58 protein-coding genes (1 of these 58 cut by a window edge) are annotated in these 56475 nt (G+C 57.6%); 24 read left to right on the forward strand and 34 right to left on the reverse strand.

Features of this window, described 5'->3' with window-relative positions; translation table 11 throughout:
• Positions 1-160: 160 nt before the first annotated feature.
• On the forward strand, positions 161-508 hold the full coding sequence (locus tag GVK32_RS14635; RefSeq protein ID WP_041145851.1) for a Grx4 family monothiol glutaredoxin: 348 nt from the start codon (positions 161-163) through the stop codon (positions 506-508).
• A gap of 52 nt (positions 509-560) precedes the next feature.
• On the opposite strand, the gene rnt is transcribed toward GVK32_RS14635, so the two are convergent.
• The 7 genes from rnt to GVK32_RS14670 all read right to left on the reverse strand — a co-directional run bounded on the left by rnt (position 561) and on the right by GVK32_RS14670 (position 8331).
• Entirely contained in the window at positions 561-1208 is a 648-nt protein-coding gene (gene rnt / locus GVK32_RS14640) for a ribonuclease T (protein ID WP_123708173.1), read from the reverse strand.
• 106 nt (positions 1209-1314) lie between these two features.
• Positions 1315-1722: a lactoylglutathione lyase gene (gloA, locus tag GVK32_RS14645; RefSeq protein ID WP_041147656.1), complete on the reverse strand. Its 408-nt coding sequence runs from the start codon at positions 1720-1722 to the stop codon at positions 1315-1317.
• A gap of 199 nt (positions 1723-1921) precedes the next feature.
• Positions 1922-3097 (reverse strand): YncE family protein, encoded by a 1176-nt coding sequence (locus GVK32_RS14650; RefSeq protein WP_159870899.1) that lies wholly within the window; start codon positions 3095-3097, stop codon positions 1922-1924.
• Positions 3098-3168: 71 nt separating this feature from the next.
• The gene (locus GVK32_RS14655; RefSeq protein WP_159870902.1) at positions 3169-5385 is read right to left on the reverse strand and encodes a TonB-dependent receptor domain-containing protein; all 2217 of its coding nucleotides are present in this window, start codon (positions 5383-5385) and stop codon (positions 3169-3171) included.
• Positions 5386-5609: 224 nt separating this feature from the next.
• On the reverse strand, positions 5610-6389 hold the full coding sequence (locus GVK32_RS14660; protein ID WP_227697870.1) for an energy transducer TonB: 780 nt from the start codon (positions 6387-6389) through the stop codon (positions 5610-5612).
• 8 nt (positions 6390-6397) lie between these two features.
• Positions 6398-7264: a ChaN family lipoprotein gene (locus GVK32_RS14665; protein ID WP_159870905.1), complete on the reverse strand. Its 867-nt coding sequence runs from the start codon at positions 7262-7264 to the stop codon at positions 6398-6400.
• 233 nt (positions 7265-7497) lie between these two features.
• Positions 7498-8331 carry an oxidoreductase gene (locus GVK32_RS14670; RefSeq protein ID WP_159870908.1) on the reverse strand — a complete coding sequence of 278 codons (834 nt, stop codon included), beginning with the start codon at positions 8329-8331 and terminating at the stop codon, positions 7498-7500.
• A gap of 164 nt (positions 8332-8495) precedes the next feature.
• Between GVK32_RS14670 and GVK32_RS14675 the strand changes: the two genes are divergently transcribed.
• Positions 8496-9428, forward strand: coding sequence for an AraC family transcriptional regulator (locus GVK32_RS14675; protein ID WP_159870911.1), 933 nt, complete (start codon positions 8496-8498; stop codon positions 9426-9428).
• Here GVK32_RS14675 and GVK32_RS14680 read toward each other — a convergent pair.
• A complete protein-coding gene (locus GVK32_RS14680) occupies positions 9417-10091 on the reverse strand; it encodes a GntR family transcriptional regulator (protein WP_159870914.1) in 675 nt (224 codons plus the stop codon). The two genes, GVK32_RS14675 and GVK32_RS14680, sit on opposite strands and share 12 nt — an antisense overlap.
• 228 nt (positions 10092-10319) lie before the next feature.
• On the opposite strand from GVK32_RS14680, the gene GVK32_RS14685 reads away from it, so the two are divergent.
• From GVK32_RS14685 to GVK32_RS14710, 6 genes are read left to right on the forward strand one after another with little or no spacing between them, the layout of a single operon-like run.
• Positions 10320-11180, forward strand: a complete 861-nt coding sequence (locus tag GVK32_RS14685) for an alpha/beta fold hydrolase (protein ID WP_159870917.1) — start codon at positions 10320-10322, stop codon at positions 11178-11180.
• Between the two features lie 12 nt (positions 11181-11192).
• A complete protein-coding gene (locus GVK32_RS14690; RefSeq protein ID WP_200842883.1) occupies positions 11193-12299 on the forward strand; it encodes a C45 family peptidase in 1107 nt (368 codons plus the stop codon).
• A gap of 13 nt (positions 12300-12312) precedes the next feature.
• Positions 12313-13857, forward strand: a complete 1545-nt coding sequence (locus tag GVK32_RS14695) for an ABC transporter substrate-binding protein (RefSeq protein ID WP_159870920.1) — start codon at positions 12313-12315, stop codon at positions 13855-13857.
• 18 nt (positions 13858-13875) lie between these two features.
• Entirely contained in the window at positions 13876-14817 is a 942-nt protein-coding gene (locus GVK32_RS14700) for an ABC transporter permease (protein ID WP_123708164.1), read from the forward strand.
• On the forward strand, positions 14814-15635 hold the full coding sequence (locus tag GVK32_RS14705) for an ABC transporter permease (protein WP_123708163.1): 822 nt from the start codon (positions 14814-14816) through the stop codon (positions 15633-15635). Before GVK32_RS14700 ends, GVK32_RS14705 begins: the two co-directional genes overlap by 4 nt.
• Positions 15632-17272, forward strand: a complete 1641-nt coding sequence (locus tag GVK32_RS14710) for an ABC transporter ATP-binding protein (protein WP_159870923.1) — start codon at positions 15632-15634, stop codon at positions 17270-17272. Before GVK32_RS14705 ends, GVK32_RS14710 begins: the two co-directional genes overlap by 4 nt.
• An 88-nt stretch (positions 17273-17360) precedes the next feature.
• Here GVK32_RS14710 and GVK32_RS14715 read toward each other — a convergent pair whose 3' ends face one another.
• Entirely contained in the window at positions 17361-18458 is a 1098-nt protein-coding gene (locus GVK32_RS14715; RefSeq protein WP_159870926.1) for an alkene reductase, read from the reverse strand.
• 53 nt (positions 18459-18511) lie between these two features.
• Entirely contained in the window at positions 18512-19111 is a 600-nt protein-coding gene (locus tag GVK32_RS14720; protein WP_159870929.1) for a TetR/AcrR family transcriptional regulator, read from the reverse strand.
• Between the two features lie 143 nt (positions 19112-19254).
• Between GVK32_RS14720 and GVK32_RS14725 the strand changes: the two genes are divergently transcribed.
• Together GVK32_RS14725 and GVK32_RS14730 are read left to right on the forward strand one after the other, a co-directional pair.
• Positions 19255-19494 (forward strand): DUF1289 domain-containing protein, encoded by a 240-nt coding sequence (locus GVK32_RS14725; protein ID WP_041145841.1) that lies wholly within the window; start codon positions 19255-19257, stop codon positions 19492-19494.
• Between the two features lie 48 nt (positions 19495-19542).
• Positions 19543-20439, forward strand: a complete 897-nt coding sequence (locus tag GVK32_RS14730) for an aldo/keto reductase family oxidoreductase (RefSeq protein WP_159870932.1) — start codon at positions 19543-19545, stop codon at positions 20437-20439.
• A gap of 99 nt (positions 20440-20538) precedes the next feature.
• Here the strand turns inward: GVK32_RS14730 and GVK32_RS14735 are convergent, their stop codons facing one another.
• The 3 genes from GVK32_RS14735 to GVK32_RS14745 are packed head-to-tail and all read right to left on the reverse strand — an operon-like array spanning position 20539 to position 23706.
• Positions 20539-22563, reverse strand: coding sequence for an FUSC family protein (locus tag GVK32_RS14735; protein WP_159870935.1), 2025 nt, complete (start codon positions 22561-22563; stop codon positions 20539-20541).
• Complete coding sequence (locus tag GVK32_RS14740; RefSeq protein ID WP_159870938.1) at positions 22563-23459, reverse strand: HlyD family secretion protein; 897 nt, start codon at positions 23457-23459, stop codon at positions 22563-22565. Before GVK32_RS14740 ends, GVK32_RS14735 begins: the two co-directional genes overlap by 1 nt.
• A gap of 10 nt (positions 23460-23469) precedes the next feature.
• Positions 23470-23706 carry a DUF1656 domain-containing protein gene (locus tag GVK32_RS14745; RefSeq protein WP_045858559.1) on the reverse strand — a complete coding sequence of 79 codons (237 nt, stop codon included), beginning with the start codon at positions 23704-23706 and terminating at the stop codon, positions 23470-23472.
• A 170-nt stretch (positions 23707-23876) separates the two neighbouring features.
• On the opposite strand from GVK32_RS14745, the gene slyA reads away from it, so the two are divergent.
• Complete coding sequence (gene slyA, locus GVK32_RS14750) at positions 23877-24317, forward strand: transcriptional regulator SlyA (RefSeq protein ID WP_159870940.1); 441 nt, start codon at positions 23877-23879, stop codon at positions 24315-24317.
• A gap of 360 nt (positions 24318-24677) precedes the next feature.
• On the opposite strand, the gene slyB is transcribed toward slyA, so the two are convergent.
• Positions 24678-25145, reverse strand: coding sequence for an outer membrane lipoprotein SlyB (gene slyB / locus GVK32_RS14755; protein WP_159870943.1), 468 nt, complete (start codon positions 25143-25145; stop codon positions 24678-24680).
• A 365-nt stretch (positions 25146-25510) separates the two neighbouring features.
• On the opposite strand from slyB, the gene anmK reads away from it, so the two are divergent.
• From anmK to pdxY, 5 genes are all read left to right on the forward strand, one after another.
• Complete coding sequence (anmK, locus tag GVK32_RS14760) at positions 25511-26635, forward strand: anhydro-N-acetylmuramic acid kinase (protein ID WP_159870946.1); 1125 nt, start codon at positions 25511-25513, stop codon at positions 26633-26635.
• 91 nt (positions 26636-26726) lie between these two features.
• Positions 26727-27050 (forward strand): C-type lysozyme inhibitor, encoded by a 324-nt coding sequence (gene mliC, locus GVK32_RS14765; RefSeq protein ID WP_041145832.1) that lies wholly within the window; start codon positions 26727-26729, stop codon positions 27048-27050.
• Positions 27051-27107: 57 nt separating this feature from the next.
• Complete coding sequence (pdxH, locus tag GVK32_RS14770) at positions 27108-27764, forward strand: pyridoxamine 5'-phosphate oxidase (protein ID WP_045859593.1); 657 nt, start codon at positions 27108-27110, stop codon at positions 27762-27764.
• A gap of 248 nt (positions 27765-28012) precedes the next feature.
• Positions 28013-29287 (forward strand): tyrosine--tRNA ligase, encoded by a 1275-nt coding sequence (gene tyrS, locus GVK32_RS14775; protein ID WP_159870949.1) that lies wholly within the window; start codon positions 28013-28015, stop codon positions 29285-29287.
• A 61-nt stretch (positions 29288-29348) separates the two neighbouring features.
• Positions 29349-30209, forward strand: coding sequence for a pyridoxal kinase PdxY (gene pdxY / locus GVK32_RS14780; protein WP_159870952.1), 861 nt, complete (start codon positions 29349-29351; stop codon positions 30207-30209).
• A gap of 46 nt (positions 30210-30255) precedes the next feature.
• Here pdxY and gstA read toward each other — a convergent pair whose 3' ends face one another.
• The 13 genes from gstA to blr all read right to left on the reverse strand — a co-directional run bounded on the left by gstA (position 30256) and on the right by blr (position 42638).
• Positions 30256-30861, reverse strand: coding sequence for a glutathione transferase GstA (gstA, locus tag GVK32_RS14785; RefSeq protein WP_128878034.1), 606 nt, complete (start codon positions 30859-30861; stop codon positions 30256-30258).
• A 108-nt stretch (positions 30862-30969) separates the two neighbouring features.
• Entirely contained in the window at positions 30970-32475 is a 1506-nt protein-coding gene (gene dtpA, locus GVK32_RS14790) for a dipeptide/tripeptide permease DtpA (protein WP_159870955.1), read from the reverse strand.
• 599 nt (positions 32476-33074) lie between these two features.
• Positions 33075-33713 carry an endonuclease III gene (nth, locus tag GVK32_RS14795; protein WP_159870958.1) on the reverse strand — a complete coding sequence of 213 codons (639 nt, stop codon included), beginning with the start codon at positions 33711-33713 and terminating at the stop codon, positions 33075-33077.
• The gene (locus GVK32_RS14800) at positions 33713-34417 is read right to left on the reverse strand and encodes an electron transport complex subunit E (RefSeq protein ID WP_159870961.1); all 705 of its coding nucleotides are present in this window, start codon (positions 34415-34417) and stop codon (positions 33713-33715) included. Before GVK32_RS14800 ends, nth begins: the two co-directional genes overlap by 1 nt.
• A 3-nt stretch (positions 34418-34420) precedes the next feature.
• Complete coding sequence (gene rsxG, locus GVK32_RS14805; RefSeq protein WP_159870964.1) at positions 34421-35041, reverse strand: electron transport complex subunit RsxG; 621 nt, start codon at positions 35039-35041, stop codon at positions 34421-34423.
• 9 nt (positions 35042-35050) lie between these two features.
• Positions 35051-36103, reverse strand: a complete 1053-nt coding sequence (gene rsxD, locus GVK32_RS14810; RefSeq protein WP_159870967.1) for an electron transport complex subunit RsxD — start codon at positions 36101-36103, stop codon at positions 35051-35053.
• Positions 36104-38584, reverse strand: a complete 2481-nt coding sequence (gene rsxC, locus GVK32_RS14815) for an electron transport complex subunit RsxC (RefSeq protein ID WP_159870970.1) — start codon at positions 38582-38584, stop codon at positions 36104-36106.
• Positions 38577-39155, reverse strand: a complete 579-nt coding sequence (rsxB, locus tag GVK32_RS14820; RefSeq protein ID WP_159870973.1) for an electron transport complex subunit RsxB — start codon at positions 39153-39155, stop codon at positions 38577-38579. Before rsxB ends, rsxC begins: the two co-directional genes overlap by 8 nt.
• Position 39156: 1 nt before the next feature.
• Complete coding sequence (rsxA, locus tag GVK32_RS14825) at positions 39157-39738, reverse strand: electron transport complex subunit RsxA (protein ID WP_123708150.1); 582 nt, start codon at positions 39736-39738, stop codon at positions 39157-39159.
• 78 nt (positions 39739-39816) lie between these two features.
• Positions 39817-40257, reverse strand: coding sequence for a DUF2569 domain-containing protein (locus GVK32_RS14830; RefSeq protein WP_159870976.1), 441 nt, complete (start codon positions 40255-40257; stop codon positions 39817-39819).
• Between the two features lie 179 nt (positions 40258-40436).
• Positions 40437-40652: a transcription modulator YdgT gene (gene ydgT, locus GVK32_RS14835; RefSeq protein WP_041147653.1), complete on the reverse strand. Its 216-nt coding sequence runs from the start codon at positions 40650-40652 to the stop codon at positions 40437-40439.
• 361 nt (positions 40653-41013) lie between these two features.
• Positions 41014-42384 (reverse strand): GH1 family beta-glucosidase, encoded by a 1371-nt coding sequence (locus GVK32_RS14840; protein WP_159870979.1) that lies wholly within the window; start codon positions 42382-42384, stop codon positions 41014-41016.
• 116 nt (positions 42385-42500) lie between these two features.
• On the reverse strand, positions 42501-42638 hold the full coding sequence (gene blr, locus GVK32_RS14845; RefSeq protein WP_071844930.1) for a division septum protein Blr: 138 nt from the start codon (positions 42636-42638) through the stop codon (positions 42501-42503).
• A 190-nt stretch (positions 42639-42828) separates the two neighbouring features.
• Between blr and GVK32_RS14850 the strand changes: the two genes are divergently transcribed.
• Complete coding sequence (locus tag GVK32_RS14850) at positions 42829-43869, forward strand: oxidoreductase (RefSeq protein WP_159870982.1); 1041 nt, start codon at positions 42829-42831, stop codon at positions 43867-43869.
• Positions 43870-43920: 51 nt separating this feature from the next.
• Here GVK32_RS14850 and add read toward each other — a convergent pair whose 3' ends face one another.
• A complete protein-coding gene (gene add, locus GVK32_RS14855) occupies positions 43921-44922 on the reverse strand; it encodes an adenosine deaminase (RefSeq protein ID WP_159870985.1) in 1002 nt (333 codons plus the stop codon).
• A 282-nt stretch (positions 44923-45204) separates the two neighbouring features.
• Between add and GVK32_RS14860 the strand changes: the two genes are divergently transcribed.
• The 4 genes from GVK32_RS14860 (at position 45205) to GVK32_RS14875 (ending at position 48498) form a co-directional block, all read left to right on the forward strand.
• Positions 45205-46155, forward strand: a complete 951-nt coding sequence (locus GVK32_RS14860) for a helix-turn-helix domain-containing GNAT family N-acetyltransferase (protein WP_159870988.1) — start codon at positions 45205-45207, stop codon at positions 46153-46155.
• A gap of 234 nt (positions 46156-46389) precedes the next feature.
• Positions 46390-46605, forward strand: coding sequence for an RNA chaperone/antiterminator CspA (gene cspA / locus GVK32_RS14865; RefSeq protein ID WP_041145816.1), 216 nt, complete (start codon positions 46390-46392; stop codon positions 46603-46605).
• A 536-nt stretch (positions 46606-47141) separates the two neighbouring features.
• Positions 47142-47330 (forward strand): cold-shock protein, encoded by a 189-nt coding sequence (locus tag GVK32_RS14870; RefSeq protein ID WP_159870991.1) that lies wholly within the window; start codon positions 47142-47144, stop codon positions 47328-47330.
• A 352-nt stretch (positions 47331-47682) separates the two neighbouring features.
• Positions 47683-48498 carry a MetQ/NlpA family lipoprotein gene (locus tag GVK32_RS14875; protein ID WP_159870994.1) on the forward strand — a complete coding sequence of 272 codons (816 nt, stop codon included), beginning with the start codon at positions 47683-47685 and terminating at the stop codon, positions 48496-48498.
• Between the two features lie 44 nt (positions 48499-48542).
• On the opposite strand, the gene GVK32_RS14880 is transcribed toward GVK32_RS14875, so the two are convergent.
• The 3 genes from GVK32_RS14880 to yedE form a co-directional block, all read right to left on the reverse strand.
• Positions 48543-48773, reverse strand: coding sequence for a GNAT family N-acetyltransferase (locus GVK32_RS14880; protein ID WP_370461172.1), 231 nt, complete (start codon positions 48771-48773; stop codon positions 48543-48545).
• A 78-nt stretch (positions 48774-48851) separates the two neighbouring features.
• Positions 48852-49085, reverse strand: a complete 234-nt coding sequence (gene yedF, locus GVK32_RS14885; RefSeq protein ID WP_041145813.1) for a sulfurtransferase-like selenium metabolism protein YedF — start codon at positions 49083-49085, stop codon at positions 48852-48854.
• Positions 49082-50293: a selenium metabolism membrane protein YedE/FdhT gene (gene yedE / locus GVK32_RS14890; RefSeq protein WP_159870997.1), complete on the reverse strand. Its 1212-nt coding sequence runs from the start codon at positions 50291-50293 to the stop codon at positions 49082-49084. The genes yedF and yedE overlap by 4 nt, the downstream gene beginning before the upstream one ends.
• A 265-nt stretch (positions 50294-50558) precedes the next feature.
• Between yedE and GVK32_RS14895 the strand changes: the two genes are divergently transcribed.
• Together GVK32_RS14895 and GVK32_RS14900 are read left to right on the forward strand one after the other, a co-directional pair.
• Entirely contained in the window at positions 50559-51587 is a 1029-nt protein-coding gene (locus GVK32_RS14895) for a CorA family divalent cation transporter (protein WP_159871000.1), read from the forward strand.
• Between the two features lie 84 nt (positions 51588-51671).
• Complete coding sequence (locus GVK32_RS14900; protein WP_159871003.1) at positions 51672-52031, forward strand: TonB family protein; 360 nt, start codon at positions 51672-51674, stop codon at positions 52029-52031.
• A gap of 47 nt (positions 52032-52078) precedes the next feature.
• Here GVK32_RS14900 and GVK32_RS14905 read toward each other — a convergent pair whose 3' ends face one another.
• Positions 52079-53251, reverse strand: coding sequence for a MalY/PatB family protein (locus GVK32_RS14905; RefSeq protein ID WP_159871006.1), 1173 nt, complete (start codon positions 53249-53251; stop codon positions 52079-52081).
• A 50-nt stretch (positions 53252-53301) separates the two neighbouring features.
• Positions 53302-54894 (reverse strand): maltose/glucose-specific PTS transporter subunit IIBC, encoded by a 1593-nt coding sequence (gene malX / locus GVK32_RS14910; protein WP_041145809.1) that lies wholly within the window; start codon positions 54892-54894, stop codon positions 53302-53304.
• Between the two features lie 172 nt (positions 54895-55066).
• On the opposite strand from malX, the gene GVK32_RS14915 reads away from it, so the two are divergent.
• Positions 55067-56095: a Mal regulon transcriptional regulator MalI gene (locus GVK32_RS14915; RefSeq protein WP_159871009.1), complete on the forward strand. Its 1029-nt coding sequence runs from the start codon at positions 55067-55069 to the stop codon at positions 56093-56095.
• A gap of 26 nt (positions 56096-56121) precedes the next feature.
• Here GVK32_RS14915 and GVK32_RS14920 read toward each other — a convergent pair whose 3' ends face one another.
• Positions 56122-56475: the 3' end of a YdgA family protein gene (locus GVK32_RS14920; RefSeq protein ID WP_159871012.1), read on the reverse strand. It continues 1191 nt past the right edge of the window; only the last 354 of its 1545 coding nucleotides appear in the window; the start codon falls outside the window, past its right edge — the gene reads right to left on this strand; it ends in the stop codon at positions 56122-56124.

The raw sequence follows: 56475 nt of genomic DNA on the forward strand, positions 1-56475 counted from the left end.
GCAGTGCAACGGCGCGCCGGCTGATAAAGTCATATTTATAAGGCAACTTCTGGGCACAGAAGATAAAATATAGTGAGTGAAAAAAATGTTATTATCTGTCCTGCGTTCAGCACGCTACAATGACAAATTACTGCCGTATAGAAGTTAAGGAAGCATGACAATGAGCACTACCGTAGAAAAAATCGAACGTCAAATCGCTGAAAACCCGATCCTGCTGTACATGAAAGGATCGCCAAAACTGCCAAGCTGCGGCTTTTCCGCTCAGACCGTGCAGGCGCTCTCCGCGTGCGGCGAACGCTTTGCCTACGTCGATATCCTGCAGAACCCGGACATCCGCGCGGAGCTGCCGAAGTATGCAAACTGGCCGACCTTCCCGCAGCTGTGGGTTGATGGTGAGCTGGTTGGCGGTTGCGACATCGTGATTGAAATGTATCAGCGCGGTGAACTACAGCAGCTGATCAAAGAAACGGCGGCGAAGTATAAAACTGACGAGCCGAAAGCAGAATAATTTTGCTACCTGTAAAAAAGCGACTTCCGATGAAGTCGCTTTTTTTTGTCTCTTATTCCGCCTCAGGCAGCGGCAGAGGCCATCCGCCAAGGCGCTTCCAGCGGTTAACTATCTCGCAAAACAGCTGGGCAGTCTGGTCGGTATCGTACAGCGCAGAGTGCGCCTTGGTGCCATCAAACTCCATACCGGCGGCGAGACAGGCTTTGGACAGCACGGTTTGACCGAGCGCCAGCCCGCTCAGTGCGGCGGTATCAAAGGTGACGAAAGGGTGGAACGGATTGCGTTTTAGCCCGGCGCGCTCGGCGGCAGCCATGGTAAAGCTGAGATCGAAAGTGGCGTTGTGCGCCACCATGATGGCGCGATTACAATCGCTCTCCTTCATTCCCTTGCGGACCATTTTGAAAATAGCGTGCAGCGCGTCGTACTCGCTCACCGCGCCGCGTTCAGGGTCGTTAGGGTTGATGCCGTTAAATGCCAGCGCTTCGGGCTGCAGGTTCGCACCCTCGAAAGGTTCAACATGAAAATGCAGCGTTTCGTCCGGCATCAACCAACCCTGCTCATCCATTTTCAAGGTAATGGCAGCGATCTCAAGCAGGGCGTCGGTTTTGGCATTGAACCCGGCGGTTTCGACATCGATAACCACAGGATAAAAACCGCGAAAACGGTCGCACAGACCATTAAGTTGAACGTTCTCGGACATCAGATTCTCTTTACTGGAAAAAAGTAGCGCGCATTATGGCAAATTTTGCCGTGCCTTGCAGCAGTCAGAGGATAAAACAGCGGGCGCCGATCGGCGCCCGAAACCGTCAGTGGCCGAGACCTTTTCCGGCGTCTTTCTCTTCGATCAGCTCGATTTTGTAACCGTCCGGATCTTCAACGAAGGCGATAACCGTGGTGCCGCCTTTAACCGGGCCGGCTTCGCGGGTGACGTTGCCGCCGTTCTGGCGAATACGTTCGCAGGCTTCTGCCGCATTATCCACGCTCAGGGCGATATGGCCGTAGGCGCTGCCGAGATCGTATTTGTCGACGCCCCAGTTGTAGGTCAGCTCGATAACCGCCGTATCGCTCTCCTCGCCGTAGCCAACGAAGGCCAGCGAATATTTATATTCGGTGTTTTCGCTGGTACGCAGCAGCTTCATGCCGAGCACGTTGGTATAAAACTCGATAGAACGCTGCAGATCGCCAACGCGCAGCATGGTGTGAAGTAAGCGCATGTTTGTATACTCCTGTTTTACAACAGCCTGTTGGCCGTCGTATTTGAAAATGGCCAGAGTGGCATCAGAAACGGGCACGGCGTTTCCGGCACCGGAGCACTATAACGTAAAAAGGCGGCCTTTTCAGGCCGCCCGTCCGATAAGAGGCATCATGCGCTAAAAACGAATGGCCGTCGGGCCCTGAGCGCGCGCCGGTCGGCTACGATTTGCGCAAATCGATGCGCAGGATGCGTTCCTTCGCCCCTTCGACAAATACGTCAGGATCCCAGTCGCGGTTGAAGCCTTCCTTTATTCCGACGTACAGGGTATCCCCGTCCGCCGATAGCACCATCTGGTTTGGATAGACCGGCGTGCGGAATTCACGGGTCACGGCATAGGTTGTGGCATCGACAACGCTGAGGGTGCCGCTGGTGAAATTGGTGACGTAGAGCTCGTTATATTTCGGGTTGTACCTTACCGCGTTGGCCCCGGCGCCGGTACGCACGTAGCCCAGCTGCCTGCCGTCGCGCAGGTCGAAAATATAGAGTCCGTCACGGGGGCCGCTGCGGTCGTCATGATCGAAGGCGACGACAAAGACCCTGGCGGAGTCGGCGTCCACCGCCAGATTCTGCGCGCTGGGAAGCCGCGGCTGCGTGTTCTTGAGGGCAATGGTGCGCAGCACCTGCTGCTTTTTTGCGTCGATCTCGTTGATGTAATCCCGGCCGCCAACGTAGATTTTCTGCGTTTTTTCATCGAGCGTCAGCCCATAGGCCGTACCTTTATAAGCTTCTTTGACCTCGCCTTTTAGCGCCAGCGAGGTGCCGTCGAGCATCAGCAGCCTGTGCAGCGGCTGCGTACCCTGCGCCGTTTTCAGCATATTGCTGTAGCTGACGAACAGGGTATCGGCATCCTGGCTGTAGACCATATGGCGCAGATGCTCGAAGCGAGAATCCGCGGCGTTAGCCATTTTAAAGCTGAGCCTGTCGCTGGTTTTTGTCAGCTTCCCGGTGGCGGTATCCAGCAGGCTTATCCGCAGCGAGGCCGACTGGGTGTGGCCGATATAGAGCCGATGCTGCGGTTGATTCATCGCCAGAGAAAACGCCCGGTACGGCATCTCGTAGCGGTGGGCAACGTCCAGCGACGTCGGGTTAAAGGCGTATAGATAGCCTCTGTTCGCCTCGCGGTTCACGCGATCGGTCACCGCCGCAAAGACGTACTGATGGGCGTTATCGAAGGCCAGTTCGTAAATCCCTTCATCCGCCTGCTCGAGATAATTGGTTTTCAGGGCGAAGCGTGAAGTCTCGCGCGCTGGCGGATCGATGGCTAACGCCGATGCGGGCAGGAGCGCCGCAATAAGCAGGCATCCCAGTCGTGTGCTTAAGTTGGAGCGATTCATTTTTTATTCCTGATATGAAGAGTGGGCGGCGCGGGACAAAACCAGGGCTTTATCCGGCACCGGGTTTTAACTCAGAACTGGATCTCTGCGCCGAAGACCCAGGTTCGCCCGCGGGCGGTGGTATTCACCGACGTTCCCTCCCGGGCGTAATCGAGACTCTGATTCATGCGGTTCAGCGCTTCGGCGTAATCGCGGTTGGTGACGTTCTGCACGCTAAGGCGCAGCTGGACGTTGTCGGTTGCCTGCCAGCTGCTGTAGAGGTCGATAACGGTCGGGATATTTGGCATGCTCTCTTTCGGCACGGTATTGTCGTCGCCGAATCCCTCGGTGCTCAGGCGTTTGGTTTTACCGGTGAACTTGACCAGGCTGCCGACGGTTAACCGGCGGTCGAAGAGGCGGCCGCCGACGTCGAGCGTGGCGTAACTTTCGGGCAGGTCGCTGAGGTCGCTGTAGGCAAAGCTGTAAACCGTGCTGGCGATCGAGGTGGGCTGATCGGTGTGCTGCTGGCTCCATGAGAGGTTCGCGTAGGCGAAGCCGATATCATATCCAGCCTCAATTTCGTAACCTTTGCTGGTGACCTCTGAGGTGGTGTTGACATAGACGTTAGCGTTAAAGCCGCCCAGGGAGTTGTCGAAATCCTTGCAGAGCTGACCGTTGTTGCATAGCAGGAAGGATTCGCTGTTAATGTAATCCTTAATCCGCGTGCGGTAGGCCAGCGCCTTTAAATGAAAGCTGTCCTGCTCGTGCAGCAGACCCTGCTTATTGATATTAAAGCCGGCCTCCCAGGTCTCCGCCTTTTCCGGCTTGAGGAACGGGTTCATCGATGCGCCGCCTTCGTTAGCGAAGAAGACCTCCTGGACGTTTGGCGCGCGGGAGGAGCGGCTCCAGCTGACGAAGGGCTGCAGCCAAGGGGTGACCTGGGCCGAAAACGTCGCCGAAGGGTTTAGGCTGTTATCATCAAGATTGAGATGGCTTTCGCCCTGCGGGAAACACTTCTCGTTATCGCCGCAGGCCGGCTTGAAGCCTGTCACCTGGCTGCGGGTATAGTTAAGATTGAGATCGAGCTGATAAATATCTTTGTTTAGCGTCAGGCTGCTATATAAGGCCGAGATCTTTTGCTTGCCGGCGGGCGCAAAGGCGTTGTGGTCGGTTGCAGTATTCTGCACAAAGCGCCGGGTATAGCGGGTATCCATTAACTTGCCGCCGACCTGGAATACGGTAAACAGGTCCTCGCCCATTTTAAATCGACCGGTGTTGCTAATATCGATAGCGTTGGATTTATTGGTGGTGGAAGAACTATTGAAGTTATACAGCGACTCCGGCTTGTAGGCCTGATTTCCGCGGCTGGTACTGGCCAGCAGGTTTAATTCCACCAGCTCGTTCAGCGGGGCGTAATTATAGCGCAGGGAGTAATCGTCGCTGGTGATGTCGCGCCGGGTAAAGCTGTTGCTGTAATTTCTTCCGGAGAGCTCAATTTTATTGAACTGGTCCGGGTTAAAGTTCAGCTTATAAAGCTGGGAGCGCGGCTCCTGGCGCAAATATTTATTATCTTCGCCGATAAAATCTTCGCTGCTGCGCCCGCCGCCGTTTTTATAGGTCGCATAGGTTCGGCTACCGCTGATGCCGACCAGCGCGCCGAGGGCGCCGCCGTTTTCGAAGGTGTCGGTCTTGCCGGCAACCGCCACCATGCCGGTGCGGCCAAGGCCATTATTACCCACCGAGAAGCGGGAAAGAACTCCCGCCTGGCGCCCCTCGCGCAGCACGTCATCGATGCCGATGGTGCGCATATTGGCGCTGCCCGCGAGGGCGTTAACGCCCTGAGAGCCGGCGCTGCTGCCGCGCGTCACGTCGACTTCAGCAAGAAAGTTCGGGTCGAGCGGGACGCCGGCGGCGGTGTTGGCGCCGCCGTGGTAGTTGGCGGGCGCCATGCCAAAGTAGGTCTGAGTGACGCCATCGACCATCGTATTCACCCGGCCCAGTCCGTTCATGCCGCGAATATTGACGCTGATCGAACCCTGCAGGGGATCGATTTGCGTATAGGTCCCCGCCATACTGCGCAGTGAGGCATCCAGGCTCTGCAAATTCTTATTTAGCGTACGCGAACTGTAGGCCCCGGGGCGGGCGTAGCTCTCCTCAGAGGAGCCGACCTGATTTTTCTCGGCCAGCGGGTTATCGGTAATAGTGAGGGGAGAGAAGACCGACTCGCCCTCGTTTTCTGCCGCAAAGCTATGGCCGTGGACAATAATAAGTCCGGCCATAATCCCTTTGGCTATTTGCGATTTTTCCATAATCAATTCCTGTTTTTGTATTTTATCAACGCAGCAAATGAGCAATGTTACCCGCCGCAGCCGAACGACCGCGCCGCGATAAATTGCGCATAAATAAAAATAAAAGCTCCGCCACCAGCAGGGTTAATTTCCCTGCCGCGGCGGGTGATGCAGAAATGAATCAATTAAATGATGCTATTTAAGTTTATTAATCGGCCGGCGGTTAATGCCGGTAATGTCCAGGGTTATATTTTTAATAGCCCGAACTCCACCGGCAGGGTGACCTTCTGGACGCCGTTTCTGAGCATCTCTTTTGGCGGCGGCGGCAGCGGTCGGGCGCTTTCAAGCGCAACAAGCGCCGCCCGATCCAGCGACAGCGTGCCGGATGAGGTGACCAGCCGGGTGCTGAGTATTTCGCCGCGCTCATCGACGCTGAAGGCGATAACGGCCGTCCCGGTGCGTTTGCGCCGCCTTGCGTCGTCAGGGTAGTTGCGCATTTTGTTGATTTTGCCCTTCACCAGCGATTCCCAGCTGATTTTACTCTGGCTGATGCTGGCTGCATCGGTGTCCAGCGGCGCCGCACTGCGCTGCGTCCGCGCGGACTGTACCGGCGGGGCGGCCAGGCTGGTGGTGGTCGAGTTTCCCTGCTCTTCTTTACGCTCCCGGGCCGATTTCTTCTTTCTTTCCGTTTTCTTTTTGCGCTCTTTTTCCGGCGTTGCTGCTGCCAGCTTAAGCTCTGCGTCCTCCTGCTGAAGCAGCTTCGGCAGCTCTTTATTATGGAGCGACTCGCGTTCGGTCATGGCTTCTACCTTGCGCTGCTGGCTGATGCCCGGCGGCAGCTCGGGGCGAATGAAGGAGACCTCCAGCTCGGGCGCGTATTCAATCATCACCGCGGCAGGCGGCGGCTCGGGCTGCCTGAGGGAAAAATGGAGAATAAACGGCAGGACCAGCGCCGCGTGGAGCAGCACGCTGCCTGCGGCGCCCTTGAGCCACGGTGCGGGCGCAAGGATCGGGGGCGTATTCATCGCGCTCTTCATTTTGCCGTCGGCACGGGCCAGATATAGTCAGCCTGTTTGGCCGTCAGGGTGGTGCCATTGGTGGTGAGCATCACCACCAGCGGCTTATCCGCGCCTAAATCGGCCAGATGCAGGGGGACGCCGACATCTTTGGCGGCGTGGTAGCCGCCGGCAATCAGCAGCGCCGGGCGCGGCGCCTGGATGAGCTGTTTGGCCATAAAGCGATCGCGATTCTGCTGGATGGCCATCATCGCGGTGACCTGCTCGCCGCTGATTTGACCGTCGTGCATCAGGAAGATGATAGCCGACAGGGCTTCATGCACCTGCGGGCGAGAAGATCGCTCTCCGTCCGGAAAAGCGGGGCGCTGATAGAGCTCTTTGACCTGCTGGCGGCTGATGTTGGCGGCCATCAGCGGCCAGGGGCCCTCGAGGGCAGTCATCACCAGGTCACGATAGAGATCCCACGGCCAGCCGCTGTTCCAGCGCATCGTTTCCGCCGCGCGGGTGGCGCTGACCGGCGTACCGGACGCGCCGGCCTGCTTGACCCGGTTGACCGCCTCCTGCTGGCTGATATCGATCATCTCCAGCAGCACGCTGCCCTGAGGGCGGGATTGCGCCAGATTTTTTAGCAGCCACTGCTCAATCTGATGATGGCGGACGTTGGTGTGCTCTTCGCCGACGATGACTATCGGGGCGCTGCGTATCCTGGCGATAAGCTGTGCCGGCGTCAGGGAATTGCCGGAGGCCGTCTCCACAATACAGGTGCAGTCCTGAACCTTGGTGGTAGCCGGGGCTGACGTCGTCGAGGACGCCCCGTGGCATGCCGTCAAGGCCAACGCACCGCTAACAACCAGAGATTTTAACAAGCATTCCATATTAAACATAAATATCCATTTTCTGTTTTATTGGCAGCATTTATTTTTATGCTGAGTATTTTCACAGAATTATATGTAGAAATGATAATGATTATCAAGATCATTCGTATTATCATTAATCGTGTGGATTTAGCCGAAACGTCGGGCCAGGCGGCAGGGATGTTGCACAGAGGGGCAGGAGGCGGGGAGCGTTAAACGGCGGTCGGGTTCTCGTCCTTCCCTGGACGGAGTCCCGGCGTATATTAGCCATCCGTGGAGCGGCTGATCTCCTCCCAGGCGTCTATCCCGGCGCTCATCTGCTGAAGCTTTTCTTTAACCAGGGTCACGGCATCGCTTCCCAGCAGCAGCGATACCGGTGGGTTCGGATGGTTAATCAGCGCCAGCATCGCCCGCGCCGCCCGGCGCGGATCGCCCGGCTGGTGGCCGCTGCGCTGCATCCGCGTTTCGCGAATGGGGCCGAAGCTGCGGTCGTAATCGTCAATGCTGCGGGCTGCGCGCACCATCGAGCGCCCGGCCCAGTCGGTGCGAAACGATCCCGGCTGCACCGCCGTCACGGCGATATTAAAGGGCTTAAGCTCTTTGGTTAAGGTTTCGGAAATCCCCTGCAGGGCGAACTTACTCCCGCAGTAGTAGCTGATGCCGGGCATGGTGATAAATCCCCCCATCGAGGTGATATTCACAATGTGGCCGGCGCGGCGCGCGCGGAACCAGGGTACAAAAGCTTTAATTACCGCGACCGCGCCAAATACGTTAACGTTGAATTGCGCCACGAGCTCCTCGAGCGGCGACTCCTCCATGATCCCCTCATGGCCGTAGCCGGCGTTATTGACCAGCACGTCAACCGCGCCTATTTCCCGCTCTACGGCCGCAACGAGCGGTGGGATGGCGGCAAAATCGGTAACGTCCAGCACTCTGCCAAAGCACTGACCCGGCGACAGGGCCTCGAACTGCTCCCGGTCGCTCTCGTTCCTTAGCGTTCCGACCACCCGATGCCCGGCGCTGAGCGCCTCTTCTGCCAGCGCCCGGCCAAACCCGCTGCTGACGCCGGTGATGAAAAATAGTTTTGCTGAATGCATACGGCTTCTCCTTCGTTAAATTGAGCAGGCAGAATAGGGCACCACGGCGGTCTGGCGTAGCCCCGATCCTCTGCGGTCTTTGCCTGTTCCTATGAGTCGTCTGGACGCGACGGGCTGGGAGTGTCACACTTCGCGCAGGTTTCCGCTTCTTTAACGCAGGCTTTATGACAACGACCGCTGACCGGAAAATGGTGATGCTGCTGGACCGCCTGACCCCGCAGGAGGGCTACAACCTTACCGCGCTGCCCGACGTTCGCTTTTTGCGATCGAACCGACCGCTGCAGCGCACGCCGGTTTTATACGAGCCGGGGATCGTTATTGTCGTGCAGGGGAGAAAGCAGGGGTTTCTCGGCAATGATGTCTATTTGTATGATGCCCGGCATTATCTGATGGTCTCCGTACCGGTACCGTTTACCATGGAGACCGATGCCAGCGCAGCCGAACCGATGCTGGCTATTTACATTCGCCTGGACTTCACCTTAGCCGCAGATCTGCTGCTGGAGCTTGACGGCCGCGGCGCGTCGGCGGCCGCCGCGCCGCGAAGCATGATGTCGAGCCTGATGGATGAGCAGGTAGGCGGCTCGGTGTTACGCTTCCTGCAGATTATGTCTTCGCCGCTGGATGCGGAAATGCTCGGACCATCGATGCTGCGGGAGATCTATTACCGGGTGCTGACCGGCGAGCAGGGATCGGCGCTGCGCAGCGCCCTGCAGATGCAGGGCCAGTTTGGCAAGGTGGCGAAAGCGATACGAAAAATTCATGCGCAATACGCTGAGAGCCTTGACGTTAGCGTCCTGGCAAAAGAGGTCGGGATGAGCGTTCCGACCTTTCACAGCCACTTCAAGGCGGTAACCAACACCTCGCCGATGCAGTACCTGAAATCAACGCGCCTGCATCAGGCCCGGCTGCTGATGCTGCGCGGCAACCTGACTGCCTCCGCCGCCGGCGTGCGGGTCGGCTATGAGAGCATTTCTCAGTTCAGCCGCGAGTTTAAGCGGCTTTTTGGCCTGACGCCGGTGCGCGAAGTTGAGCGCATGAAGCGCAATTTTTCCCTGCCCGCCCCGGTTACGCCCTCCGCGTTTATCTCATCGCATTAAGCCGTCCGTTGGGGCTGGCGGCGCTGCCTGGGCGTTCGTCGGCTGATCGTCGTCCTGCAGGATATGCTGGCGCAGCAGCGTCGCCAGGGTAGAAGAGTCGCCTCGTTCTATCGCCTCGACCATCGCGAAATGTTCCCGTGAGGACTGGACGATCCTCGCGTGTGAGTTCCATTGCCCCAGCGCCGCGGAGGGAACCCGGCTGCGGAGTTCGAAAATCAGTTCAATCATGTCTTTGTTCGAGCAGGGGGCAAGCAGCGCGCGGTGAAAGGCGAGGTTGGATTCATACTGTTGCAGGATCGTGCCGAATTGAGTGTAGTGGTCAAATAATTCGGCGCACTGGCGCAGGGCGGCTAACTGCGCGGGCTGGATATTCTCCACGATATCGCTGGCCGATGCGCTTTCCAGCACCGCGCGGATGCGCGAAATATTGCGGCGCTGCTGCACGTCAGGGGAATAAACGTGGTACCCACGATTGGGAACATGCTGCACCAGTCGCTCGATGACCAGCTGATCGAGGGCGCGACGAACATCGCTGCGCGTGCACTCATAGCGTTCAGCCAGCTCGACCTGTTTCAGCCAGGCGCCTGGCTGGAAAACCCCGGTATTAATATCCATCGCCAGCAGGTTGGCAACGTGCACCAGAGTGCTTTTACCTTGCAACATATCCTCAGCTCCTTGTCCTGGTTCCCGCGATTTTTTGCAGCCTGATAATGAACGGTTCCCGGCTTTGGCACCAGTTTAAACCGTCGGTCTATTGGCTTTTGCTCTGACCCAAAGCTGAATTGTGACATGAACCAGATCTTTTGTTAATAAATTGTTTATTAAATTGGCGCCAATTTTGGTTTTGTGTTTGAATCAATTTTGAACAGCCGATGAACGAGAAAACAATTTATGCAACTATCAGTAATTAAAAATGATTCTGAGCATGCCGCCGGGCGCAGCCAGGCGCTTTACTATCGCGGCAGCACGACTATTTTTTCCAGCCGACACGATCCCCGCTTCCAGTATTGTTTATACGTCCCGCCCGGATTCGATGGTGACAAAACCGACTATCGCCTGGTCGTAGCGATGCACGGTACCGGTCGTTCGATGGTGCAATATCGGGATGCTTTTACCGAGTTCGCCCGCTACAACCGCTGCGTTGTTCTGGCGCCTCTGTTTCCCGTTGGGCCGTTAGGGGACGGGAATTCACACGGCTTTAAATACATCATTGAGCAGGATATTCGCTATGACCTGGCGCTGCTGGCAATGATTGATGAAGTTAGCGAGCTGCTGGATTGCGACTTTGGCAAGTTTCTGCTGTTCGGCTACTCGGGAGGCGGTCATTTCGCTCACCGCTTCCTTTACATTCACCCGGAAAAGCTGCTGGGGGTCTCCATTGGCGCCCCGGGTTCCGTCACGCTGCTGGACGACAGCAAAGCCTGGTGGCCTGGCGTGCAGAACTTTGAGCAAATCTTTGGCAAGCCTCTGAATTACGAAGCATTAAAAAAGGTGGCCGTACAGCTGGTGGTCGGCAAGGTCGATCTGGAAACCTGGGAAATCACCCATCAACCCGGCGGTCGGTACTATCTGCCGGGATGCAATGATGCCGGTCTCACCCGAATCGAACGTAATACCGCGCTGCTCAACAGCCTACGCGAACACGGCGTGCAGGCGGAACAAGACATAGTGCCAAACGTCGGCCACGACGGCATGAAGGTGCTGGATGAAGTAAAAGACTTTTTCCTGCGCGTACTGCAGGCAAATCGCTGAGGAGCGAACAACGTGACGCAACCTTTTCCCTTAATCGAAATTTCCGGCACGCCGTACGAGCGGGGCTGCCAGTACGGTGAGCAGGCCAGGGCTCGGATCCACGCCAGCGTGGCCATTTACGGCGACCAGCTCAACGCCCTGCGGATCGGCCAGGAACAGCGCGATCGCCTGATTAATAGCTTCAGCGCCATCATCCGCGAGTTTGACGCGGACTATTTCGACGAAATGCGCGGCATTGCCTGCGCATCAGGCGTTTCGCTGGAGGCTATTGTGATGATCAACGCCCGTACCGAAGTTATCGCCCAGGCGCGCAGCCTGCAGCACTGCCCGACGCCGCACGATGACAACATAAAAGATGGCTGTACCGGCGCGGTGATCCTGCCGCAGCGCAGCCCGCACGGCAAACTGATTCATGGACAAAACTGGGACTGGCGCGCGGAGTGCGCGGAGAGTTCGGTGGTGGTGAAAATTAAGCGTCAGCAGGGGCCAGATGTACTGACTTTTGTGGAGGCCGGGGGGCTTGGTCGCAGTGGGATGAACAGCGCCGGTATTGCCATCACCGCTAACTATCTGCGGTGCGAGCGCGATTATCAGCAGCAGGGCGTTCCGCTGTCCCTGATCCGCCGCAAAGCGCTGGAACAGCAGCATATGGCGCTGGCGATGAAGGTGGTCGCCACTACGCCAAAGTCGTGCTCCAACAATATGATCCTCAGCACAAAAGAGGGCTTTGCCATCGATTTTGAATGCGCCCCGGACGAAAGCTTCACCCTCTACCCGCAAAATGGCCTGCTGGTTCATGCCAACCACTGGGAGAGCCTGCCCGCGCGCTGCAAAATTCGCGAAGAGGGCATCGATGCCTCGCCGGATTCGCTGTACCGCGGCTGGCGCGTCCATGAATTACTTAATGCCCATGCAAAACCGGGAGAAGAGGAGATGAAAAACGCTTTTTTCGATGACTTCGGCTCCCCCTATTCCGTATGTCGTCCGCCGCGGCCGGGGTTCAGCAGCGATTTATCCGCCACGGTGGCGATGATCGTGATGACCCCCGCCGAGGGGATGATGGATGTGGTACCGCTTCCGGCACTTAACCGCGACTTCACGCGCTACACGCTCGATTAACAGAGAGATCGGTATGAAAAAATTATTATCAGCTGTTGCCCTGTTACTGCCGGGCATGGCGGCGCACGCGGCGGATGGCGAGGTTATCCGTTTTGCGCTGAATCAGGATATCCGCAGCAGCCAGCCGGGCGTCAACCGGGATGGAAACACCGATGATGTCCTGATGCACGTGGTGGAAGGCATGGTGGGCTACCGTGAAGACGGTACCGTTGGGCCGATGCTCTCATCATCCTGGGATGTAAGTAATGAAGGTAAAACCTATACCTTCCATCTGCGCGAAGGGGTGAAGTTTCACAACGGCGACGCCATGACGGCGCAGGACGTGGTGTGGAGCTGGAAGCACTGGAACGACCCGAAAACGCAGTGGCGATGTTTGCGTGAGTTCGACGGCAGCGGGTTGATTCATGTCACCGATGTCAGCGCGCCGGATGCGCATACCGTGGTCATGACGCTGGAGAAACCGGTGGCGCTGTTTTTAGATACCCTGGCGCGCACCGACTGCGGCGCTGCCGCGGTTATCAGCCCTAAATCGGTTGCCGCGGACGGTGCCTGGATTGCGCCGATCGGCACCGGGCCGTTCAGCTTTGGCGAGTGGAAGCATGGCGAATACGTTTCGTTGAAGCGTTTTGCCGACTACAGCGCGCTGACGGGGAAAGCGGATGGTTTTGTCGGCGGCAAAAAGGCGCTGGTGGACGAAGTGCGCTTTATGGCGATCCCCGATGCGGCAACGGTGAAGGCGGGACTGCAGTCGGGGGCAGTGGATCTGGCGCAGGTGAGCCCGATTGACGGCATCGACCTTAAAAAAGACCCCAATATCTCCCTCGAAGTGGCGCCGAACGCCCAGCGTCACGTGATGCTGATTCAGACCGACGACCCGCTGCTGAAAAACGTCAAGCTTCGCCAGGCGATAGCCTCTGCGCTGGACAGCGAACAGATCGCGCTGGGAACCAGCCAGAATCTGGCGCAGGCGTCTAACTCCAACATTTCCGTGGCCTCGGCGTTTTACAGCAATATCCAAAAGCAGGGCTATAAGTACGATCCGGCCCGCACGGCCCGGCTGCTGAAAGAGGCGGGCTATAAAGGCGAGCCGTTGGAGATTATCGCCAATAAGCGCGCGACCGTGCCGAGTTTTGACATGGCCATTATTATCCAGGCGATGCTGCAGGCGGCGGGAATTAACGCCCGCGTCACCACCATGGAGTGGGCGACCCAGCTTGAGCGCTATCAGGCTGGGCGCTATCAGATGATGACCTTTACCTACTCCGCGCGCTTCAACCCGGCGCTGGCGTTTGAACAACTGGTGGGTGATAAAACGAAACAGAAACGTAAGGTATGGGGGGACCCGCAGGCTATCGCCATGACGGATGAGCTGGCTACCGTCGACGATCCGGCGCGGATCCAGGCCATCACCGATAAGCTGCACCAGCAGATGATTGCTGATGTTCCGCTGATCATCTTTTATCCCGGGTTGGATATCGTCGCACACCGTAAGGCTATCAGCGGCTATAAATCCTGGCTCGCCGCCGCCGCGCGGCTGTGGAACGTCAGCAAAGCCTGATGAGATAAGGAGACGTGCATGTTGCAGTTTCTGCTTACCCGTATTTTGACCGCTATTCCGACGCTGCTGCTGGTGACCGTGCTGGTGTTTCTGCTGACGCGTATGGTGCCGGGCGACCCAGCCCTGCTGATGCTGGGGGATATGGCGACGGAGTCCAGTCTTGCCGATCTGCGCCATAGCATGGGGCTGGATCAGGGGATCGTGCAGCAGTTCTTCATTTGGACCACAAACGTGCTGCACGGCGACTTTGGCCACTCAATTCAGAGCGGTCAGGCGGTGCTGCCTTTGATTCTGCAGCGCTTCGGCGTGACGCTAAGCGTGGTGCTGGTGGCCATTGTTATCGCCTCGCTGCTTGCGGTGCCCGCGGGAATGCTGGCGGCGTGGAAACAAAACTCCTCCCTGGATACCGGGCTGGTGATGTTCTCCACGTTTCTGCTGTCGATCCCGAGCTTCTGGATGGGGCTGCTTATTCTGCTGCTGCTCGGCCTGAAGCTGGGCTGGCTGCCGGTTGTCGGCTACGTCTCATTGAGCGATGACCTGAAGGCGGGGCTGCTGTATCTGCTGATGCCGGTGATGACGCTGGTGCTGGTGGAGATCGGCGCGCTGGTCCGCATGATGCGGGCCAGTACGCTGGAGGTGCTGCGGCTTGATTATGTTTCCCACGCTCGGGCGAAGGGGCTGCGTGAGCGCGCGGTGTTAACGCGCCACGTTTTCCCGAATGCCTTCGGGCCGACGTGGACCCTGATTGGCTTGACGCTCGGCAACCTGCTCAGCGGAGTGGCGGTGACGGAAACGGTCTTCAGCCTGCCGGGTCTCGGCCGCCTGCTGGTGGACGCCATTTACGCCCGCGACTATCCGGTTATTCAGGGATGTATGCTATTTATCGCCACGCTCTATGTGCTCACCAATCTGCTGATTGATGCGCTCTATCCACTGTTCAATCCGAGGGTTTCTGCGTGAAGAGAAAAAATATCGTCCTCGCGCCAAACGCCCTGCTGGGAATCGCGCTGATTGGCACCATCGCGCTGGCCGGCATCATCGGCTTCTTCTGGACCCCGCTGGATCCGTCGCGGATCAATATTCTGGCGCGGCTGCAGTCCCCGGGCGCGGGTCACCTGCTGGGCACCGACGAATACGGCCGCGACGTGCTGAGCCGCCTGCTGGCCGGGGCGAATGCCAGTATGACCATCTCCCTGGTAACGGTCGGCTTTGCGCTGTTGGTCGGTATTACGCTGGGGCTTATCAGCGGCTACCTGCGCGGCGTGGTGGACAGGCTGATTATGATGGTGACCGACGCGCTTCTGGCCTTTCCCGGCATTCTGTTGGCGCTGGCGCTGTTGAGCATTCTCGGCAACAACCGCTACGGCATTATTCTGTCGTTGGGTCTGGCCTACACCCCTTCGGTGGTGCGCATCGTTCGCGGGACCGTGCTGGAATTGCGCGAGGCGGAGTTTGTCTCTGCGGCCAGGGTAATGGGTCATAACGAATGGGCGATCTTACGCCGTCATATTCTGCCCAATTGCCTGGCGCCCTTGACTGTGCTGGCAACCTCGATGCTGGGCTGGGTGCTGATTTCAGAAAGCGCGCTTTCATTTCTCGGTCTCGGCGTGCCGCCTCCGGAACCGACGTGGGGCAATATGCTGGCCGCCAGCCGCAGCTATCTCGCCCAGGCGCCGTGGCTGGCGCTCCTGCCGGGCCTCTGTATATCGCTGGCTCTTCTGGGAGTGAACATGCTGGGTGACGCGTTACGTGATTATCTCGATCCGAGGATGCAATGATGAACAATACAACCGCCTTATTGCAGGTCAGCAACCTTCGGGTTAGCGTCGCGGGGCGAGAGGTCGTAAAAGGCATTTCATTTGCGCTCGCTTCCGGCGAAGTGCTGGCGGTGGTTGGGGAGTCCGGCAGCGGTAAAACCCTGGCGATGCGTTGTTTAATTTCGCTGCTGCCGACGGGGGTGACCAGCTTTGCCGATTCGCTGGTTTTTGACGGACACGACCTCAATCACCTTACCGCGGAGCAGCTACGCGACCTGCGCGGCGCGGGCATTGGCATGGTTTTTCAGGAGCCAATGACGTCGCTCAATCCGGCGATGACGATTGGCCGTCAGCTTGATGAAGGGCTGGCATTACACACTCGACTCAGCGAGCCCGCGCGAAGGGAAAAGATTATTGCGATGCTGGAGCGCGTCGGTCTGGCGGATGCCGGGAAATTATTAGGCTCTTATCCCCATGAGTTTTCCGGGGGTATGCGCCAGCGGGTGATGATCGCCGCGGTCATGCTGCTTGAGCCGAAGCTGATTGTTGCCGATGAGCCGACCACCGCGCTGGACGTGCTGGTACAGCATGAGGTTATGGATCTGATGCTGGCGCTCACCGCCGAAAAGGGCAGCGCCGTTATTCTGATTAGCCACAATCTGTCGATGGTTGCACGCTATGCGTCGCGCATTATGGTGATGGAACAAGGCGAAATAGTTGAGCAGAACGACAGCCAGCGGTTGCTGGCCGAACCGCAGCACGCCTACACCCGGCGCCTGCTGGAAGCGCTGCCGGTACGCCAGCCGGCGCCGGACCGCCAGCGGCTGCTGGCGGCGGAAAGCGTGATCGCGCTGACGGATGTCGATATCCGCTACGTAGGACGTAAGTCCTGGTTCCGCCCGCAAAAGGTGACGCACGCGGTCAAAGGGATCAGCTTTAATGTGCGTGCCGGCGAGACGGTGGCGCTGGTCGGCGCGAGCGGTTCCGGTAAAACCACCATCGGTAAGCTTATTGCGGGCATGCTAAAGGCCAGCCAGGGCGTGCTGGCGTTTCGAGGGCGGGCGCTTAATCCGGCGGATAAGGCGCTGATGACCACCTGGCGGCGGGAGTGCCAGATGATCCAGCAGGATCCCTTCTCCTCGCTTAACCCGCGGATGCGCGTCGCGCAAATTATCGAAGAGCCGCTGCTGCTGGTGGCAACGATGAACCGCAGAGCGCGCGAGCAGCGGGTGCGCGAGGTGCTGGATGAGGTTGGGCTGGGAGACCTGTTTATGCCCCGCTATCCTCACCAGCTTTCGGGAGGTCAGCGCCAGCGGGTGGCGATTGCGCGGGCGATTGTCCGGCACCCGGCCTTTATTATTGCCGATGAACCCACTTCAGCGCTGGATATGACGGTACAGAAACAAATTCTCGAACTGCTCAAGCGGCTCCAGCAGCACTACGGATTTGCCTGCTTGTTTATTACGCACGATCTCGGCGCCGTGGAGCAGATAGCGGACAGGGTGCTGGTGATGGAAAAGGGGAGCCTGGTCGAGAGCGGGTGGAGTGATGAGGTTCTGGATAATCCTCAGCACCCCTATACGCAGCGGCTGCTAAGCTGCCTGCCGGTTCTTATAGCGCGGGAGCAGGGAGGATACCAGCTGCAGCAGCCGGCCTGAACAAGTCGCTAAGCTGATTGCGGGCGGGCAGATGAAAAAATAGCGGCGTCAGGCCGCCGCTATTGTTTTGTTGCTATAAAAGAAGGCGTTACAGCGTAGGGTAGTCGGTATAGCCTTCCGCGCCGCCGCCGTAGAAGCTCTCCGGACGCTGCGGGTTCAGCGCCGCTTTGTGCTTCAGACGGGCAACCAGATCCGGGTTGGCGATAAAGTCGCGGCCGAAAGCCACGGCGTCAATCAGCCCTTTGCTAATCAGATCGTTAGCCTTTTCAACCGTGTAGGCACCCGCTCCGATGATGGCGCCCGGGAAGCGGTCGCGAACCTTCTGACGGAACTCATCGCTGTACGGCTGGCCGCCGGCCCAGTCCGGCTCGGACATGTGCAGGTAGGCGATGCCGCGTTTAGCCAGCTCTTCAATCAGATACAGGGCGTCGGCTTCTTCGTTCGGGCCGTTATCGACGTTCTGGAAGCTACCGATTGGCGATACGCGGATACCGATGCGATCGGCGCTCCACTCTTTACTGACCGCATCAACCACTTCCAGCACCAGGCGAGCGCGGTTTTCAACGCTGCCGCCGTATTGATCGCTACGCTGGTTAGAGGTTGGTGACAGGAACTGGTGCAGCAGGTAGCCGTGGGCCGAGTGCAGCTCAACGAGATCGAAGCCGGCGTCGCGAGCGTTGCCTACCGCCTGGCGGAAGTCGTTGACGATCCCCGGGATCTCATCGAGCTCCAGCGCGCGCGGCATCGAGGTATCGGCGCGCACGGCGTGGCCGTTCTCATCGCGCAGCGACGTACGGGTGCCGGCGCTGATTGCGGAAGGCGCAACTGGCGCCGCGCCGCCTGGCTGCAGGCTGTTATGCGAGATACGACCGGTGTGCCACAGCTGTACGGCAATATGTCCCGCTTCGCCGTGAACGCCAGCGGTGATTTTCTGCCAGGCCGCGATCTGTTCAGGGCTGTGCAGACCCGGGGCGCCGGCATAGCCTTTAGCCTGGGCGGAGATCTGCGTCGCTTCCGAAATAATCAGTCCCGAGCTGGTGCGTTGACGGTAATACTCGGCCATCAGCGGAGTAGGGATGTCGCCGGGCTCAATGCTGCGCAGGCGGGTTAACGGAGCCATAAACACGCGGTTAGGTACGGTGACCGCACCCACTTTCAACGGGGTAAATAATTTTGATTCGGACATAATGATTCCTGAGTAGACCGGTCGTCTTGAAATGGGTTAAATAAAAACGCCTGTTAAACGCCAGGCGCGGCAATAATACTTTTGGCGTGGGCAAGGGCGCTTTCAAGCGGCGTTGCGCTGCGCGTAATCTTGGCCTGCAGGTTGGCGCCCAGCCACAGGGAGTAGAGCACCTGCGACAGCGTTAACGCGTCACCGCTGAAGACCAGGCTGCCTTCCTGACGGCCCTTTTCCAGCGCTTCGCCAAGCAGCGAAATAATCTGGCTGGCGCCTTTATCCATCTCGGTACGCATCGACTCCGACAGATCGCAAACTTCCGCCGACAGCTTCACCGTCAGGCAGCCGCTGATAATGCCCTGCTGGCAAAACTGGGTCAGCGTCTGCTGATAGTAGGCCAGCAGACGGTCGCGATAGTTGCCTTCGCCGTGGGCGAAATGCTCCACCAGCCGCTGCAGATAGCCAGCGTAGTGATGTTCCAGCAGCGCAACCCCGTAAGCTTCCTTCGAGCGAAAATAGTGGTAGAAAGAGCCTTTCGGCACTTCCGCCGTTTTCAGCAGTTCGCTCAGGCCCATTCCGGTAAAGCCGCGGTGCATGCACAGCTGTTCGCCGGTGGCCAGGAGATGTTCGCGGGTATCGCATTCGCTATGTTTGTTCATGCCGCTCACTGTAGTAGACCGATTGGTCTAATGCAAGCGCTAATTTTAAATGATGCGCGGCGCAGAGGCTGAGCAACAAAAGTTGCCAACCGCGGATGAAACGTCTTCAATGAAAGAGAGAACGAGGTGACTGGAGGCGTGAGGTGGCAGAGCAGCTGGAGTTTTTCCCGGTACAGAGCCCGTGCCGGGGAATTTGTCAGTCGGACGAACGCGGCTACTGTCGCGGCTGTTTGCGCAGCCGCGAGGAGCGCTTCGGCTGGCAAACGATGAGCGACGTACAAAAGCAGGACGTTCTGCGGCTGTGTCGTCAGCGTCTGTTGCGCAAATTACGCGCGGCTAAGGCAGAAACAGCGGAAGAACCGCAGCAACCCTCACTGTTTTAATGGCAAAAATGGGTATACTCAAAGCACTTTTTTGTTGAGGACGTTGTTATGGTTCAGCGTATTGCTATGGCCCCGCAGGGGCCGGAATTCTCGCGTTTTGTTATGGGCTACTGGCGTTTAATGGACTGGAAAATGTCCGCGAAAGAGCTGGTTGGCTTTATTGAGCAGCACCTGGATTTAGGCGTCACAACCGTCGATCATGCGGATATTTACGGCGACTATCAGTGCGAGGCGGCGTTTGGTGAAGCGCTGAAGCTGGCTCCGCATCTGCGTAGCCGGATGGAGATCGTCAGCAAATGCGGCATCGCCACGATGGCGCGCGCGGAAAACACCATTGGTCACTACATTACCGATCGCGACCATATTGTGCTCAGCGCCGAGCAGTCGCTGCGCAACCTGGCTACCGACCACCTGGATCTGCTGCTGATTCATCGCCCGGACCCGCTGATGGATGCCGATGAGGTCGCCGAAGCCTTCCTCGCGCTGCACCACAGCGGCAAGGTGCGCCACTTCGGCGTCTCTAACTTCACGCCGGCCCAGTTTACCCTGCTGCAATCGCGTCTGCCGTTTACGCTGTCGACTAACCAGCTGGAAATCTCTCCGGTGCATCAGCCGCTGCTGCTGGACGGCACCTTAGATCAGCTGCAGCAGTTGCGGATCAGGCCGATGGCGTGGTCCTGCCTGGGCGGCGGTCGTCTGTTTAATGATGCAAGCTTCCAGCCGCTGCGCGATGAGCTGGCCCGGGTTGCCCAGGAGCTGAATGCCGAAAGCATCGAGCAGGTGGTTTACGCGTGGATCCTGCGCCTGCCGTCGCAGCCGCTGCCGATTATCGGCTCCGGAAAAATTGAGCGCGTCCGCTCCGCGCTGGTAGCGGAAAAGCTGAATATGTCCCGTCAGCAGTGGTTCCGCATCCGCAAAGCCGCGCTGGGATACGACGTCCCGTAAGCGCAGCCAGAGCGCTCGCGGCGCCGGTGATCTACCCGATAAACCCGGATACGGCCCGCGCCGCTATCCGGGTTTTTTTTCAGCGCCAGCGCCAGCGCCTCACGCCGTTCTCTCTTCTATCGTTCCGGCAACCGGGGCCTGCTCCAGCTGCGACAGCGCGCAGTAGAGGCGCCAGATAACCGCCGCCAGCTCCTTTGCCGCCGGCTGGTGGTGATGATTAAGCGTGTCGCAAATGCGCTGCAGCTCCAGCAGCGTTGACGCCAGCGGCCGCTGCTGAACGCCGCGCTCGCTCATCACGTCCCGCAGCAGGCTGATGCACAGATCGCGCACCTGAGAGAGCGGGTCGGAGCGGGTTTCCCATTCCCGGAGCTGCCACACCACGTGCGAACAGTTAAGCAGCACAACTCCCCAGCGCAGCAGCCAGCGGCGCGCCAGAGCATCCTGGCTGTTGCTCAGCTGGCTGATATGGTGATAAACCAGAGACTCAAACTCGTGCTCACTGTGCTGCGGATGGCGGGTAAGTTGGTCGACAAAGTGACGCCGTAACGCTTTGATGTGGCGACGGCTCTTGCGCGCATCCGAGCCCGGACTTATCACCGCGAAGGCAAGCCAGGCAAGGCCTACGCCGATGATTTTCCCGAGGTTATCGTTAAGGAATGCGGCAAAGTCGTACACCGGCGGGTTGGTCACCGAAATAAACGAGCCCATAAATACGATCAGCTGTCCCCACAGGCCCGCCAGCTTCGGCATCTGCAGCTTGAGCAGCTGCATGGTGGTGAGCAGCGGAAAAAGAAACAGCAAAAATTGCCATAAATCGGTTATCTGCACCATCAGGCCGAACTTCACCACGAAGCTGAACAGTGAAAGTAGCACCAGAGTGCGCATCAGTAGCGTCAGCGATTTAAACGGTGAGGGCGAGACGGAGTAGAGCACGCAGCAGATGGCGGCGAGGGTGAGCGCGGCGGCGCTGGACTGCCACTGGGTGCTAATGCCCCAGGCCCCGACCATCACCAGCGCGCAGAAGGTTCGCACGCCGTTCCACAGCGCTTCCGCCTGGTCGGTGTGGCGGGCCAGCGCGGGTGCCGAAGGGACGTTGAATTCGGTCACCGCCGTCGCGTTTTCCACCCGCGCTATCCAGCGGCTGCTCCGCAGATAGAGGCGGCAGAAGTAGCGCAGACGCATCCAGAACGCCAGATGCCGATAGTCGGCGGCGGTCCCGGGCGCCAGCGGGGCAATAATGCGGGCGACGGAGTAGAGATCGGCGCGCGGGCTGACCAGCTCGCTCAGCAGGGTCTCCAGCACCGCGCGAGTATTTTTTGGCGCATCGGGCCAGTTGACCAGCAACCGGCGCAGGCTGGAGATGACGCTGGTCATACGCAGCTGCTGGTGCAGCAAATAGTTCAGCAGCGGGTTCTGCCGGCGGAAGCGGTAGTGGCTCCAGAAGGCCTGAATACGCAGCAGGTTCATGGTAAGGATCTGACCAATAACGCTTTCGTGGGCGGTGCGAATCGCATCTGTGGTTTCTGGCACCCACAGCAGGCTGGCATGCTCCAGCAGGCGGGCGTGCATATTTTTCAGCGCCGTCAGCAGCGTGGTGCCGTCGGAGGTGCTGGGCAGAATCATCATCATGACCCCGCCGCAAAGGATCCCGACAATGACTTCACAAACGCGCGACTGGGCAATAGTCCACAGCTCGTTGGCGTCGGTCACGTTGATGACCGGGAAGGCAATAATGGCGCAGGTATAGCCGGCAAGCTGGAAAGCGTAGGCCACGTTGTTGGTGTACATCGCGCAGGCCCAGGTGCAGACCGCGATCCACGCCGAGATGCTGAATAAAAACAGCCACGGATCGTTCAGCGTATGGCCGGCCAGCAGCAGGGCGGCGCAGGCGCCGAGCAGGCTGCCGGCGATGCGGCCAAAGCTTTTGCTGATAACGCCGCCGACGGTAGGAAAGCTGACCACCGCCGCCGAGGTCATCGCCCAGTAGGGTTCGTCCAGGTTCAGCCAGTAGGCAACGCTCAGCGCCAGGCACATGGCAATGCCGTTGCGCAGGGCGTACCGCCACTGCGCCCGGCTGGCCTTAACCCACGGAAGCGCGCGCCACGTCAGGGCCTGAACGTTCACTATGGGCGGCCAATGGAGACGGTGCAGGTGGTACCGGAGATAAGCGTTATCTCCGGCGGCAGGCCGCTCAACTCGATGCGTACCGGCACTCGCTGGGCCAGGCGAACCCAGGGAATATTCGGTTTAATATCCGCCACCAGCCCGGTGCCGCTTTCAACGCTTTGGTCAACAATGGCGCGGCCAATGCTGGAGACGTGACCTTGTAACTTTTCCTTGCTGCTATACAGAATAACCTCGGCGCTATCGCCGGCGCGGATATGGCGCAGCTTGGTTTCTTCAAAATAGCCAATAACATAGAACGAATGGCTGTCTACCAGCGCGAACAGAGGGCGGCCAACGGAGGCGTAGTCCCCCACGCGGGTGGAGAGATTGGTGACCCAGCCATCAACCGGCGCCTTAATCACGGTCTGGCTGAGCTGCCACTGGGCGTGTTCGAGGCTGGCCTGGGCGACGCCGGTTACGGCTTTGGCCGCCTCGAGGACCGCGTTCGCGGTACTCAGCGCGGTGCCGGCGCTTTCAAGATCTTCGGCGGAAATCACGTTGCGTGACAGATCCCGGCGGCGGGCGGCGTCGCTGGTGGCCTTCGACTGCGCGACCTTAGCTTTCGCCAGCTCGGCGCGGGTTTTAGCCAACTGCGCCTGGGCGTCGAGTAGGGCAATACGGTAGGGGGTGTCATCGATCGTAAACAGCACGTCCCCGGCCTTCACCAGTTGGTTATCGCGGACGTTGAGCTGCAGAATGCTGCCGGAGACCTGAGGCGTGATGCCGACCTGCTCGGCGCGCACCTTGCCGTCGCGGGTCCACGGCGATTGGGTGTAGTAGTTCCAGACCAGCCAGGCGGCAATAATCGCCAGCGCAACAATCAGTAAAGTTGAGAAGTATTTTAGTTTTTTCATTGAGTTAACATTACCAGACGGTCAACAGAACCAGTGCAAGACACACTGAAAGCGCAAACAGGGAGAGATCCATCAGCAGCGGGTGCCAGATGTCGCCGGCGTACATCCAGTCGCGCAGCTGACGATGCAGCACCAGCCAGAGAAAGAATCCCAGCAGGACGGCTTTAAACAAGGGGGGAAAATAGATAGAAGCGCCAAACACCAGGTCCTGGAGCGACAATCCGCAAGCGTTAAGACTCAGTTTCACAAGCAAAAATCCTTTGCCGTTGCAGGGAGAATGTCAGGTAATGCTATTATTTGCATTGTAAATCATTGTTTTCATATTAGTGAATCAGGTAATTCATTTGTTTTGATTATTTAAATGCTGCACACTATTCTAAAATCAGTATAATAACTTAGCAAGCTAATTATAAGGAGATGAAATTGGAATCGCCACTGGGTTCTGATCTGGCACGTTTAGTGCGCGTCTGGCGCGCGCTGATCGACCATCGCCTGAAACCTCTGGAGTTAACGCAGACGCACTGGGTCACGCTGCATAACATCCATCAGCTGCCGCCTGAGCAGTCTCAGATTCAACTGGCGAAAGCCATCGGAATTGAGCAGCCCTCTTTGGTGCGTACGCTGGATCAGCTGGAGGAGAAAGGTCTTATTTCTCGCCAGACCTGCGCCAACGACCGGCGAGCGAAGCGTATTCGGTTGACGGAAAAAGCAGAGCCGTTGATCAATGATATGGAAGAGGTTATCAGCAAAACGCGCGATGAAATTCTGGCCGGCGTCTCGACGCAAGAGGTTGAAATGCTGCTCGGTTTGATTCGCAAACTGGAACACAATATTCTGGACCTCCAGGCAAAAGATTAACCTGTCCGGGCCTTGATCTCTCAAGGCCCTTCATCTTTTACTTCGCTTCACTCCACTCGACGACGCCATTTTTCGCTTCATACATTGCCGTACCCGCCCGCTTCACGCACTCCTCGGCGCTCAGACTACCGTCAAAGGCGGCTCAATAAAAACACGCTGTGCTGTACGGTTTCATCGCGTGGGGCTGACGATCTCGCAGTAATAAAATAGGGCCTGAAGTGATAGCAATTGCAGAGACGCAAAGATAGGGCGGTTAAATTAGCGGTTTATATTAGAGGCGGCGGCTGTTTAATTAGCCGTCTTTGCCAGGTTAATATTCTGCTGAAATAATGCGGCCCCGCAAGGCCGCATGAAAAAATACTAACGCGGGGAAACGGTGACCTGGCTGCCGCTGCCGGCAATCGCCACGCGCTGGCCAACGGAGAACGGGGTGCTGCCCTGTTTCTGGACCACCAGAATGGTGTTGCCATCGTCCTTACGGATTTCCAGCTCGACGCCCTGCGTTTTATTCATTGCGCCCTGGACGCCCTGACCGGCTACGCCGCCCGCCACTGCGCCTGCTGCCGTTGCCAGCGAACGGCCCGTGCCGCCACCGACGGTATTACCGAGGAATCCACCCAGAACTGCGCCGCCGATAGCACCGATGGCGTTGCTGTCATCGCCGCTTTGGATCTGCACCGCGCGGGTATGAACGATGGTGCCGTAAGTCACGCTCTGGACCTGTTTGGCTTCGGATGCGGAGTAAACATCACCGGAAAGGCCGCTGCTGCTCACGCAGCCCGCAAGAGTAAAACCAATCATCGAGACAGCCAAAACACGTAAAATCATTTATGAATCTCCTTCACCAAATAGTGTTCTGTTGAACGTCCATGTGGTCAATTATATGGTATTTAAGCGTCGGCTGGCATAGCTTCCGCATGGACAATACAAAAAATAATAAGCACAGACGTCTTAACCGTAGCTAAACGTACGCGCTTTACGCGAAGCGCCGCGTTGATAACCACGAGGCTTCGGGCTTCTCTGCTCAGGCTTTGGCACCGTTTGAAAGCGGCTAAAACCTGATTATCTGACAGCTGGAATGATTTAAGGTTTATCCGTTTTAGTGTTAAAAAAAATTATTGTCCCATAGCAATGACCCCGTCTTTATGATGGAGTGTCGCTATATACCAGAGTCATGGAATGAAGGAAGGCGTATGAAATCAGGTCGCTTTATTGGCGTAATGTCCGGCACCAGCCTGGATGGCATCGACGTTGTTCTGGCGGTAATTAATGAAAGTATTGTGGCCCAGCAGGCCAGCCTGTCCTATCCCATCCCTGTTGCTATAAAAGAAGAGATTCTGGCCATCTGTCAGGGACAGACGCTCACCTTATCGCAGCTGGGGCAGCTTGATACGCGCCTGGGGCGGCTGTTTTCCGATGCTGTGCGGGCGTTAATGCGCCAGGAGAATCTGCAAGCCTCGGAGATTGTTGCGATTGGCTGCCACGGCCAGACGGTCTGGCACGAGCCGTTGGGCGATGCGCCTAATACCCTGCAGCTCGGCGACAACAACCAGATTGCTGCCCATACCGGCATCACGGTAGTGGGGGATTTTCGCCGTCGCGATATGGCGCTTGGAGGCCAGGGCGCGCCGCTGGTTCCTGCCTTTCACCATGCGCTGCTGGCCCATCCGGTCGAGCGCAGGATGGTGCTCAACGTTGGCGGTATCGCTAATCTCTCGCTGCTGGCTCCCGGCCTGCCGGTACGCGGCTACGACACCGGTCCGGGCAACATGCTGATGGACGCGTGGATCTGGCGCCAGTGCGGCAAGCCGTACGATAAAGATGCGCAATGGGCCAGTGAAGGTAAGGTGCTGCTGCCGCTGCTGCAGGAGATGCTCAGCGATCCGTGGTTTGCGCTGCCCGCGCCGAAGAGTACCGGTCGCGAATACTTCAACTACGGCTGGCTGGCGCGGCATCTGGCGCGCTATCCCGGCGTTAGCGCACAGGACGTTCAGACCACCCTGACGGAGCTTACCGCAGTGACGATCGCCGAACAGGTGCTGCTCAGCGGCGGCTGCGAGCGGCTGCTGGTGTGCGGCGGCGGGGCCCGTAATCCGCTGCTGATGGCGCGGCTGGCGGCGCTGCTGTCGGGTACGGAGGTGTCTACCACCGACGCGGCGGGGATCAGCGGTGACGATATGGAAGCGCTGGCCTTTGCGTGGCTGGCGTGGCGGACTATCTCCGGGCTGCCCGGCAACCTGCCGTCGGTGACCGGCGCCAGTGAAGCCTCCATCCTTGGCGCTATTTTCCCGGCGAATGCGCCGCAGAATCAGAGTTAACTGAATTCGCTCTATTTTATTAACCGGTAAACTGGATCTAGTGAGTGGAGGGTCAACACCCTCCTGGACCGGGAAAGTCGAAGGCAACCAAATGAAAAAAATCCTTATCGCAGTGATCCCTTTTATGCTCGCAGGCTGCAGCTATTACAATCAGTTTGCCGAGCGCATGCAGACCGATACGCTGGAGTATCAGTGCGATCAGAAACCGCTGACCGTTCATCTCAATAACGTCCGCCAGCAGGTGAGCTTCATTTACGATAACCAGCAGTTGAATCTTCAGCAGGGGCTCTCGGCGTCGGGGGCTCGCTACACCGACGGTGTATACGTCTTCTGGTCAAAAGGCGACGGCGCTACCGTCTACAAGCACGACCGCGTGGTGCTGGAAAACTGCCAGCTACAAACCGCCAAACGTTGAGATTTCCGTCCCGGGGGCGCACAATAACGCCACCCGAAGACTCTTTTCTCAATGGCCATGTCAGACAACGACGAATTGCAGCAAATCGCGCATCTGCGCCGAGAGTATACCCGTGGCGGCCTGCGTCGCCACGATCTTCCCGCTGAACCGCTGACGCTGTTTGAGCGTTGGCTCCGACAGGCCTGCGATGCCCGCCTGGCCGACCCCACGGCGATGGTGGTGGCCACCGTTGATGACAGCGGCCAGCCCTACCAGCGCATCGTGCTGCTAAAGCACTATGACGAAAAGGGGCTGGTGTTTTATACCAACCTCGGCAGCCGCAAAGCGCACCAGATCGAAAAAAATCCCCGCGTCAGCCTGCTGTTTCCGTGGCATATGCTGGAGCGCCAGGTGATGGTCACCGGCAAAGCTGAACGTCTGTCGACGCTGGAAGTGGTGAAATACTTCCACAGCCGCCCGCGCGATAGCCAGATCGGCGCCTGGGTCTCCCAGCAGTCGAGCCGTATTTCTGCCCGCGGCATCCTTGAAAGCAAATTCCTTGAGCTGAAGCAAAAGTTCCAGCAGGGCGAAGTGCCGCTGCCGAGCTTCTGGGGCGGGTTCCGCGTCAACATCGAGCAGATGGAGTTCTGGCAGGGCGGCGAGCATCGTCTGCACGATCGTTTTCTGTACCAGCGGCAAAACGAAGGCTGGCAAATCGACCGTCTGGCGCCATAAAGGGCGCAAAATGTTGTTTTAAGCGCTGGTGCTACGTTCCCCGGCGCTTTATTCTATAGGCTTCATTTTTCACGCTGCATCGTAGCCATCCGTGCCTGCTCGCTCCGGTAGCTTACCCGCGTAAGCGCCAGAGGATCCCCACGCTTGCCGCTGTGATGCAGCCTGAATCATTTTGTGCAGTATTTTTTCGCGTCTGGCGAAAAGTCGTGTACCGGCAAAGGTGCAGTCGTTTATACATGGAGAATTTGATGGCAAGCAGTAACTTGATTAAACAATTGCAAGAGCGGGGGCTGGTAGCCCAGGTGACGGACGAGGAAGCGTTAGCAGAGCGACTGGCGCAAGGCCCGATCGCGCTCTATTGCGGCTTCGATCCTACCGCCGACAGCTTGCATTTGGGGCATCTTGTTCCATTGTTATGCCTGAAACGCTTCCAGCAGGCAGGCCATAAGCCTGTGGCGCTGGTGGGTGGTGCGACCGGTCTGATTGGCGACCCGAGCTTTAAAGCCGCCGAGCGTAAACTGAACACCGAAGACACGGTGCAGGAGTGGGTTGATAAAATTCGCAAACAGGTCGCGCCTTTCCTCGACTTTGACTGCGGTGACAACTCGGCTATTGCCGCGAATAACTACGACTGGTTTGGCGGCATGAACGTGCTGACCTTCCTGCGTGATATCGGCAAGCATTTCTCCGTAAATCAGATGATCAATAAAGAAGCGGTTAAGCAGCGTCTGAACCGTGACGATCAGGGCATCTCCTTTACCGAGTTCTCCTACAACCTGCTGCAGGGCTATGACTTCGCGTGCCTGAACGAACTGCACGGGGTTGCGCTGCAAATCGGTGGTTCGGATCAGTGGGGTAACATTACCTCCGGTATTGACCTGACCCGTCGCCTGCATCAGAACCAGGTATTTGGTCTGACCGTTCCGCTGATCACCAAAGCGGACGGCACCAAGTTCGGTAAGACCGAAGGTGGCGCGGTATGGCTGGATCCGAAGAAAACCAGTCCGTACAAATTCTATCAGTTCTGGATCAACACTGCGGATGCCGACGTTTATCGCTTCCTGAAGTTCTTCACCTTTATGGAGATTGACGAGATCAATGCCCTCGAGGAAGAAGACAAGAACAGCGGTAAGGCTCCGCGCGCGCAGTACGTGCTGGCGGAACTGGTTACGCGTCTGGTTCACGGTGAAGAGGGCCTGATCGCCGCTAAACGCATTACCGAGAGCCTGTTTAACGGCAACCTGAGCGAGCTGAGTGAAGCGGACTTCGAGCAGCTGGCGCAGGACGGCGTGCCGATGATTGAAATGGAACAGGGCGCCGACCTGATGCAGGCGCTGGTGGATTCCGAGCTTCAGCCATCCCGTGGCCAGGCGCGTAAAACCATCGCCTCCAACGCGGTGACCATCAACGGTGAAAAACAGGCCGACCCGGAGTATGTCTTCGTTGATGGCGACCGCCTGTTTGGTCGCTATACCTTACTGCGCCGCGGTAAGAAAAATTACTGTCTGGTCTGCTGGAAGTAATTGCGTAAAGGCAGGGGCGTGGGAAACCACGCCCCTTATTTTTTGCTGTCAGGTATCCAAGATGAAGAATATCCTCGCCATCCAGTCCCACGTTGTGTTTGGTCATGCCGGCAACAGCGCCGCCGAGTTTCCGATGCGCCGCCTTGGCGCCAACGTCTGGCCCCTCAACACCGTGCAGTTCTCAAACCATACCCAGTACGGTAAATGGACCGGCTGCGTTATGCCGCCGGCGCACCTGAGCGAAATCGTACAGGGCATCGCTGATATTGATCAGCTTCAGCGCTGCGACGCGGTGCTCAGCGGCTATCTGGGTTCGGCGGAACAGGGCGAACATATTCTCGGGATTGTTCGTCAGGTGAAAGCGGCCAATCCGGCGGCAAAGTATTTTTGCGATCCGGTGATGGGCCATCCTGAAAAGGGCTGTATCGTCGCGCCGGGCGTGGCCGAGTTTCACGTGCGCCATGCGCTGCCTGCCAGCGACATTATCGCGCCGAATCTACTGGAGCTGGAAATTCTCTGCGAGCATCCGGTGGCGAACGTCAGCGAAGCGGTGGCCGCCGCGCGCGAGCTGATTGCTCAGGGGCCGGAAGTGGTGCTGGTGAAGCATCTGTCGCGCGCCGGGATTAGCATGGATCGTTTTGAAATGCTGCTGGTGACGCGTGACGAAGCCTGGCATATCAGCCGTCCGCTGGTGGACTTTGGCCTGCGTCAGCCGGTAGGCGTGGGGGATGTGACCAGCGGCCTGCTGCTGGTGAAGCTGCTGCAGGGAGCCAGCCTGCGCGATGCGCTGGAGCACGTTACCGCTGCGGTATACGAAATTATGCTGGCGACTAAAGGAATGCAGGAGTATGAGCTGCAGGTCGTGGCGGCGCAGGATCGCATTGCGCAGCCGGAGCATCTCTTCAGCGCCACGCAGCTCTAGGCGCCGATAGCCTGCCCGGAATCGCGTCCGGGCAGGGACATCAATCTTACTTCAGACCTTCCGCTTCCAGCGCAGCCGCCACCGACGGGCGCGCGGCGATGTGCTTCATCCACGCCCCGATATGACGATAGCCTTCCATATTCAGCTTCACCGCGTACGCCCAGCGCAGTACGGTAAACAGGTAGCCATCGGCGATGGTGAAGCGATGGCCGTTGAGCCACTGCTTATCCTGCAGCGATTCGTCAATATACTGCAGCTTCTTCTCCAGCTGCGCGCGTACCGTCGGTTTGTAATCCTCCGGCGTATCCGGACGAAACAGCGGGGTGAAGCCTTTGTGCAGCTCGGTGGCAACATAGTTGAGCCATTCCAGAGTCTGGTAGCGGGCAACGGTGCCCACCGGAGCCAGCAGCTGCCGGTCCGGGACGCGGTCGGCAATGTACTGCATAATCGCCACCCCTTCCGTTAGCAGCAGTTCGTCGTCAAGCAGCAGCGCCGGAACCTGGCCTTTCGGGTTAATCAGCAGGTAATCATCCCCGTTTTCAAGGCGTTTTTTCATCACGTCAACACCCTGTAAGGTGAAATCCAGCCCGCTTTCGCGCAGGGCGATATGCGAAGCAAGAGAACAGGCGCCGGGTTTGTAGAACAGTTTCATCGGTAACTCCTCGTGGCTGCAGTTTTCTGTATGTTAGTCCGCCCACGGGCAAAAAAAAAGCCGCTAACGGAAGGTTAGCGGCTAAATTAAAGGGTTTTCCCGACGCGATTAGGCGGTTGCGGTCTCGCGCTCTTTCGCGACGCTATCGTCGTCCAGAGTCATACGATTCAGCTTCGGTGCCATCAGCAGCATCAGCGCGGCGATAACGGCCGTCACGATTCCAATCTGCATGAAGACGTGGCCGTAAACGTTCAGAGAGACCAGCGGGTCGGTTACGTTTTCCGGAACGGCCATCAGGTTAGCAATCTTACCGGCAATAATTGCCGCACCCGCGGTGGTCAGGAACCAGCTGCCCATGATGAAGCCCATCAGACGCTGCGGAACCAGCTGGGCAACCATTGCCAGGCCGAGGCCGGAAATCATCAGCTCGCCGATACTCTGCAGCGCGTAGCTCAGGATCAGCCAGTTTACCGACACGATACCGGCATCGCTGGCGAACTTGGTGCCCAGCGGCAGCACCAGGAATGCGCCAGAGCACAGGATCATACCGATAGCGAACTTGTGCGGCATCGGCAGACGGTCGCCCATCTTGTTATAGATGGCGGCCAGAATCGGGCTACCGACCATGATCCAGAACGGGTTCAGCGCCTGGAACTGCTCCGGCTGGAAGCTGATACCCAGAATAGCGTGCTCAACGTTACGGATGGCGAAGAAGTTCAGGGAGGTCGGCATCTGGCTGTACAGCACGAAGAAGACGATCGCCTGGAGCATCAGAATAAAGGCCACAATCATTTTACGACGTGCGGCGCCTTGCATGCCCATGGCTTCTTTAGCAAAGATAATCACGATACCCAGCGCAACCACGCCCAGAACCATACGGGCGATGCCCTGGTTGTGCAGCAGCCAGGTGGCAATTACCACCAGGATAACCACGCCCACGATAGTCGCCAGCAGTTTGCCGTAATGAACCGGCGCGAAGTCGGGTTTAGAACCGTAGTTTTTCACCCATTTCTTGCAGAACATAAAGTTCACAAGCGTAATCAGCATGCCGACAAAGCTCAGGGAGAAGGCGATACTCCAGCCGAACTTCGCTGCCAGCCACGGAGTAGCCAGCATCGAGAAGAACGAACCGATGTTGATGGACATATAGTACATGGTAAATGCACCGTCCAGACGCGGGTCGTCTTTCTCATAGCAGGTAGAGAGCAGGGAGGACGGGTTCGCCTTAAACAGGCCGTTACCGACGGCGATAGTCGCCATACCCATATAAACGATAGCGGCGTCATGTCCGGAGTACGCGACCAGCGCGTAGCCGATCGCCAGGACGATAGTACCCAGCATAATGACGCGCTTGGTGCCGAGCACTTTATCGCCCAGCCAGCCGCCGATAGCCACGAGGCCGTAGACCAGCGCGCTGAAGGAGGAGAAGAGTGTAATAGAATCCGCTTCTGACATACCCAGCTGTTTGACCAGGTAAACGGCCATGATCCCTTGCAGGCCGTAATAACCAAAACGCTCCCATAATTCGATCGAGAAGATCAGATAGAACGATTTCGGCTGTTTGAAAGCGTTCAAACTCACGCTTTCTGCTGGTTTATTGTTTGCAGTTGACACATATACCTCTTTTTTTACATCCCATATTAACGGGGGGTGTTCGGGGCGCAATCTTCGATGACCGCCGCCTTTATAGTTATTCTGGAGGGAAAACGGCAGGTAATGTTCACTATCCTGACCTTTCAGGCAATACCTTTGTAATAATCTGTTACACATAACCAATGCATTATAATACGCCGGTCATTCAAATGTTATGCAGAGTTAAACTTCACCATTTTGATATTGGTGATATTTTTATCTGTCTGCATCCGCAGGGTGGTGCATAAAGGCGATATATTCTGCTGATTAGCCTTGAATCCAGTGATATAGGCCATAATCCTAAAAAATGATGGGGTATTGTCCTGACATACAGGGCTGCGCTATTGCAATTGCTGGCTTTCGTTATCAGATGAGTAACAACAAATTAACATAAAGTTGCGTAGATGATCTGGATCACAAATGTATAGAAATTTTTTCGTCGAAAAAAATGATTAACCTGGCTGAGCGTTATATAAGCAGAGTATTGCCCTGTTAACAGGCGAGACTATGGCGGAATTGGCAGGGTGGGAAGGAGCTAAACAGTACCATTACCCCAGGAAGGGTAATGGCGTTATTCAGGTTCAGGCAGCGTAGACCTTCTCTTTAAACTCGCAGAGGTCCTCAATCAGGCAGGAACCGCAGCGCGGCTTGCGGGCAATGCAGGTGTAGCGCCCGTGGAGAATAAGCCAGTGGTGGCAGTCCACCTTAAACTCGGCGGGAACCACCTTCAGCAGCTTATCTTCAACCTGCTCGACGTTCTTACCCGGGGCAAATTGCGTCCGGTTGCACACGCGGAAAATATGCGTATCGACCGCTATGGTCGGCCAGCCGAAGGCGGTATTGAGCACCACGTTGGCGGTTTTGCGCCCGACGCCGGGCAGCGCTTCCAGCGCGGCTCTGTCCTCCGGGACTTCGCCATTATGCTGCTCCAGCAGGATCCGGCAGGTCTTAATGACGTTTTCGGCCTTGCTGTTAAACAGGCCGATGGTTTTGATATATGACTTAACCCCGTCGACGCCAAGGTCGAGCATCGCCGCCGGAGTATTGGCGACCGGATAGAGCTTTGCCGTCGCCTTATTGACGCTGACGTCGGTCGCCTGCGCCGAGAGCAGCACCGAGATCAGCAGCTCAAACGGCGAGCTGAAGTTGAGCTCGGTGGTGGGATGCGGATCGTTATCCCGCAGACGGGTCAGAATTTCCAGACGTTTACTCTTATTCATCAGGCTTTCCCTGCGGCATCAGAGGGCACGACGACCGGGGCTTCGGCGATTGCCGCCCGAGCCTTGCGCTGTTTGCTGCGCTCATCGATGAGATATTTGACCGCCAGCATCATCCCGAGGCCGATAAACGCCCCTGGGGGTAGCATCGCCAGCAGGAACGGGGTGTCGGTATGGAAGACTTCGATGCGCAGCGCTTTTGCCCAGCCGCCGAGCAGGCGATCGGCGCCGTCAAACAGCGTACCGTTACCAATGATTTCACGCAGCGAGCCGAGGACAAACATGGCGCTGGTGGCCCCCATGCCAATCGAGAAACCATCCAGCGCCGAAAGGGCCGGGCCCTTTTTCGCCGCGAAGGCCTCGGCGCGACCGACGACAATACAGTTGGTCACAATCAGCGGGATAAAAATCCCCAGCGACTGGTAGAGGCCGTAGGCGTAGGCGTTAATCAGCATCTGCACGACGCTCACCACCGAGGCGATGATCATCACGTAAATAGGAATACGGATCTCGGCCGGCGTCCAGCGGCGCAGGCTGGAGATGGTCAGGTTGGTCAGGGTCAGCACCAAAGTGGTTGCCAGCCCTAGCCCCAGCGCGTTGGTGGCAGTTGAGGTCACGGCGAGCAGAGGACACATCCCCAGCAGCTGGACCAGCGCCGAGTTGTTTTTCCACAACCCCTGGACAATAACGTCTTTTACTTCGCTCATGGTCTAGTCTCCACAGGCGGTGAATTCGGGAATCTGCGTTGGCAGCGTTTGTGCGTACAGGCCGGCGCGCTTAACCGCGTTGACGACCGCGCGCGGCGTAATGGTCGCACCGGTAAACTGGTCAAAATCACCGCCGTCTTTCTTAACTGCCCAGCGGCTGTCGCTCTGTCCATGAATAACTTTGCCGGCAAAATGGGTGATCCAGTCAGAAAGACGCAGCTCAATTTTATCCCCGAGGCCCGGCGTTTCGTGATGCTCGGTGACTCGGGTGCCGAGGACGGTGCCTTTAAAATCTGCGGCGACCAGCAGCTGAATCGCCCCGGAGTAGCCGTCCGGCGCGGTGGTTTCCATGATCGCGCCCACCGGAATGTCGTTATTTTTAGCGATCCAGATCTTATGCTGCCCTTTGCCAAGCGCCGGGGCGGAGGCCAGATAGCAGCTCTTCAGCAGATCGTTATTATACAGCTCTGCCGGCAGAACCTGGTCAAAGAGCGCTTTTTGCTGCCTGGATGCCTGATCTTCAATCGTCGATTTGGTCAGCTCATTGATAGCCGCCGTCAGGCCAGTGGAGCCGGCGGCGAAAAGTGCCAGCGTGATGCCGTGTTTGCGCATGCTTTTTAACATGACGGGTCCTCAGCGGTGGCCGTACGCGCGGGGGCGCGTGTAGTAATCAATCAACGGAACGGTAATGTTCGCCAGCAGCACGGCGAAGGCTACGCCGTCAGGATAGCCGCCGAAGCTGCGAATCAGCCAGACCAGCAGGCCCGCCAGCGCGCCGAAAATAAGGCGCCCGCGGTTGGTGGTGGAGGCGGTTACCGGATCCGTCAGAATAAAGAACGCGCCGAGCATGGTGGCGCCGGATAGCAGATGGATCTGCGGCGCGGCCAGGCTCTGCGGCGAGAAAAACCAGCCGAGCGTGGAGCAGACGGCCAGGCTCAGCAGGAAGCTGAGCGGGATATGCCAACGGATCGTCTTCTGCCACAGCAGGAACAGCCCGCCGACCAGCCAGGCGAGATTGACCCACTGCCAGCCAAGCCCCACCAGTACGCCGTCGAAAATAGGGTACTGCATGATCTCTTTGACTTCATGCCCGGCACGCAGCGAGGTTTTAAAGGTGTCGAGTGGCGTGGCCTGGCTTATCCCATCGATGCCCATTCGCAGAGCATTGATGTCGCCACCGCTGGCGGTATGACCGGTAAAGATCACCTGCAGGGCGTCGGTGAAACCCGGGATGGTTGCGGCAATGTCATGCGGCGGGAGCCATGAGGTCATCTGCACCGGGAATGAAATAAGCAGGACCACGTAACCAATCATCGCCGGGTTAAACGGGTTGTGACCCAGCCCACCGTACAGCTGCTTGGCGATAATAATAGCAAAGGCGGTACCCAGTACCACCATCCACCAGGGCGCAAGGGGCGGAATGCTGACGGCCAGCAGCAGGCCGGTCAACAGCGCAGAGTTGTCGGCCAGAATGGCGGCAATATTCTGCTTGCGCAGCCTGAGGATAGCGGCTTCGGTTCCCCAGGCGGTTAAGGCGGCGAGAATAAGCTGCAGCACGGTGCCCCAGCCGAAAAACCAGGTCTGCACCACGATGCCGGGCACGGCGGCGAGCAGCACCAGCAGCATAATCCGCGAGGTCTGACGCTGGTTGTGGGTATAGGGAGAGCTTGCGATTCTGAAAACCATTTAATCCTCGTTAACTGCCTGCCGGGATGCTTTCCTGGCCTGAACTCGGGCGATTGCTTCTGCGACTGCAGCTTTGCGCGGATCGTCATTGGCGGCGGACCCGACGTCGCCCGCCTGCTGCTGTTCGGCCTTGCGGGCCTTAGCGCGGGCGATGGCGGCTTCTACTGCGGCCTTACGCGGGTCGACGGCTTCAGCTTCCGGGGTGACCGTGACCTCTGCCTGCTGCTGCTCGGCCTTGCGGGCCTTGGCGCGGGCGATGGCGGCTTCTACTGCGGCCTTACGCGGGTCGACGGCTTCAGCTTCCGGGGTGACCGTGACCTCAGCCTGCTGCTGTTCGGCCTTGCGGGCCTTGGCGCGGGCGATAGCAGCCTCTACTGCGGCCTTACGCGGGTCGACGGCTTCAGCTTCCGGGGTGACCGTGACCTCTGCCTGCTGCTGCTCGGCCTTGCGGGCCTTGGCGCGGGCGATGGCGGCTTCTACTGCGGCCTTACGCGGGTCGACGGCTTCAGCTTCCGGGGTGACCGTGACCTCAGCCTGCTGCTGTTCGGCCTTGCGGGCCTTAGCGCGGGCGATGGCGGCTTCTACTGCGGCCTTACGCGGGTCGACGGCTTCAGCTTCCGGGGTGACCGTGACCTCAGCCTGCTGCTGTTCGGCCTTACGGGCCTTGGCGCGGGCGATAGCAGCCTCTACTGCGGCCTTACGCGGGTCGACGGCTTCAGCTTCCGGGGCGACAGTAGCGACCTCAGCCTGCTGCTGTTCGGCCTTGCGGGCCTTGGCGCGGGCGATAGCGGCTTCTACTGCGGCTTTACGCGGGTCGAGACCTGCGCCAGCTGACGGCTCGGGCGCGGACTCAGCCAGTTCGTTTTTACGGGCGCGCGCCTGCGCTTTACGCGCTTCGCGCGCGGCGATGGCTTCACTATTGTCCGGCTTAGCGCCCGCCTGAACAACGATCGGCTGCGTCGCGTCCTGCTGTTTTTCACGCACGCGGGCGAGGGCGGCGTTAATCGCCTCGCTATCTTTGGCGGCGGGCTGCACGGCGGACTGTTTATGCCGCTCAAGGCGCGCGGCCTTATCGCGTTCCAGACGCGCCTGGCGGGCTTCAAAACGGGCTTTGGCTTCCGCCGCGCGCTTCTCTTCCAGACGAATCTCCGCGATCTCGGCTTTCTCCTGACGGAAGTACTGCACCAGCGGAATATTGCTTGGGCAGACCCAGGCGCAGGCGCCGCACTCAATGCAGTCGGCCAGGTTATGGGTGGTGGCCTTGTCGTGCTGCTGGCCTTTGCTAAACCAGTACAGCTGCTGCGGCAGCAGATCGGCAGGGCAGGCGTCGGCGCAGGCGCTACAGCGAATGCAGCCCTTTTCCTCTTCCGCTTTGCCCATTTCGCTGGCCGACGGGGCCAGCAGGCAGTTGGTAATTTTGACCACCGGCACGTCGAGCCACGGGAGGGTAAAGCCCATCAGCGGGCCGCCCATAATCACCATCGGCTCAGCGCTGGGGCAAAAACCGGCATCATCCAAAAGATGGCGCACCGGCGTGCCCAGCCGGGCCCAGACGTTGCCCGGGCGCGAAACCGCTTCTCCGGTTAAGGTCACCACGCGTTCGGTCAGCGGTTCGCCATCGATCACCGCCCGTTTAACCGCGTAGGCGGTACCGACGTTTTGCATCAGGACCCCGATGTCGGAAGAGCGGCCGCCGTGGGGCACCTGCTTACCGGTGAGGATCTGCGTCAGCTGCTTAGCGCCGCCGGAGGGATATTTGGTGGGGATCACGCGCAGGGAGATGCCGTGCGCGTCGCTCAGTACCGCACGCAGCATGGAGATTGCCTGCGGTTTGTTGTCTTCAATGCCGATCAGCACCTGGGTCGGCTGTAAAATATGGGCCAGGATGCGGATGCCGTCGATAATCTGCGCCGCGCAGTCCTGCATCAGACGATCGTCGGCGGTAATGTAAGGCTCGCACTCGGCGGCGTTAATAATCAGGGTATCGATTTTGTCGCCGCCGCCGCGCAGCTTAATGCCGGTTGGGAAGCCGGCGCCGCCCAGCCCGGCCACGCCGAACTGGTGGATGCGCTCGATAAGCTCTTCGCGGGATTTGTTCTGGTAGTCGCTCCAGCCGCTGCGTTCAATCCAGCGGTCTTCGCCATCGGCATCAATGATAACGCTCATCTCCGCCAGCGCGGAGGGGTGCGCCGTCGAATGCGGAGCGATGGCGCTGACGATACCCGACGTCGGGGCGTGAACGGGCAGCATTTTTCCCCAGCCGCGGGTAAGCGGCTGGCCGCGCAGGACGCGATCGCCGGGCTGCACGCAAAGCTCGCCCTCTGCGCCAATATGCTGCTTAAGCGGAATAACAAACTGCTGCGCGAGGGAGACCTGGCGTAGCGGCGTAGCGTTTGACTGGGTTTTCATCTCCGGGGGATGAATACCGCCGTTGAAATCCCAGACTTTGTCTTTTTTGAACGCGGAAAATAGCTTAAACATGTTGTTCCACTGGAATGATGCGCACCGGGATGGTGTGTAGATCCCACTTCCAGGTTTCAGTGGTCGCCACAACCGGAACCATCTCTATACACTGCGTCGGGCAGGGCGCGACGCAAAGATTACAGCCGGTACAGAGGTCGCTCATCACCGTATGCATCGCGCGGGTCGCGCCGACGATGGCGTCAACGGGGCAGGCCTGGATGCATTTCGTGCAGCCAATACAGTTCTTTTCGTCAATGACCGCCAGCATACGCGCGGGCTCAGCCTGCTGGGCATCGCCGTCAGTAGGCTGCGGGTCGACGTTCAGCAGGGTGGCAATTTTTAACATTACCGCTTCGCCGCCGGGGGCGCAGCGGTTGATTTTCTCGCCCTGCAGGCCTACCGCTTCCGCATAGGGGCGGCAGCCGGGGTAGCCGCACTGGCCGCACTGGCTTTGCGGAAGAAGTTCGTCGATCTTTTCAACGACCGGATCGTCCTGCACCTCAAAACGGCGGGAGGCGTAACCCAAAATTAAGCCGAAAATCAGCCCGAGGAGGCTAATAGCAATGACGGCTATCCACACAGCGCTCATATTACAACTTCACCAAACCACTAAAGCCCATAAAGGCCAGCGACATTAACCCTGCCGTCACCAGCGCAATGGCGTTACCGCGAAACGGCGCCGGGACGTCCGCCACCACCAGACGCTCACGAATGGCGGCAAACAGCACCATCACCAGAGAGAAGCCGACCGCCGCCGCAAAACCGTACAGCGCGGACTGCAAAAAATTATGCCCAAGGTTAATATTCAGCAGCGCTACGCCGAGCACGGCGCAGTTGGTGGTGATCAGCGGCAGGAAGATACCCAGCAGGCGGTACAGCGCCGGGCTGGTTTTGCGCACCACCATTTCGGTGAACTGTACGACCACCGCAATGACCAGAATAAAGGCCAGCGTGCGTAAATAGACCAGATTCAGCGGGATAAGAATCCAGGTATCAATCAACCAGGCGCAGATAGAGGCCAGCGTCATCACAAAAGTGGTGGCCAGCCCCATTCCCATGGCGGTCTCCAGCTTTTTGGAAACCCCCATAAACGGACACAGTCCAAGAAACTTCACCAGCACGAAGTTGTTAACGAGGACGGTACCAATAAAGAGCAGTAAATATTCAGCCATCAATTCGACCTGAAACGGAAAAAGCCGCCTATTATCGAATAAAACGATACCGGCGACAACAGGTTAACTGTGGGGTTATTACGGATTCACGAAGGTCCGTTTAACCCGCTCGGAGCGCTTGAAGTAAGGAACCAGCAGCGCGGCAGCAAGGAGAGGGAACAGCAGCTGGCGCAGGGCCAGAACGTCAGATATTGGCGAAAAGGCGAAGGCTTTAATCGCCAGCAGCAGGGAGATCAAAAGCCAGATAATATAGTGCTTCGGCACCCCCTTCCGCCGTTTGAAAAAGGCCAGCGTCAGCCACAGGGTATAGTACCACATGGCGACGGCGAACAGCAGGGATGCAATCCACAGAATAAGATTCCCGGCGCTCATTGCGTTCAGCAAGGAGAACGTTTGGGGCGCCATGAGCGCGTTGGCAAAGATAAGCAGCGATAGCGAAGCGCTTAACAGCGCAACCAGTAGCCACGCAAGCGGCCCCAGCAGCCATCCACCAATTCGTTCTGCAGAGTCAGAGGACATACTTTCTCCCGGATTTAACGCCAGTGAAATACCCGTTGAGCGTCAGGCTGCGCGCGCTTGCCTGCGCAAGCTTCTGTACATTCGCGCTGCTTGCCCGGCGGACCAGCGCTCAACCTGTTCAGGTACGGATCAAAATCAAGGGCGGGAGTATAAGCAACTGGCGTGCTTCAGAACAGTTTTTATTGCACGTAACGCCAGACGGACTTGGGAACCTGTCCAATATCGAACAGTTTACCGCCAGAAACCAGCTCGGCCCGGCGATGGTCTGCAGCGCGGTACATGTTAACAATCTCTTCGTTATCGGTCAGGGAGTAGTTAAGGTGATCAAAAAGCTTTTCCAGACTTTCCAGCGAGCTGATTTTACGAAATTTTAATAAATAGTCCTGAACGGTCATTTGCGTATCCATTTTATAATCGGAATAAATATGAGCCTGTCCCATTAGGTTATTTGATTTGCCATTTTGGCCCAGGGCCGTGCTCGCATCCTCACGCACTTCGCACGCGCTGCGGTTGTTCCACGCTCCCGGTATCACAAACAGCGGCACCCTTACCCGGCGGGAAGCCTTTAAGTCGAATATTACCAACTTTCAGTAAACCTGCTCTAAACCAACGACACCTTATTAACGGTGCCTGGGCGGAATTATTTCGGTTGTAAATACTAAAGACAAGAACTGATTACATTCCTGGTGTAGTAACAAGAAATTTAAGAATATTCTAGCGCTGAATCAGGCGCCAGACGGCGCCTGGAGGAGAAGATTAACGCTGTTGGCCGCGGCTGGCAATAACGTTTTGATACCAAAAGTAGCTCTTTTTCCGTTTGCGGGCGAGCCCCCGCTGATGGTCGACAAAAACGAAGCCGTACTGTTTCTGATAGCCGTTCAGCCAGCTCAGCAGATCGATAAATGACCAGGGATAATAGCCGCGCACGTCGGCCCCGGCGTCGAGCGCTTTTTCCAGCGCGCTAATGTGGGCGCTGAGGTAGTCGATACGCGGGTCGTCGACAATTTCGCCGTCAATAATCGGGTCTTTGGCGCCCAGGCCGTTTTCGGTGATGTAAATCGGAATATCACCGTAGCGCTCCTTGATCATCATAATGCCGTCCGTTAACCCCTGGGGCCAAATTTCCCAGCCCCATTCGGTATAGGTGCTTTGCGGATTACGTACGAAGTAGAACAGGCCCTCAACGCCAGGCTCGCCGCCGCTTAATCCTTCCTGCGGATGGGCTGAAACGGTTTCGCGGCGATAGTAGTTCAGACCGATAAAATCGCTGTGGTTTTCACGCAGCAGCGCGTCATCGCCGGGGGCAAAGCGCGGAACGCCCCACAGCGCCTGGGTTTGCTGCAGCAGCGCTTCGGGATAGGTGCCTTTTAACACCGGATCGTACAGCCAGTGGGTATGGATAGCGTCAGCCAGCTCGGTCGCCAGGCGATCCTCTTCGCTATCGGTGAGCGGCGTATGCGGCTGCAGAACGTTGACGAAACCAATCTCGCCCTTAATACCCATTTCACGAAACGCTTTAATCGCCATCGCGTGGGCCACAAAGACGTGGTGACAGGCCTGAATGGCGCGGGCCGGATCGCGTACCGCTGGCGGATGGCAGCCGTTAATGTAGCCATGACCAATAAAAACAATGGTCTCGTTAAAGGTGGCCCACAGCTTGACCCGTGAACCGAAACGCGCGTAGCACAGGCGCGCGTATTCGGCGAAGGCCTCCGCCGTGCTGCGGGCTTCCCAGCCGCCCTCATCCTGCAGCGCCTGCGGCAGATCCCAATGGTAAAGCGTGATCATCGGCTCGATATTGTGCGCCAGCAGCTCGTCGATCAGATCGCTATAAAACTGCACGCCGGCTTCATTGACCTCGCCGCGGCCGCCGGGCAGCAGGCGCGGCCAGGAGATAGAAAAACGGTAGCTCTGTAGGCCCATTTCGGCCATCAGCGCGACGTCTTCGCGAAAGCGGTGGTAGTGATCAACGGCGACGTCGCCGTTGGTCCCCTGGAAGGTGGCACCCGGCTGGTGAGAGTAGATGTCCCAGATCGACGGCCCTTTCCCGTCGGCATCGTGGCCGCCCTCAACCTGATAGGCTGCGGTAGCGGCGCCCCATAGAAAATTTTGCGGAAATGCGGCCATGAGAAAAGCTCCTTAGCAAATGATAAGGAGAGTGTAATAAAGGGGAATACAGAGATGCAACCGGTTACAGAAACCGGTTGCATAATTGCGAAGCGGGTCACTCTTTAGCGTTAACGCTATTTTGTCTGCACAACATTAGCCGGAGGCGGGGATTGGTAGTTATCAATGTGATGCGCGATAACCAAAAGCAGGGCCGAAACGCCAAGAACAACCCAACCTATAAGCTCTACAATTCTGCTGAAAACGGCTGCCATAATTCTGCTATTGAAAGTTAAAACAGAGCTAAATGTTACTAAATGCCGCAAGCAACGCAAGTATTAGCTGGCGAAGTTTTCACGTTTGGTGCAAGAGTGAGCGGTCGACAATGCATAAGCAAAGCTAATAAGACATTTGGGTCTTATAGTTATGGTGAACCCCCGAACTTTTCGCCAGAGAGGTTGCAAGATGAGTGACAATATTCGCGTCGCAATAATCGGCTACGGGTACGCCAGTAAAACGTTCCATGCGCCGCTGATCGGCGGTACCCCGGGAATGACGCTTGCCGCGGTGTCGAGTAGTGATGAAGCTAAGGTACGGATCGATTGGCCAACGGTGCCGGTTGTGGCCGAACCCCGCCAGCTGTTAGACGACCCCAACATCGACCTGATCGTGATCCCTACGCCGAACGATACCCACTTTCCGCTGGCAAAAGCTGCGCTGGAGTCGGGAAAGCACGTGGTGGTGGATAAACCCTTTACTGTGACACTGTCACAGGCCCGCGAGCTGGATGCCGTTGCCAGGAGCCGGGGCCGGCTGCTTTCCGTGTTCCACAATCGCCGCTGGGATAGCGATTTTTTAACCGTTAAATCATTGATTAACGAAGGGCTGCTGGGGGAAGTCTGCTATTTCGAATCGCACTTCGACCGCTATCGTCCCCAGATACACGACCGCTGGCGGGAGCGGGGCGGCCCGGGGAGCGGGATCTGGTTCGATCTTGGCCCCCATCTTCTCGATCAGGCGATTGGCCTGTTTGGCCTGCCGGTCAGCATGACCGTTGATCTCGCCCAGCTGCGCCCGGGGGCGCAGTCTACCGACTATTTCCATGCGGTGCTGGTTTACCCGCAGCGCCGGGTGATCCTGCACGCTACTCTGCTGGCGGCGGCGGAAACGGCGCGCTTTATCGTGCACGGATCGCGGGGAAGCTATATCAAATACGGTCTCGACCCGCAGGAAGAGCGGCTAAAAAACGGCGAGCGCCTTCCGCAGGAGGACTGGGGATACGATATGCGCGATGGCATTCTGACGCGCGTTGACGGGGAGGATCGCAGCGAGGAGAGCTGGCTAACGCTGCCCGGCCATTATCCGGCGTACTATGCCGCCATCCGCGATGCGCTAAACGGGAATGGAGAGAATCCGGTACCGGCGGGTCAGGCTATTCAGATTATGGAGCTGATTGAGCTGGGGATTGAATCAGCAAAGCATCGGGCCACGCTATGCCTGATTTAACAGGCCTGATTCAAGATGAGATGCCCGGCAGGATTGCTGCCGGGCAGGAACCTAGACGCGCCGCGCGCGCTGGATCAGCGCCGCTTTTTCCTGCGCGCTGAGGAAGGCGAGTTCCAGACCGTTGATTTGCGCCTGACGGATTTGCTCGCGGCTTAGGCCCGCAGCCGGGGCGGCAACGTTATATTCATGAATAATATCGACACCCTGCACCGCCGGATCGTCGGTGTTAATCGAGGCCAGCACGCCGTGCTCGAGGAAGGTTTTTAACGGATGCTCGGCCAGCGACGCGACGGTGCTGGTCTGAATATTCGAGGTCAGGCAGGATTCAATCCCGATACGCTGCTCGGCCAAAAAGTCCATCAGCGCCGGATCCTGCACTGCCTTGACCCCGTGGCCTATACGCTCAGCGCCCAGCTCACGAATGGCCTGCCAGATGCTTTCCGGGCCAGCGGCTTCTCCGGCGTGGACGGTAATGCGCCAGCCGGCGTCGCGGGCCTGGGTGAAGTGTTGCATAAACAGGGTTCCCGGGAAGCCGAGCTCATCACCGGCCAGGTCGAGCGCGGTAATGCCGTCGCGATGGGCAAGCAGCGCGTCAAGCTCCTGCTGGCAGGCGGCCTCGCCGAAGGTGCGGCTCATAATACCAATCAGCCGCGCTTCAACGTTAAAATCGCGGCTCCCGTCGCGCACGCCGGCAAGGACCGCCTCAACCACGCCGTCGACCGGCAGCTGATGGGTCATCGCCATATAGCGCGGGGAAAAGCGCAGCTCAACGTAGTGCAGGCCGTTGCGCGCCGCGTCTTCTACGTTTTCATACGCGACGCGACGGCAGGCTTCCAGCGAGGCGAGTACCTTTACGCCCCAGTCAAGCTTGGCAAGGAAGCTCACCAGATCGGGTTCGTTGCTGGTGACCTGGACATGCGGACGAAGGGTATCGAGGGTGGTTGCCGGGAGCGCGATGTTAAACTGGCGGCCAAGATCGAGAATCGTTTGGGCCCGGATATTGCCGTCAAGATGGCGATGAATGTCGGTTAATGGCAAAGTTGAATCAATCATGGTCGCACTCATTTTTTAGTAAAAGTGCACACCATTATACAACAGGGTTATAACTGTTTAAAAGTATTGAAAAAAATCCTGTCTATACAAGCATCTGGCGGCGGCTGCGGGAGCCGTTGGCTCTGTTTAAGATCGCGCATTGCGATTTTGTCCCCGCCTTTGCCGCGCGTCTATTGCTGCCGGCTGCGCGCACATTTTCAGCCATCGCGGCGCCGGTAAGGGCGTTGACAGCACGCTGGTGAATATGGTTGTATTATACAACTATATGACCAGGGCGGTTTTATGAATACTGAAATGCAGATCGTTGAAGAGATACGCGTGGCTTCCCGGCAGATGGTGCGGGAGCTCGGATTCATGAACAACACTCTGGCCGCGAGCCCATACTCCCCCTCGATAGTGCATACTCTGCTCGAAGTGCATGCGCAGGGCCTGATGACGGCGGCGCAGCTGGTGCAGATCCTGGGCCTTGAGAAGTCCAGCGTTAGCCGCATGTTGGCAAAACTGGTCAGCGCCAACGAGCTGGAAGAGGTGCCGTCGGCGGAGGATGCGAGGGTCAAATACCTGGGCCTGACGGCAAAAGGCCGGGAAACGGTGGCGAAAATTAATCAGTACGGTAGCGAACGGGTGATTGCCGCGCTGAAAAAAATGAATCCCCATCAGCAGCAGACCGTGTCACAAGGGCTTAAGCACTACGCCAGTGCCCTGGCCGCCTGTCGTGAAAACAGCGAGATCGGTGTCCGGGATAGGCATGAAATTATGACTGGCTATCATCCCGGCATGATCGGCCGCATCGCGGAAATGCACGGTAGCTACTATGCCAGAGAGCACAATTTCGGCATTTTCTTTGAATCCAAAGTTGCCGCGGGCCTGGCTGATTTTTCGGGCCGTCTGGATAAGGACTGTAATCAGATTTGGCTGGCCATGTTGAACGGGCGCATCGTGGGCTCTGTGGCGATTGACGGCGAGGACCTTGGCTGCGGCGAAGCGCATCTGCGCTGGTTCATTCTCGATGACGGATGCCGCGGCAGCGGCGCGGGCAGAAAGCTTATCGCCGAAGCGATGAGGTTCTGCGAAGAGCGCGGCTTCAGTTCCGTTCAGCTCTGGACCTTTAATAAGCTTGCGGCCGCTCGTCGGCTATATGAATCGTTTGGCTTTATGCTGGCCAAAGAGTGGCAGGGCGATCAGTGGGGAAGCCTCATCATCGAGCAGCAGTTTACCTGCAGGTTGCGCTAATTATTCACGACTTCTCGGTGAGGGCAGAAAATAATGCTTGCTATCAATGGTTATCTATGTGATCAATAGCAGGTCGGTTTGGTACACAGAACCAATAAAGCGGTTTAGTAAAGCAGTCCTCATCTCAAGCGTTATTCCTAAATAATCCTTTTTTCGAGCCTCCTTATCGTTATTAATTAATTTCTGTGATGCGAACTTTTTCGCCGCAAGGCTTTGAATATTGGGATAATACTTATGTCTGGTAAGATGATTGGTTTAGTAAAATGGTTTAATGAAGGTAAAGGTTTCGGCTTTATTTCTCCAGTAGACGGCAGCAAAGATGTTTTCGTACATTTTTCTGCGCTGCAGGGTGATGGCTTTAAAACTTTATTTGAAGGGCAGAAGGTCGAATTCACTATCGAGAGCGGCGCCAAAGGCCCTGCTGCCGGTAATGTCGTTCTGCGCGACTAATTAATTTCGCGTTTTTATGAATCTGCGATAACGATGACGGTGTAATCCCGAGTAGTCAGATTGATAAAAAATGCATGCGGTTGAACTAAGCTGGCAGTATCTGCTGGCTTTAATCGATGCGGTAGATTGGTTTTTGTCTGAAATTTCAGCAGGCTGAATGCCGTATGTTGTGCTGTAGCGTGAAGAGTTCTGTGGGCTGATGCAACTAATTATCACCCTGAGCTAACGTACGTAAAAGGAGTGACCGCCTCCTGAAACAGGACACTGGTTTACATTGTGTAAATTTTTGTATTTCGTACGCCTGCGGGCAAATTAAAAACTAACAACATCCAAAATAATCGCTGATAAAGTAACATGGTTTGATCTGAGGTGATTTTCAGATTTATCTTTAAGAAATAATGACAATGATGTCTTTGTTTTACCAACCATTCGAACAGTGATTTCCGCTGTCATTGAAGGTCAAGAAGAACCTTCAGTTAAATATGGCTAAATGCCCCTGCGGTAGTGAATGTTGTAGCAAATAGAAGGCTAACATCATGACTGACCACATTCATTTCAGGTGCCCATGCTGCCATGGGTCACAGTACAGAACATCAAACTATGATGTATCTGAAAGCAATCCATTCGGTGCGAAATGTATCTTTTGTAAATCCTCGATGATTACATTTGATAATATTGCCCCCTATATTTTGGCAAAAGCCGCCGTATCTGGATTACGCAATTAATCAAAAGGCCCCGCAAGGGGTCTTTTAACATCTGTGCGACGGCGCCAGGTTCCACCACCGCAGGATTCAAATGCTCGCTGGGCGCTGGCGCCCGCGTATCTGACAATCTTCGCTGCGAACCGCAACCGTACATCTAGCCCCGGCCATCGCCGGGGTTTTGCTATTTTGGCGCTCAGCGTGAGCCGTGCCGCAGAGAGCGTGGGCCAACGGCGGCCTGCCGTCCGCGCTCATAGCAAAACGCTATTAATCATAGTGAATCAGTATTTAATTTTGGCGATGAGATTTTCTATAGTTCCAGGCGCTACTTTTCCTGCAATGACTGGCAGGCTATTTTAAAAAGGACTCCGGGACTATGGTATTCACTCTAAAAAAATTTGCTGTTTCGCTGGCCGTTGCCGGCTCGCTGCTCCTGACCGCCTGCGGCCCCGTTGGAGGGGATCCTAATCATATCAAGGTGGGGATCAGCGCCGGTATTGACCAACAGGTGTGGTCGGTGGTGCAAAAGGTGGCGAAAGAGAAGTACAACCTCGACGTCGAAGTGGTGACCTTTAACGACTTCGTTCTGCCGAACGAGGCGCTCAATAATGGCGATCTCGATATCAACGCTTTTCAGCATAAGCCGTATCTGGATAAGCAGATTCAGGAGCGCGGCTATAAGCTGGTAGCGGTGGGGAACACCTTCGTTTACCCCATTGCCGCCTATTCGAAGCAGATTACCGCTATCGACCAGCTGCCGGACGGCGCGCAGGTTGCCGTGCCGAACGATCCGACTAACCTTGGCCGTTCGCTGCTTCTGCTGCAAAAGCAGGGGCTGATTACCCTTAAAGAGGGCACCGGCCTTCTGCCGACGGCGCTGGATATTGTCAATAATCCGAAGCGCTTAAAAATTGTTGAGATTGAGGCCCCGCAGCTAACGCGCGCGCTGGACGACAGGCAAATATCCCTCGCGGTTATCAACACCACGTTTTCCAGCCAGGTCGGACTATCGCCGAGCCGGAACGGGCTATTTGTCGAAGATAAGCACTCGCCGTACGTCAATATTTTTGCCAGCCGCGTCGATAATAAAGACAGCGAGAAGGTGAAAAACCTGGTCAAGGCGTATCAAACCGATGAGGTGGCGGCTGCTGCGGAGGAACTGTATAAAGGCGACGCGGTTAAAGGCTGGTAATCTCTTTTTCGATATCAGGGCCACGCCCTGATATCGAATATCGCTTATTTGTTCAGCATCTTATTGTAGACAAAAGAGTCCGTACCGCGCACCAAGCCGTTGCGTTCGTACGGCGCTAGCGCCGGAGCCTTGTCGGTCGCGGTACTGAGCATGATAAAGGCGGAATCTGTTTCCGTAGCCAGCCGCTCTGCGCGCGCGATAAGGTTCTGCGCGACGCCGTGCTTACGCGATTCGCCATCGACGAAGAGATCGTACAGTAGCCATACCCTGGCCAAAAAATAGCCGCTTATCCTTCTAACTTTGCTGCTTTTTTGGCCGAGCGGCAGGCCGAAGGCCTGCCGCTTTTTACCGACCTATTTCTGAATCAGGTAGCGGATGGTGGGTCCGTCCTGCTGAATATCCAGTACGGTGTAGCCGTAGTTTTTCGCATCGTGCGGAATATTGTTGATCGACTGCGGGCAATCGCTGACCACTTCGAGAATTTCTCCCTTCTTCAATGACGGCATCGCTTCAAGCGTCGCGACGGCAGGATAGGGGCAAGGCTCGCCGACCATATCGAGGCGGTAATCTGGAACGATAGTTTTCATGCGGTGTCCTTAGCGCCGGCAAGGGCGGCGGATTTTTGACGGAAAAAGCGTTTTTCCCAGGCAATGACCAGCATCAGGGCGATAAACAGCAGGAGATAGGTGACCAGCAGGCCGCCGAAAGGACCGAAGGTGCTCAGCAGATTGACCTTATCCCAGCTGGTGGCCAGCGCTGGCGACAGGTCGTCCCAGAAGTAGGCCAGAATGGTTGAACCGATAACGTTGCCCAGCCCGACCCACCAGTAGTGAACCTGGCCTTCAACGGCGCGATACATCCAGCCGGTTTCACAGCCCCCGGCGAGAACGATCCCAAAACCGAACAGCAGACCGCCGATGACCGCATTGGGACCGGCCCACATGATCTTCGGTTCCATTCCGAGCTGCACGTAGCTAAAGATGCCGATTGCGCTGGCGGCCATGCCGAAAATAATGGCTTTGGCCATATAGGTCCGACCGGTTATCCACATGTCGCGAAACGCCGAGGTGAAGCAGATCTGCGCCCGTTCGATAAGCAGGCCAAAACCGACGCCAAAGAGCATGGCCAGCCCCAGCTTCGGCCGGTCGACCGCGGTCAGCAGACCCCAGGCTATCATGGCGAAAAAGACCAGCATGCCGAGACGAAAACGGCGCCGGGCCTGCTGAGGCTTTTGGGTTAACGGCGAGGCCGCGGAGACTTTCTGTATCCTGACCGGAATGCGAAAAATGGGCAGCAGGGTGAAGCGGGCGCCAAACCAGGTGCCGATAGCGGTGGCGATAGCGAAAAACCAGGCGTGCAGCGAGAACTGGGGGATTCCGGTGAAAAAGGCCGCCAGATTACAGCCCATCGCCAGGCGCGCGCCAAAGCCGGCAATAATACCGCCAGCGACGGCCTGGATAATGCGGATTCGACTACGCGGCATGCGCAGCTTAATGTTATTCGCCCACAGCGCGGCAGCAAAACAGCCGCCAAACATGCCAATAATCATCATTCCGTCGATGCGGGTTAACGGCGTCCCCTCAAGATGGATAAGCTTATAGTAGCCCCACTGCTCGCTGTGCACGCCGGCAAGCTGCAGCAGCTGCCCGCCCCAGCGGGTAAATTCGCCGGTAACGGCCCAGAAGGTGCCGGTAATACCAAAGTAATAAGTCGAAAGAATACCTGCGGCAATAACCGCCGGAGCGGGTGCCCAGAATTTAATCAGATAGGTGTGTTTGAACTGCTGCCATGTCATAAAGATGCCTCTGAACTCAGAAGGTAAATCACCCCTGGCGGGGTTTAAGAGCAGGGGATAATACGCTTGTGGCCATGACAAAACGCTCGACGGGATCAAAAGGCCTATTTTTTCCTGCGCACAATTAACGCCCGCTGGATAAAGCAAATATGTCAGCCAGGCTACCGTTTTATGACCAAATCATTAACCTTGCCAAGGTGGCTAAAATAGCGAAAGATGACCGCGTTCGGGCCCGAATACTGCTCAATGAGATCCTGAGGGATATATGAGTCAAGACGTTACGTTAAAAATGTTAAAGCCCGATTTTGATATGGAAGTGTCCGGGTTGGTTTATGGCTATCTGTTCCGTGAAGGCAACGAGCCGCGGCAAATATCCTCGAATGAGGTCTGCGCCGAATATCATGAGCTGATCGGCGAAAATGATTTCGTCTGGCTGCACCTCAACCTGAATCATGCCACTGCCGAAAAATGGCTGATGGCGCATTTTCCCGTCGACGACTTCTTCTTTGAAGAGATCCGTGATGGTTCCCACACCACGCGCATCGAACGCCAGGGCGACAGCCTGTTTGCCGTCCTCAACGACGTGCTGTTTAACCCCAAAGAGACCACCTCTGAAACCTCGACGCTGTGGCTCTACTGTAGCCAGAAGCTGGTGGTGACGGCGCGCTATAAGCCGCTGCGCTTCATTGAGTGGATGCTGCCGCGGCTGGCAGCGCTACAAGTGAACTCCTCTACCGAGCTGCTGGCCTTTTTGCTGGAAGAGCAGGAGGAGGTGCTGGAGCAGGTGGTCCGGCAGGCCAGCCGCCACGTTGATGCCATCGAAGAGCGGCTGCTCAGTAACCACGTTCAGCGCAACCGTGCCGATCTGGCGCGCCTGCGGCGCATGCTGCTGCGCTTTCAGCGTCTGCTGGCACCGGAACCGGCGGCGATGTTCCGTCTGCTGAATCGCCCTCCGGCATGGATTGACCGGGCGGTAGTTCAGGAGTTTCGCCAGTTCACGGAGGAGTTTACCGTGGTGCTGAATGATTTATCCGGCCTGATCGAGCGGATTAGCCTGCTTCAGGAAGAGATCACCGCCAGGCAAATGGAGCAAAGCAACCGCACGCTGTATACCCTGACGGTGATTACCGTTCTGGCGCTGCCGATTAACATCGTGGCCGGCTTCTTTGGCATGAACGTCGGCGGCATCCCGCTTGCGGCCAACCATCATGGCTTTATGTTACTGGTGCTCATCGTCGGCATCTTTACGGTCGGCGCCGGGTATCTGGCCTTTCGGCGGCGGGACGATCTTTAGGCGTCAGCTATTATTTTCGGTAGAAGACCGCGGCGTCGGCCTGCGCTACCTTATTGCGAGGGATTATCAATAAGGAGTTAAGGGATGACGAGACTCGGCGCAATGCTGGCCCCGTGCCTGCTGTTGCTTCTGCTGTCGGGCTGCGCGACCGACGGCGTTATAAAGCCATTATCACAGCCGAAGCTGCTGAAAAAGAGTGAACCCGCCTATCCTGTCGTGGCTTACGCCAACCGTCTGACGGGCTACGTCAGGGTTGTCTATGATGTCAACGCGCAGGGCAAAGTTGAGGAGCTGCGGATTGTGGACTCACAGCCCCGCTATCTGTTTGATGAGGCGGTGGTGAGGGCGATGGCGCAGTGGGAGTTCGAGAAGAATAAACCGTACAAGGATATGGAGATACGCGTTAACTTCCGCTTCTCCCAGCCCAACCCGTCCGGCCAGTGAGGGCGGGTGAATGCGCGTTACGCAGCGGCCCCGCGTAGCGCGCAGCCCTAGGTTAGCGAACGCAGGGCGGCAATCAGCCCCTGAACCCCTTTCTCAAGCTTGACCCGCGGACACCCGGCGTTGAGGCGCACAAACCCCGCGCCCTCCTCGCCGTAGGTCGAACCCGGCATGATGGCAATCTTTTGCTCGTGGATTAACGCCTGCTGCAGGGCGCTGTCGTCAATCTTGAGCGCCCGCAGGTCAATCCACGCCAGATAGGTCGCCTCCGGCGGCTGCCAGTTCAGCTGCGGGAAAGCCTGATTCAGCTCGCGGGCAATATAGCGCAGATTTTCCTGCAGATAGGCCCGCAGCGCGTCAAGCCAGCCGGCGCCTTCGCGATAGGCGGCAATATGGGCAACCAGCGACGGGACGCAGGGCGAGGAGAGGCCATCCCGCGATTTCAGCGCGTTGAGGTAGCCCTCGCGAGTAGCAACGTCGTCAATCAGGCCATAGGCGCCGGTCAGCGCCGGAATATTGAAGCTTTTCGACGCGGAGGTAAACAGCGCCCACGGGCCGCGGGCGACGTCGCACCACGGCGTATGCCGGTGGTTTTCCCAGGTCATATCCATATGGATCTCATCGCTGATAACCCTCACGCCGTGCTTTTCGCAGAGCTGGGCCATCGTGGTCAGTTCGTCGCGGCTCCACACCTTGCCGGTGGGATTATGCGGGCTGCAGAGCAGCAGGATTTTATTGCGCGGTTCGGACAGCGCCCGCTCCAGCTCGGCCATATCGCAGCGCCACTGACCGTCGTGAGCGACGAGCGGGACCGGGACCAGCCGGCGCTGGTTGCCGGCAATGGTCTTATAGAAAGCATCGTAGGCCGGAGTGTGCACCACCACGCCGTCGCCCACCTCGGACCACTGGCGGAGGGTTTCTGCCACCATATAAATCACCGATGGCCCGTAGACGATGGCATCGCTCTCGACAGGGCTCTGAAAACGGCTGGCGAACCAGTAGCTAACGGCGCCGAGGAACTCGTCGTTTTTCCAGCGGCTGTAGCCAAAAACTCCGTGGGCCAGGCGCCGGCTGACGGCATCAAGAATGCAGGGAGCGGTGGCAAAATCCATGTCGGAGATGGTAAAGGGCAGCAGGTCAGCGGTGCCGAAGCGGTCGGCGACGTAATCCCACTGCGTACACCAGGTACCGTGGCGATCGACGGGCGTTGAGAAATCAAACATCGGAACTTCCTTTATCTGAAACCCCCTCCTGGCGGGAGGGGGCGCGGCGTTTATGCCTGGACGGTATTCATCAGGACGCTCATCTCATCCTTCACCGACTGGACCTGCGGCCCAATGACCACCTGTAGATTATGCTGATTAAGCTGAACGACGCCAATGGCGCGGTTGGCCTTCAGCGCGGCGGCGTCGACTTTGCTCATGTCGCTGACCGACAGGCGCAGGCGGGTAATGCAGTTATCCAGGGAGGTGATGTTCTCTGCGCCGCCCAGCGCGGCAAGGATCGCCGGCACATTATAGCCGGACTTGCCGACGCTACCGGCGGTGGCTTTCTCAAAGGCGGCGCTATTTTCGATATCGCGACCCGGCGTTTTGAGGTTAAAGCGGGTGATGGCGAAGCGGAAGATGCCGTAGTACACCGCGAACCAAACGGCGGCGACCACCGGAACCAGATACCACTTGGTCGAGAGGCCGTGCAGGATGCCGAAGACCACGAAATCAATCACGTTGCCGTCGGTATTGCCGATGGTTACCCCGAGTACCGCCATGATGGTGAAGCCGAGTCCGGTCAGCAGGGCGTGGATGAGGTACAGCGCCGGGGCGACGAACAGGAACAGGAACTCCAGCGGTTCGGTGGTGCCGCCAATAACGCAGGCAATGACGCCGGAGATCAGCAGGCCCTTAATTTTGTGGCGATTTTCCGGGCGTGCGCAGTGGTACATGGCCAGCGCCGCGCCCGGCAGGCCGCCGAGGAACGCCGGCATTTTGCCCTGGGAGAGGAAGCGGGTGGCGCTTTCGGAGAAACCGTGGGTTTCCGGACAGCTAAGCTGGGCCTGGAAGATAGTCAGCGCGCCGCTGACGCTGTGGCCGCAGACGTCCATGGTGCCGCCCGCTTCGGTAAAGCGTATCAGCGCCACCAGAATATGCTGCAGGCCGAAGGGCAGCAGCAGACGCTCGCCGGTGCCGAAAATCATCGGGCCAAAGTTGCCCGCGCTGTTAATGACGTTGCCCAGCGCGTTGATACCCATCGCAAAGATCGGCCAGACCAGCGGGATGGCGAGGCCAACCAGCCCCATCACCACGGTCGTCGCAATAGGCACAAAGCGGGTGCCGCCGAAGAAGGCGAGCGCATCCGGCAGACGGATATTGTGAAAACGCTCGTGCAGCATCCAGATAATAATCCCGGCGATCACCGCGCCGAGGATCCCGGTATCGATCGACTGAATGCCGATAACGTTCTGGATATTGTTGGCTTTAAGAATGGCCGCATCGGTGGTCGGCAGAATGCCTTTCGCCGTCAGCCAGAAGTTGACCGCAAGGTTCATTACCGCATAGCCGACGAAGCCGGCAAAGGCGGCGACGCCTTTATTTTCGCGCGCCAGACCCAGTGGAATGGCGATACAGAACATCACCGGCAGGAAGCTGAAGGCGAAAGAGCCTATCTTGCTCATCCAGACGAATACCGCCTGCAGCAGCGGGGTATTGAGCCACGGCTGGAGGGTTAGTACATCATGGCTGCTTAGGGAGCTGCCGATGCCCAGCATGATCCCGCAGAATGAGAGCAGGGCCACGGGAAGCATAAAGGTTTTCCCTAACTGCTGGAAAAATTCCCACAACGTAATTTTTGGGGCTGTTTTCGCCGTCATAACACGAATCCTGCTGCTGAGGTTATTGGTAGGATGTAACGTCACGGAAAGATAAAACGTTTTACCAATTTTTAGTGCGATAAAAATCACATAATCACGCGATAATAACGTTTATAAAGGTCACTCATTGATAAAACGTTTTATCGACAGCCACAGGGAGTCGGTTGCAGGCATGGCTATCGCAAGAAAGATCACCATTAACGATGTGGCCCAGGCCGCGGGCGTTTCGGTCAGCACGGTGTCGCTGGTACTGAGCGGCAAAGGCCGCATCTCGTCCGCCACCGGCGAACGCGTCAATCAGGCCATTGAGCATCTGGGCTTTGTCCGCAACCGCCAGGCGGCCTCGCTGCGCGGCGGGCAGAGCGACGTGATTGGCCTCATCGTCAGCGACCTCTCGAAGCCCTTCTACGCGGAGCTTACCGCGGGGCTGACGGACGCTCTCGAATCCGCAGGCAAGATGGTCTTTCTCACGCAGGGCGGGCATCGGGGCGAAAAAATGCTCCAGCGTTTTGAAACCCTGGTTTCGCAAGGGGTCGACGGGGTGATTATTGCCGGCGCTATCGACCAGGGCGGCGAGCTGCGCGACCGGGCGGCAGAGGTCGGCATGCCGCTGGTGTTTGCCTCCCGGGCCAGCTACCTCGAGGATATTGATTTAATCCGCCCGGATAATATGCAGGCCGCGCAGATGGTCACCGAGCATCTTATCCGCCGCGGGCATCAGCGTATTGCCTGGCTGGGCGGGCAAAGCTCGTCGTTAACCCGCGCCGAGAGGGTGGGCGGCTACTGCGCGACGCTGCTGAAGTATGGTCTGCCGTTTCATAGCGAATGGGTGGTGGAGTGCGAGTCGAGCCAGAAGCTGGCGGCGGAGGCGATGGCTGCTCTGCTGCGGCAAAATCCAACCATCACCGCGGTGCTGTGCTACAACAGCGTGATCGCCACCGGCGCGTGGTTTGGCCTGATGCGGGCAGGGCGCCAGAGCGGCGAAGACAGCGTGGAAAGCTATTTTGAGCAGCGGATTGCGCTGGCGGCGTTCGCCGAAGTACCGGAGGCCGCGCTGGATGACGTGCCGTTAACCTGGGTGACCACGCCGGCGCGAGAGATGGGCAAAAGCCTCGCCGGGTGTATTCTGCGTCGTCTTGAAAAGGGGCCGGAATCAGCGCGCAACCAAATCATGCCGCCGCGGCTGGTGACCAGAAAATAGCCCTCCGGAGAGGGCTATTTCGCGTCTTACTGCTGCGGAGTCACCGGCGGGACCAGCTCTTCCGGCTCCGCACTCTGCGGGGCGGCTTCAGGCGTCGCGGGCACCGACAGGCCGAACATTCCGGCGAACTCATCCAGCGGCATTTTCTGTCCGTTCAGGGTGACCTGGCCTTCGGCATACTGCAGGCTGGAGGTGATGGCGTTATTCTCCATGGCGGTGATGCGGAACATCTGCCCCATAGCCGCCAGGCCTTTGACCTGCTGATCCGCAAGCTTGGCTGCGTCAGCCGGCTGATAGCCTTCGAGACCCGCAATCTGGGTCATAAATTCGGTCGCCATCTCTACCGGAACGACCAGCTTGCCGTCCAGAGACTTCACGCT

The sequence above is a fragment of the Klebsiella sp. 18074 genome (genome assembly GCF_902705905.1).
GTDB classification, from domain to species: Bacteria; Pseudomonadota; Gammaproteobacteria; order Enterobacterales; family Enterobacteriaceae; genus Klebsiella; species Klebsiella terrigena.

Coding starts and splice junctions, on each gene's coding strand:
- GVK32_RS14635 (WP_041145851.1), top strand. CDS start 161: ATGAGCACTACCGTAGAAAAAATCGAACGTCAAATCGCTGAAAACCCG.
- rnt (WP_123708173.1), bottom strand. CDS start 1,208: ATGTCCGAGAACGTTCAACTTAATGGTCTGTGCGACCGTTTTCGCGGT.
- gloA (WP_041147656.1), bottom strand. CDS start 1,722: ATGCGCTTACTTCACACCATGCTGCGCGTTGGCGATCTGCAGCGTTCT.
- GVK32_RS14650 (WP_159870899.1), bottom strand. CDS start 3,097: ATGAATCGCTCCAACTTAAGCACACGACTGGGATGCCTGCTTATTGCG.
- GVK32_RS14655 (WP_159870902.1), bottom strand. CDS start 5,385: ATGGAAAAATCGCAAATAGCCAAAGGGATTATGGCCGGACTTATTATT.
- GVK32_RS14660 (WP_227697870.1), bottom strand. CDS start 6,389: ATGAATACGCCCCCGATCCTTGCGCCCGCACCGTGGCTCAAGGGCGCC.
- GVK32_RS14665 (WP_159870905.1), bottom strand. CDS start 7,264: ATGTTTAATATGGAATGCTTGTTAAAATCTCTGGTTGTTAGCGGTGCG.
- GVK32_RS14670 (WP_159870908.1), bottom strand. CDS start 8,331: ATGCATTCAGCAAAACTATTTTTCATCACCGGCGTCAGCAGCGGGTTT.
- GVK32_RS14675 (WP_159870911.1), top strand. CDS start 8,496: ATGACAACGACCGCTGACCGGAAAATGGTGATGCTGCTGGACCGCCTG.
- GVK32_RS14680 (WP_159870914.1), bottom strand. CDS start 10,091: ATGTTGCAAGGTAAAAGCACTCTGGTGCACGTTGCCAACCTGCTGGCG.
- GVK32_RS14685 (WP_159870917.1), top strand. CDS start 10,320: ATGCAACTATCAGTAATTAAAAATGATTCTGAGCATGCCGCCGGGCGC.
- GVK32_RS14695 (WP_159870920.1), top strand. CDS start 12,313: ATGAAAAAATTATTATCAGCTGTTGCCCTGTTACTGCCGGGCATGGCG.
- GVK32_RS14700 (WP_123708164.1), top strand. CDS start 13,876: ATGTTGCAGTTTCTGCTTACCCGTATTTTGACCGCTATTCCGACGCTG.
- GVK32_RS14710 (WP_159870923.1), top strand. CDS start 15,632: ATGATGAACAATACAACCGCCTTATTGCAGGTCAGCAACCTTCGGGTT.
- GVK32_RS14715 (WP_159870926.1), bottom strand. CDS start 18,458: ATGTCCGAATCAAAATTATTTACCCCGTTGAAAGTGGGTGCGGTCACC.
- GVK32_RS14720 (WP_159870929.1), bottom strand. CDS start 19,111: ATGAACAAACATAGCGAATGCGATACCCGCGAACATCTCCTGGCCACC.
- GVK32_RS14730 (WP_159870932.1), top strand. CDS start 19,543: ATGGTTCAGCGTATTGCTATGGCCCCGCAGGGGCCGGAATTCTCGCGT.
- GVK32_RS14740 (WP_159870938.1), bottom strand. CDS start 23,459: ATGAAAAAACTAAAATACTTCTCAACTTTACTGATTGTTGCGCTGGCG.
- slyA (WP_159870940.1), top strand. CDS start 23,877: ATGAAATTGGAATCGCCACTGGGTTCTGATCTGGCACGTTTAGTGCGC.
- slyB (WP_159870943.1), bottom strand. CDS start 25,145: ATGATTTTACGTGTTTTGGCTGTCTCGATGATTGGTTTTACTCTTGCG.
- anmK (WP_159870946.1), top strand. CDS start 25,511: ATGAAATCAGGTCGCTTTATTGGCGTAATGTCCGGCACCAGCCTGGAT.
- mliC (WP_041145832.1), top strand. CDS start 26,727: ATGAAAAAAATCCTTATCGCAGTGATCCCTTTTATGCTCGCAGGCTGC.
- pdxH (WP_045859593.1), top strand. CDS start 27,108: ATGTCAGACAACGACGAATTGCAGCAAATCGCGCATCTGCGCCGAGAG.
- tyrS (WP_159870949.1), top strand. CDS start 28,013: ATGGCAAGCAGTAACTTGATTAAACAATTGCAAGAGCGGGGGCTGGTA.
- pdxY (WP_159870952.1), top strand. CDS start 29,349: ATGAAGAATATCCTCGCCATCCAGTCCCACGTTGTGTTTGGTCATGCC.
- gstA (WP_128878034.1), bottom strand. CDS start 30,861: ATGAAACTGTTCTACAAACCCGGCGCCTGTTCTCTTGCTTCGCATATC.
- nth (WP_159870958.1), bottom strand. CDS start 33,713: ATGAATAAGAGTAAACGTCTGGAAATTCTGACCCGTCTGCGGGATAAC.
- GVK32_RS14800 (WP_159870961.1), bottom strand. CDS start 34,417: ATGAGCGAAGTAAAAGACGTTATTGTCCAGGGGTTGTGGAAAAACAAC.
- rsxG (WP_159870964.1), bottom strand. CDS start 35,041: ATGTTAAAAAGCATGCGCAAACACGGCATCACGCTGGCACTTTTCGCC.
- rsxD (WP_159870967.1), bottom strand. CDS start 36,103: ATGGTTTTCAGAATCGCAAGCTCTCCCTATACCCACAACCAGCGTCAG.
- rsxC (WP_159870970.1), bottom strand. CDS start 38,584: ATGTTTAAGCTATTTTCCGCGTTCAAAAAAGACAAAGTCTGGGATTTC.
- rsxB (WP_159870973.1), bottom strand. CDS start 39,155: ATGAGCGCTGTGTGGATAGCCGTCATTGCTATTAGCCTCCTCGGGCTG.
- rsxA (WP_123708150.1), bottom strand. CDS start 39,738: ATGGCTGAATATTTACTGCTCTTTATTGGTACCGTCCTCGTTAACAAC.
- GVK32_RS14830 (WP_159870976.1), bottom strand. CDS start 40,257: ATGTCCTCTGACTCTGCAGAACGAATTGGTGGATGGCTGCTGGGGCCG.
- ydgT (WP_041147653.1), bottom strand. CDS start 40,652: ATGACCGTTCAGGACTATTTATTAAAATTTCGTAAAATCAGCTCGCTG.
- GVK32_RS14840 (WP_159870979.1), bottom strand. CDS start 42,384: ATGGCCGCATTTCCGCAAAATTTTCTATGGGGCGCCGCTACCGCAGCC.
- blr (WP_071844930.1), bottom strand. CDS start 42,638: ATGGCAGCCGTTTTCAGCAGAATTGTAGAGCTTATAGGTTGGGTTGTT.
- GVK32_RS14850 (WP_159870982.1), top strand. CDS start 42,829: ATGAGTGACAATATTCGCGTCGCAATAATCGGCTACGGGTACGCCAGT.
- add (WP_159870985.1), bottom strand. CDS start 44,922: ATGATTGATTCAACTTTGCCATTAACCGACATTCATCGCCATCTTGAC.
- GVK32_RS14860 (WP_159870988.1), top strand. CDS start 45,205: ATGAATACTGAAATGCAGATCGTTGAAGAGATACGCGTGGCTTCCCGG.
- cspA (WP_041145816.1), top strand. CDS start 46,390: ATGTCTGGTAAGATGATTGGTTTAGTAAAATGGTTTAATGAAGGTAAA.
- GVK32_RS14870 (WP_159870991.1), top strand. CDS start 47,142: ATGACTGACCACATTCATTTCAGGTGCCCATGCTGCCATGGGTCACAG.
- GVK32_RS14875 (WP_159870994.1), top strand. CDS start 47,683: ATGGTATTCACTCTAAAAAAATTTGCTGTTTCGCTGGCCGTTGCCGGC.
- yedF (WP_041145813.1), bottom strand. CDS start 49,085: ATGAAAACTATCGTTCCAGATTACCGCCTCGATATGGTCGGCGAGCCT.
- yedE (WP_159870997.1), bottom strand. CDS start 50,293: ATGACATGGCAGCAGTTCAAACACACCTATCTGATTAAATTCTGGGCA.
- GVK32_RS14895 (WP_159871000.1), top strand. CDS start 50,559: ATGAGTCAAGACGTTACGTTAAAAATGTTAAAGCCCGATTTTGATATG.
- GVK32_RS14900 (WP_159871003.1), top strand. CDS start 51,672: ATGACGAGACTCGGCGCAATGCTGGCCCCGTGCCTGCTGTTGCTTCTG.
- GVK32_RS14905 (WP_159871006.1), bottom strand. CDS start 53,251: ATGTTTGATTTCTCAACGCCCGTCGATCGCCACGGTACCTGGTGTACG.
- malX (WP_041145809.1), bottom strand. CDS start 54,894: ATGACGGCGAAAACAGCCCCAAAAATTACGTTGTGGGAATTTTTCCAG.
- GVK32_RS14915 (WP_159871009.1), top strand. CDS start 55,067: ATGGCTATCGCAAGAAAGATCACCATTAACGATGTGGCCCAGGCCGCG.